This window comes from Lysobacter arseniciresistens ZS79 (genome assembly GCF_000768335.1).
Lineage (GTDB): Bacteria > Pseudomonadota > Gammaproteobacteria > Xanthomonadales > Xanthomonadaceae > Novilysobacter > Novilysobacter arseniciresistens.
The window spans coordinates 1-48788 of sequence record NZ_AVPT01000019.1 but is presented as its reverse complement, the minus strand read 5'-3'; the positions used below and the strand labels follow the sequence as shown (position 1 = coordinate 48788).

Genomic DNA, 48788 nt, shown 5'->3' with positions numbered 1-48788 from the left:
CATCGCCCGGCCGCTCTCGGTCGCGCTGGTGACGGGGCCAGTAACGTTGCCCATCTCGCGGGCCGCCGCACGGGTCGCCAGGCTTTCAATCTCGGACCGCAGGCCCGAAAGCTCGTCGGTGTGGTGTGCCTTGAACTGGTCGAAGGCGGTGTTGAGTTGGCCGATGGTCTCGGCCACGTCGGTGTTACTCATGTCGTGATTCCTCGTGTTGGGTTGCGCGGCACTGTCGGCCGCCATCTGCTGAAGCTCGGCCCGCGCTTGGCTAATCAGCTTCTTGGCCGCTTGGCCGCTGTAGCCCTGTTCGCGTAGTACCTGCTCCATCTTTCGTGCTGGATTGGTCATCTCTCGTCTCTCGGTTGGTGGCTACGTCTCGTTAGCCACGTCCGACGCCCGCGCCCTCATCTGCTGCGGAATCGCTCGCACAGCCGGTCGCCTGCCAACGTCGCGTTGGCAAGCCCCGAATCAGGTTTAGGTCGTCGCTGCCGGCGGGTGCCGGACTGGGTTGGGTTAGTGCGCCGTGGGGTTGTCGAATGCCACGCGCGCCACGTTGGCCGCCTCGCCGTCCGGGGCCACAAGGTCAACGCTGACCTCACTAAGCCCCGCGACTGACAACGCGGTTGTTACTCGGAACGATGCCCCGCGCTCGGATGCAACCGCGATGGCCGCAAATGCTTCGGGGTCTTCTGCCTTCATCTGACGACACGCCGCCGCGATCAACAACCGCGCAGCCTCCAGGTGGAGTTGAATCGGGTCACTCACGGCCCAGCCTCCAGAAATTGCGGGGTTTCAACTGGCGCAGCAGCCGCGCCAGAGCGTCCGGCGCCAACTCGGCGACCACCGCCACCCGCAGCGAACGCGGTAGCCCGTAGCCCGCCAGCAGCCGTTCAAGCTCGCGGCGCTGCATCGCGAATCGTTGCGTTGCTTCAGTCATGCCCCATCCTCCGCTCCCGGTGCGCCCGCTGGCGGCATCGGTCGCTGCAATACCGCTTGCGGCTGAACCACGACGCGCCCAGCAGCCCGCCGCATTGCGGACACAGCCGGGGCGGCGGCCATGTCACGGCACGCGCGGGTTTTTGGTCACGCTCGATCATGAAAAAGTGTCGAAAAAGCAAAGCGGTCGGGAACGGGCGGTCTAGGCCGGCGGATCGCCAGACTTTTGATACCCCTCCCATGCCGAGCACGGCAGTGGGCCGCGTGACCCCACAGGTCAGGCAGCCAGCGGCGCGAATAGATGCGCCCCTTTGACCGGGGGCGCGCGGTTGTCTGTAAGCCTGACGAGGCTGGCGGGGAGTGTCTGCGTTGGACCCGGCAGACTCGGGCGAACTCTGGAAGCGTGCCCGTGGGCAGCGTGGTGTGTCTCCCCGCCAAGGGATTGCACAACGCAAAACGGCCACCTCTCGGCAGCCGTTCGCGGGTGATCTGATCTCACCCTTACTAACAGAATAGGTTCCCGTTTTTCAGGGACTCCAATCAGCCTTGAGCCACTCGGGCAGATGCAGGTTGATCCCTCGCGCCTCGATCATCTGGGTGGCCAGCTTCCGGACTCGGATCAGCGTGGTGTAGCGGGTCTGAACATCACGGGCAATGTCGCGTTCATGGGTCGGGATCGGTACGCCATGCGTGCGGGCGATGGCCAGGGTGACGCCAGCGAATACCGCGTTGACCTTGATCTTGCGACCGGACTTGCTCTTTCGCAGCTCGGCCAGCACGGACCTAATCAGCCATTCGGATGGGGTCGCCGGTGCCATCCCCAGCAACATCCGAATCTTGATCCGCTCCCATAGCCGCCTAGCCTCGATCCCCATCATGTCAGGCGGGATATGCAGCACGCTGCCACCGCCGCCGAGCATCTCAAGGGCTGCGGGGTCGCCGCCACGGAACTCCAATGGGACCGGCTTTGAATCGGGATGCCGGGATGGGTCGTGCTGGTAGCCATCCGGAAAGGTCAGCTCCCGGAAGTCCACCTCTGCTATGTCCTTGTGGTCGTCACTCATTGCGCCCTCGCTTGCCGTCCATTACTTCCCGGCTGAAGGACGGCCCTTTTGGGGGGCCGCCCTCCAACCGGTGGCAGATAGTCAGCTAGTCAGATATCCGGCGTTCTGCCTTAGAAGCGCCGAATGGGTTTGATCACTTGCCAAGCCCATCGCCTGAAAGCCTTGCGTGGACTGGCTTTGATTGGGATTACAGGTAGGTGTAGGTGCAGGTCTAGGTGCAGGTACAACTACAGGTGCAACTGCAACAGATCAGCCGATCCTTACCAGCTCACGGACCACGCTGTACTGCGACGCCGGGGCCAGCACTTCCTGCCTTGCGCCGGTCAGTACGGTTCCAACGCGGCCGACGATCACGCGCTTTCTGAGCTGTTGAAGGTCGAAGCGATCGAATCGGTGAGGCAGAGCCAGCAGGCGCGCGTAGTCGCGTGCAAGGTCGCCACCGGCAGCCGCTTTGAACTGCCCCCCACGCCCCGGCTTTCCGCGTAGGGAAATGACGTTGTAGTACCTCGGCACCATCGCCCCGAAGTGTTCGCCCTGGTCCGCCACCTTGAACCACAACGCGAGTTTCGGAGTCCGGCCAAAGAGCTTGCCGGTCTTCCAGTGATCGAGAATCAGTTGATACTCACCCGGCGAGAGTAGTGCTGGAATATCCCCGGCAACCTCGCCGTCATTGCTTGAAACAATCCGTAAGTCAGGGGCCGCGCCCATAGTTGTTCCTCACGGGGGCCAGCAGTACACTGGCCCCGCTCATCGTTCGCCCGATAGCATCGAAGCCGTAGACGCCGCCAGCGTCTGCGGTTTCGCCTTATGCGGCTTCCTGCCGCCTCTGAGCTGCCAGTGAGGCCGACAGCCTCCGCAGCGTCGTATAGACCTCATAGACCGCCCTCGCGGCCATGTCGGCCCGTTCTTCCGTCGTGTCGTTGAACAGCTCGTAGAGCTGCCCTTGGGTGCGATCTGCCAGTGGAACCAGGCAGGCGCGGAGCTGGTGCGACAAGTCATTCATGCGATGCTTTCCTCTGATGAATTGGGGGCCGCGTCCGATAGAAGCCGCGCGTCGGCCTCGATCTCGTCCGCCACTTGGCCCATGAAGTACCAAAGGGCGTGCCACGGTCCCTGAAGGACGCCACCGCCAGCGATGACGCCGCCGCCAGCGATGGCCGAATCCGCCAGCACCCCGATGGCCTTGATCCCCTCCACGCGGGTGACGATGCGCTCGTAGGGGTCGGACTCGCGCCGGCTCATGGCTGCGCCTCCGGCTTCGGGTCTAAGCCGGTCATCACGGCCAGCCGGTCCAGCAAGTCGCTGGCAGCCCACACGCCACCCAGCACCGCACGGGCATCCTCCGGGCCAAGCATCTGCGATAGGTACGGGCCGATCATTTCCACGATGCCGCGTGCCCGCTCTACGCATTCCTGCGCTTCGTTCATGTCGAACTCTGGATAGGTGCTCACGGGATAGGCGTTCATGCGGCGTCCCTCCCCTGCGCCCGGCTCTCCAGCCGCTTGATGAAGTCCTCCAACGCCTTGGCACTCACCATCCGGCGCCGGCCGACCTTGAAGGTCGTCAGGTCGCCATCGGCGATGGCTCGGTAGAACTGGTTTCGGTTGAAGCCGGTCACGTCGCAGGCTTCGTCTACGGTGTAGCTCAGTCGCTTGGGAGCGTTCATGTCAGATGGTTCCACTTGGTGTTGCCGCGCGTAGTTACACGGTGAAGCGATAGTTTCACGGTGTAGCTATGAAGTCAACACACGGTGCAGCTATGCTCTGCACATGAGCAGAGACATAAATCCGTTCGGGCTTCGGATGCCCCCAGCCCTTAGGGAAAAGATCGAGCAGGCGGCCAGCGATGCGGGGCGTTCACTCAACGCAGAGATCGTTCATCGCCTAGAGGAGAGCTTCCCCAAGTCCTACGATCTGCTGGTGCTGGAGGGCCGACAGCGCGATCTAGCGGCGTTCAAGAGCCGCTTGGCGCATCTTCAGTGGAAGTGGCAGCGAGAGAGGGAGAACGGGACCCCCGACCCCGACCGGAGGGCCACGATCGACCGCGAGATGCGGGCACTGATTGACGCCATCAACACCTTGGAAGACGAGCTGACGCCGATGTATCAGAACGTCCCCCTGCCGGGCACGACTAGCTAGCGTCCTACCAGCACCTCAACCGCAGCCGCCCGGTGGGCCGGCGCGAGGTGGGCGTACCGCAAAGTCATCTTGATGTCGCCGTGGCCGAGCAGCTCGCGCACGGTGTTGAGGTCGATCTCGGCCATGACCAGCTTGGACGCGAACGTATGTCGCAGGTCGTGGAACCGGAAGCCCTCTAGCTCGGCAGCCTCGACCAGCCCGGCCCATGACTTGTTGATGTTCGTCATGCGCCCGCCGCCGGCTCCGGGGAACACCAGGCCGTCGCCCTTGCGCTGTTGCTTCCACCGTTTCAGGACGGCAGCAGCCTCCGAATTGAGCGGGACGTGGCGGGCCTTGCCGCTCTTGGCATAGCCGGCTTGCACCGTCACCCGCTTGGCCCTCAAATCCACGTCGGCCCAGGTCAGTTGCAGCAGCTCGCCGCGCCTGAGTCCGGTATTGATCGCCACCAGCACCATCGGCGCCAAATGGTCCGAATAGCCCTTAAACGCTCCCAGCGGTTCTCTACGGCGCACCTTTCGCCAAGCGTCCCCTGACAGCCGTTTTTCCTGCGCAGCCCTCTCGCGTCGATCCAGGGCCATCCTGAGCCGTTTCTCCTCCTTCGGCTCCAGATACCGCACCCGCTCTCCGATCTCGCGCTTGATCCGCTTCACGCCTCGGAGCGGGTTCACCGGCAGCAGGTCCCATTCCTCCGCCTTGGACAACGCCGCCTTGGCCCGGTCCAAGTCTCGGTTGATCGTGGCCGGCGTCCGGCCCTGCTTGATCCGCTTCACCTTCACCGCGTCGAAGTCCGCGCGGGTGATGCTGGTCAGTAGCTTGTCGTCCCACTCGGCGAACTGCTTTCGCAGCGATGCCAGCGTCGCCGCGCCTGCCTTGGCCGTGGCCTCAACGTGCGGCCCGTAGTGGTCAGCGAGGTATCGCCCCCACGTCAGCCCCCGGTCGGCCTGCCGGCGTTGCAGGGTGGACAGGGGCGCCCCGTGCTCGGCGATCTCTGCCAGCAGCTTGCGGGCCGTGGTCCTGGCGCCCTCCAGCGTCATCACGGGATGGTCGCCGACCGCCTTGGCCCGCCCCCTGCCCCACAGGACGCTATAGGTCCGCTTTCCGCTGGGCAGCACCCGCAGGGCCAAACCGGGGACCGTGGCGTCGCGCAGCCAGTACGGGCTAGGCTCAGGCTTCGCGGCCTCGACCTTGGCGCGGGTCAGCGGCAAGCGGGTGATCGTGGGCATTGTCCGCTCCGTGTCTGCAAAATGTCTGCAAAACACAGAGTATCGCGAAACGGTGCGAAACCGAATTACCCACTAGATCAGCAACTTACGCTGTAACCCACTGACCTCAAACGGGTATCAATTAGGTTCGGGACGTAGAAGTCGCATGTTCAAATCCTGTCTCCCCGACCAATCAATGCAGAACGCAAACAAGCCGGCCCAGCGCCGGCTTTTTCGTGTCCGGCTACCGGAGTGTCCGTCCTACGGCGGGCCTCGCAGGGCCGATCCCGTGGCCTGTTCGTGACCCCCGTCACGTAATATCCCGCAACCGGCCAAGTGGCCGGCGCAGTACCACAGGGGGAAACACCCAGATGACCTACGCGCGCCGAATGCGGCTGTGCGCCGCCGTGGCGTTTTGCCTGGGGAGCGCGACGCCCGCCGTCGTTGCGGCCGGGCCGTACGCGCCCGCTGCGGCCGGCGACTCCGCCGACACCAGCCCGTCGGCCGCCGCCGCGCTGGAACGTGCCGCGCAGGCACGCGCGCGCGGCGACTGGCTCGACGCCCTCGCCATCTACGAGCGGCTGCAGGCGGCCTCGCCCGCCGACGGCGACCTGTACCGCCTGCGCACGCTCACCCTCGCCGACCTCGGCAGCGCCGACCGCGCCTGGGCGCTGCTGCAGGCACGTCCGGAGTTGTTCGACCGCGCCGAGCATGATCGCCTGCAGGCCAACCGCATCGCCCGACTCGCGGTCTGGGGCGGTACGCGCCCGCTGTCGGAGTCCGACCGGCTGCGCGACATGCAGCGCGCCGAGGCCGCCGCCGCCCGCATACCCGGGCCGGCCACCGCGCGCCGGCAGTTCGACCGGCTGGTGGTCCTCAACGGGCTGGAGCAGCACGAACAGGCCGCCGCGCTGTACCGGACCCTGCGCGACAGCGGTGTCGAACTGCCGCCCTACGCGTTGGCCGCGGCTGGCGACTCGCTGCTGGCCAGCCGCCACCCGCGCGAAGCGGCGGAAGCGCTGGAACAGGCCGTCGGCGCCCTGCCCGACGACATCGACACCCAGGTCGTGCTGGCCTACGCGTATCTGGAAAGCGGCCGCCACGAGGATGCCGACGCGCACCTGTCGAGCATCGTCGCGGCGCAGCCGGCATGGCTGCGCGCGCCCGGTGCCCGCATTGCGGACCCCAACTGGAACCGCTACGCCGCCGAGACCAACCTGGCGATGGTCCGCGCCTACTCCGAGGATCCCGCCACGGCCGAGGCGATGCTTGCGCCGATGGCGGCGATGGCGCCGTCCAGCCCCGACCTGCAGGCGAAGCTCGGCATCGTCGCCCTGCAGCGCGGCCGCCCGACCGCGGCGCTGCGGCGTTTCGAGGTCGCCCACACGCAGGACCCGCGCAATCTGGAAGCGCGGATCGGCCGGGTCGAGGCACTGGCCGGGCTGGGCCGCCTGCGCGCCGCCCGCGAAGCGCACGACGAACTGCTCGCCACCTGGCCGGACAACGTCCACGCGCGCCGGCTGCACGACCAGTTCCGGCAGCGCACCGGCTGGCAGGTCGATGCCGGTTTCGAGTCCGGTCGCGGCGATGGCGACGGGGGCGTGGCGGCCTCGCCGCTGGGCAACCGCGACGGCGGCCATGACGTGTCGGTGTACTCGCCGCTGCTGGGCGACCGCTGGCGCGTCGGGGCGTTCCGGCAGGAGCGCTGGGCCGAGTTCGACGAGGCGGGCGGAGGCCGCGTGCGAGACCTGCGCCACGGCATCGGCCTGCGCTACCGCCATGACCGGCTCGACTGGGAGCTGCAGGTCGCGCGCAGCGACGAGCGCCGTGCCGGTTCCCCGTCGGTCGACGCCACCGGCGCGGGACTAACCGCGGGCTGGCGATTCAACGACCACTGGCAGGCCCGCATCGAAGTCGCGCATAACGCGCCCGGCGCGTCGCTGCAGGCGCGCGAGGCCGGCATCCTCGCCGACACTGCCGCGATCGGGCTGCTGTGGGCGCACGACACCCGCACCGGCCTCGGTGCCGAGCTGCGGCAGTGGCGCTACGACGACGGCAACCGCCGCGAGTCGCTGTCGCTCGACGGCCACCACGCCGTGCTGGTGCGGCCACGGCTGCGGCTGGACCTGTCCGGCCAGGCCCACACCGGCCGCGGCAGCCGCGACGACGCGCCCTACTTCAACCCGTCGCGCGACGCCGGCTGGACCGTCGGTGCCCAGCTGGAAACCCGCCACTGGCAGCGCTACGACCACGGCTTCGCCCAGCAGTTCGGGCTGGCCGGCGGGCAGTACTGGCAGGACGGATCCGGCAGTGCGTGGGTGCCGTCGGCGCACTACCGGCACGTCTGGGCGCTCGGCCACGGCCGCAGCCTCGACTACGGCGTGACCTGGTCGCGACCGGTCTACGACGGCAACCGCGAGCGCCGCGTCGCGTTCGACATCCGTTTCCACTGGGGGGAGTGAGATGGCCCGCACGCATCCATGCATCCGGCTGCTGCTGGCGTTCGCGCTGGTGCTCGGCGGGCTGTCCGCCGCGCCGGCGTCGGCCTCGCTGCTGGTGCTCAGCTACCACGACATCCGCGACGACGTGGCCCGCCACGGCGACGCTGACGCATACGCCACCAGCACCCAGAACTTCGCCGCCCACCTCGACTGGCTGCACGGCAACGGCTACGTCGCGGTCGATCTGGACGACCTGGAAGCCGCCTCGCGCGGTGAGCGCCCGCTGCCCGAACGCGCGGTCCTGATCACCATCGACGACGGCCTGCGCAGCGCCTACACGCACGCGTTCCCGCTGTTGCGGGCGTATGGCTTCCCGGCCGTGGTCGCCCCGGTGACCGGCTGGGTCGACCTGCCCACCGGCGAGCACGTCAACTACGCCGGTCCCGCCTCCCACGACGGCGACGACTTCCTGACCTGGGCGCAACTGCGCGAGATGCAGGCCAGCGGGCTGGTCGAGGTCGCCTCGCACACCCACGGCATGCACTATGGAGCGCGCTCCAACCCGCAGGGCAACCTGATCCCGGCGGCGGTCACGCGCACTTACGACCCGGGCAGCGGCCGGCACGAGACCGAGGCTGAGTACCTCGCCCGCGTGCGCGCCGATCTCGCCGCCAGCGTCGCGGCGATCAAGCGCGAACTCGGCCAGCCGCCACGCGCCGTGATCTGGCCGTACGCGGCCTACAGCCAGCGCACCAACGCGCTGGCCGACGACCTCGGGATGCGGATCTCGTTCGACCTCGTGGGAGCGGCGCAGGAGCGGCTGGCCGGCGCCGACCTGCACGGACTGGCGCGGCTGCTGGTGGTCGGCAACCCGGACGTGGTGGAGCTGGTCGCCGAACTGCGCGACACCCCCGACAGCGTCGACCCGATGCGCGCGGTGCAGGTCGACCTCGACTACATCCACGACCCCGACCCGGCGCAGGTCGAGCGCAACCTCGACGCGCTGATCGAGCGCATGTACCGGGTGCGGCCGAGCCACGTGTTCCTACAGGCCTTCGCCGACCCCGACGGCGACGGTGCCGCCGACGCGCTGTACTTCCCCAACCGCCACCTGCCGATGCGCGCCGACCTGTTCAACCGGGTCGCGTGGCAGCTGTCCACCCGTGCCCACGTACAGGTGCACGCGTGGCTGCCGGTGCTCGCCTTCAGGCCGGCCCACGCCGAGGCGCTGGCGTTGCCGGGCCGCGACCCCGACGAGGTGTTCCGGCTGGACCCGACCAACCCGGTCGTCCGCCGGCTGGTCGCAGACATCTACGAGGACCTCGCGATCGCCAGCCCGATCGCCGGCCTCCACTTCCACGACGACGCGCTGCTGCGCGAGGGCGAGCTGCCGGCGCTGTTCCCGCACGACCCGGCCGCGCGCACCGCTTACCTGGTCGACTTCACCCGCGAGTTGCACCGCGCCGCCGAGCGCTGGCGGCCGAAGCTGGCGACCTCGCGCAACCTGTTCGCGCGGCCGGTGCTGGAGCCACGGAGCGAGGCGTGGTTCGCACAAAGCCTGCCGGCGTTCCTGCGGGCCTATGACTACACCGTGGTGATGGCGATGCCGTGGATGGAGCGCGGCGGTGACCCGGAGGCCTGGCTCGACCGTCTTGCAACGCAGGTGGCGGCCACGCCGGGCGCGCTGGATCGCACCGTGTTCCAGCTGCAGACGGTCGACTGGCGTGCCAGCGGCGACGAGGCCCAGGTACCCGGCGCCGGCATCGTCGACACCGGCCTGCGGCTGCAGGCGCAAGGCGTGCGCCACCTCGCGTACTACCCCGACGACTTCCTGCGCGACCACCCGCCGCTGGACACCGCGCGCGAGGCGATCTCCGCGCGCAGCTTCCCGTATCCGGAGCCATGACCATGGGCATCGCAGAGTTGCTCGCATTCGCGTTCTGGTACCCGGTGGCGATGTCGTTCCTGTGGCTGGCCGGCGGGGTGTACTACTACCTGCGCCGCGAGCGCGGCAAGCCGCTGCGCGACCAGCCGCCGCGGCTCGATCCGGCACCGCCGGTGTCGATCCTGGTGCCCTGCCACAACGAGGGCGAGAACGTCGAAGAGACCATCGCCGCACTGCTGGCCCAGCGCTACCCCGATTTCGAGATCGTCGCCATCAACGACGGCAGCACCGACGACACCGGCGCCCGCCTCGACGCGCTCGCCCGGTCCCACCCGCAGGTCCGCGCGGTGCACCTCGACCGCAACCTCGGCAAGGCCAACGCGCTGCGGATGGGCGCGCTGGCGTCGCGCTCGGAATACCTGGTCTGCATCGACGGCGACGCGTTGCTGGACGAGTACGCCTGCCACTGGCTGGTCTGGCACCTGTGCAGCGGCCCGCGGGTCGGCGCGGTCACCGGCAACCCGCGCATCCGCAACCGCTCGACCCTGCTGGGCAAGCTGCAGGTCGGCGAGTTCTCCTCGATCATCGGCATGATCAAGCGCGCCCAGCGCAGCTATGGCCGGCTGTTCACCATCTCCGGCGTCGTGTCCGCGTTCCGCAAGACCGCCCTGCACCACGTCGGCTACTGGTCCGACGACATGGTGACCGAGGACATCGACATCAGCTGGCGGCTGCAGATGGAGCACTGGGACATCCGCTACGAGCCCAACGCGCTGGCGTGGATCCTGATGCCGGAGACCCTGCGCGGGCTGTGGCGGCAGCGCCTGCGCTGGGCCCGCGGCGGCGTCGAGGTGCTGCTGCGGCACGGCGTGAAGCTGTTCACCTGGCGCCGCCGCCGCATGTGGGGCGTGCTGGCCGAGTACCTGCTGAGCCTGCTGTGGGCGGTGGTGATGCTGGGAATCATCGTCGCCTGGGTGATCGGCATGTTCTCGCCGCTGCCACCGCACTGGGAGCACGGCGGCCTGATGCCGGGCTGGCACGGCGTGGTGCTGGCGCTGGTGTGCCTGCTGCAGTTCGCCGTCAGCCTGGTGATCGACCGCCGCTACGAGCCGCGCATCGGCCGCTACTACTACTGGATGATCTGGTACCCCGCCGCGTACTGGTTGCTGAGCTTCGCAACCACGCTGGCGGCGGTGCCGGTCACCCTGCTCAAGCGCCGCGGGCAACTCGCGGTGTGGACCAGCCCCGACCGGGGCTATCGATGAGGTGACTCCGATGAAAGCGCACTCCGCCATCATCCACATGCCGCAGCGGCAGCCGCGGGTCCAGCGCACGTTCTACCGCGTGGCCACGCTGCTGGTGTGGATCGTCTACGCCTGGCTGTGGCTGCCGCTGGCGACCCTGGTGCTGTGGGTGCTGGGCGTGCGGTTGGCCGCGATCGAGCTGTACCTGGCCAAACAGCGCATCGATGCCGACCTGCTGGTGTGGCTGCCGGTGTTGCTGCTGGGCTGCGCCACCGTGCTGATCGGCTGGGCCGAGTACAACCGCCGGCGGTTCGCCGGGCGCGACCGGCGCCTGGGCCGCCATGACGTGTCGGCCGCGGAGGTCGCGCAGGCAATGGGCGCCGACGGCACGCTGGCCGCCGAACTGGCCGGTGCGCGCTCGGTGGTACTGGTGATGGATGGCGACGGTCGGCCGCTGGGTTGGCGACATGGCCCCGTCACGCCGATGCCGCACGGCACGCGCGACGACGCGGACGGTCTGTCACTGGAGGCCGGACTGCCCGTCCCGGCGTGAGGCCGGCGGCGGTTCCGGCCGCCCTCGCGCGGGCGGCGCCGGCCCTGCTCAGGCGACGGCAACCTCCGCGCTCGCGGCTTCCACCTTAGGCACGTCGGCATGCCGCACCTGGCCATCGCCGCGCACCACGTAGCGCTCGATCGTCAGCGACTCCAGCCCCATCGGGCCGTAGGCGTGCAGGCGCGTGGTCGAAATGCCGATCTCCGCGCCCAACCCCAGTTCGCCGCCGTCGTTGAAGCGCGAGGACGCGTTGACCACCACCGCCGAGCTGCGGATCGCGCGGACGAAGCGGTCGCACGCCGCGCTGTCGCTGCTGCAGATCACCTCGGTGTGGTCCGAGGTGTGGCGATGGATATGGGCGATCGCCTCGTCGATCGAGGCGACCACGCGCACCGCGAGGATCGGCGACAGGAACTCGGCGGCGTAGTCGTCCTCGGTCGCGGCGCTGGCGCCGGGGAACAGCGCCCGGGTGCGCTCGCAACCGCGGATTTCGGCGCCGCGCGCCTGCATTTCGGCCAGCGCGTTCGGCAACCACCCCTCGGCGATGTCGGCATGCACCAGCATCGTCTCCAGCGAGTTGCATACGCCCGGGCGTGACAGCTTGCCGTCGATCGCGAGTTTCAACGCCAGCGCGGGGTCGGCCGCACGGTCAACGTAGAGGTGGCAGACGCCCTTGTAGTGCTTGATCACCGGCACCCGCGCGTTCTCGGCGACGAAGCGGATCAGCCGTTCGCCACCCCGCGGGATCGCCAGATCGACCAGGTCGCTCAGCTGCAGCAGCTCCAGGACGTGCTCGCGCGCGGTGTCCTCGACCAGCGCCACCGCTTCGGCCGGCAGGCCATGGGCGGCCAGCGCGCGGTGCAGGCAGCGGGCGATCGCGATGTTGCTCTCGCGCGCCTCCGAACCACCGCGCAGCAGCACCGCGTTGCCGGCGCGCAGGCACAGCGCGGCGGCGTCAGCGGTCACGTTGGGGCGGGCCTCGTAGATCATCGCGACGAGCCCGAGCGGGATCCGCACCTTCTCCACCACCAGCCCGTTGGGGCGGGTGTCGCGGCGCGTGACCTGTCCGACCGGGTCGGGCAATGCGGCAACCTCGCGGATCGCGGCGACGATGCCGTCGATACGGGCGTCATCGAGCTTCAACCGGTCGAGCATCGCCCCGGTGGTGCCGTTGGCGTGGGCGCGCTCCATGTCCGCGGCGTTGGCTTCGAGGATGCCGGCGCGGCCGGCGTCGACCGCATCGGCCATGGCCGACAGCAGCGCGGCGCGGCCGGCATCGTCAAGGCCTGCAATGGCGAGGGACGCGGCGCGCGCGCGGGTAGCGAGGTCGCGGACATAGCCGCTGCTGTGGGTGGTCATCAGAGGGTCTCCGTGAGCAGTTCGGGGGACGGGGCGGCAGCGGCGGGCGTCAGCAGGACGAGGTCGTCGCGACGGATCACCGATTCTCCGTTGTGGAAGCCGAGCACCGACTCGATCTCGCGGCTGTGGCAGCCGGCGATGCGTTCCAGATGGGCCGAGTCGTACTGCACCAGCCCGCGGGCGAGGCGGCGGTGGCCGTGCTCGGGCAGCACGTCGACCATCGCGTCGCGGCAGAAGTCGCCTTCGACCGAGACGATGCCGCCCGGCAGCAGCGACGCCCCCTGCCCGGCCAGCGCCTCGGCGGCGCCCGCGTCGACGCGGATCGCACCGCCGCTGGGCGGCGTGTGGCGCAGCCAGAGCTTGCGCGCGACCAGGCGGTCACCATGCGCGGGGATGAAGGTGCCGCGCAGGCGGTCTTCGGCCAGGGCGGCGATGGTGTCCGCGTCGTGGCCGCAGAACAGCGCGGTGTCGATGCCGGCGGCAGCGGTCTTGGTGGCGGCCTCCAGCTTGGTGTACATGCCTCCGGTGCCGAGCGAGCCGGCGCCGCCCTGCGCCATCAGCATCACCTCGGGGGTGATTTCGTCGACCCGCGGCATCGGCCGCGCATCGGGGTCGCGCACCGGGTGGCCGGTGTAGAGGCCCGCGGTGTCGGTGGCGATCAGCAGCACGTCGGCCTCGACCAGGGTGGCGACGACCGCGGCGAGGTTGTCGTTGTCACCGAGCTTGAGTTCGTCGATGGCGACGGTGTCGTTCTCGTTGACGATCGGCAGCGCACCGATGCGCAGCAGCTCACGCAGCGTCGCGCGGGCGTTGAGGTAGCGACGGCGGTTGCGCAGGTCGTCGTGGCTGAGCAGTACCTGCGCAACCGGCTGCTCCACCAGTCCCTGCCACAGCGCCAGCATCGGGGTCTGGCCGACCGCCGCGAGCGCCTGCCGCTGGGCGAGGCCGACGCCGTTGCTCAGCATCAACCCGCGCCCCGCTGCGACCGCACCCGACGACACCAGCAGCACCTCCCGACCCTGGTCGCGGAAGCGCGCGATGAGGTTGGCCAGGGCCGCGGCGTTGCGCTTGCCGAGGCCGCCCTTGCCGTCGGTCAGCAGGCTGCTGCCGACCTTGAGCACGGCGCGCTGCCAGCGTGGCAGCGGTTGTTCGGGAAAGGTTTTTGCGGGGAGCGTGTCGATCATCGGCCTGGTGGTCCTCCTGTGGACGCAGCGACGCGCATGCCCGTGGCATGGCGACTTGAGGAGAACAGCCGACCGGCGTGGACGTGCGCGCGATACGCGCCAGAGTGCCCGGCGATGCTGGATGGATTGCCCCGGACGTTGCGATGCACCGGCACAGGGCGGCGGTGATTCGCGGTGGCGCAGGTCCGGTCGCGGAGCGACCAATGGGCTTCCCGGGAAGCGGGAATCGATAGCGGGGCCCGACCTACGCGCGAGGCAGCGGCGTTACGTTCACCAACGCCGGAAGCTGTACTCGAAAGCGTGGAAGTCTAGCAATTGCAGGGCTTGCAGGCCAGCGACGGGTTCAGCAGCGGGTTGGTTGCGGCTGTACCCGCATCAGTCGATCAAAGCAGAAAGTCGTTCGCGCAGTACGTCCAGGCGCAGATCACCCGCCGCTCCGGGCGACACGCGCGCCGTCAGGCTCGCCGCGGGATCACCCCCGCTCCAGCGTGCGGGATCCGCCGCCTCGCGGTATGCGTCGCGGAACGGCTTGCCCTCGCGCGCGAGGTCGACGGCGAGGTCGGTCGCGTACATCGACGGGTCCAGTGCGGCGCGCATCGCGTCGGGCTTCCACTCCAGGTTGCGCAGCAGGTCGGGCAGCAGGCCGAGCGCCCCGAGCCCGCGACCGAAGGCGTGGAAGATCGCGCCCTTGGAGAACTGCAGGTCGCGGTGGTAGCCCGACGGCAGCGACAGCAGGTGCTCCACCTCTGCCCTGCCCGCGGCGACGCTGGCGTAGCTGGCACGCATCAGCTCGATGACGTCCGGGTTGCGCTTGTTCGGCATGATCGAGCTGCCGGTGGTGTACTGCGACGGCAGCGCGACGAAGCCGAACTCGGCGCTGGTGAACAGGCTCAGGTCCCAGGCCAGGCGGCGCAGGTCCAGGACCGCACTCGACAGCGCCTCGATCGCCGCCAGCTCGAACTTTCCCCGCGACAGCTGTGCGTAGGTGGCGGCGACCTGCAGCCGGCCGAAGCCCAGCGCGGCGGTGGTGTGGTCGCGATCCAGCGGCAGGTTGACGCCGTAGCCGGCGGCGCTGCCGAGCGGGTTGGCGTCGACCCAGGCCAGGGTGTCGCGCGCGCGCATGGCGTTGTCGACGAAGCCCTCCGCCCACGCCGCCCACCACATGCCCAGCGACGACACCACGGCGCGCTGCAGGTGGGTGTAACCGGGCAGCGGCATGTCGCGTTCGGCCTGCGCGCGTTCCAGCGCGACGCCGGCGACCTCCCCGCACAGCGACTGCAGCGTCGCCAGCCGGTCCTTCAACCACAACCGGGTCGCGACCAGCACCTGGTCGTTGCGACTGCGGCCGGTGTGGATGCGCCGGCCGGTGTCGCCGAGGCGTTCGACCAGGCGCGCCTCGATCGCCGAGTGGCCGTCCTCGTATCGGTCGTCGAGGACAAAAGTACCGGCGCGGAAGTCGTCGGCCAGCACGTCGAGTTCGCGCCGGATCGCGGCAAGCTCGTCGGTCGAGAGGATGCCGATGCGCTGCAGCCCTTCCGCGTGCGCGGCGCTGGCGCGGATGTCGAACAGGAAGAACTCGCGGTCGAGGATGACGTCGTCGCCCGCGCAGAACTGCTGGATGCGTTGGTCGACGCGGACGCCGGGCTTCTGCCAGAGGAGGTCGGTCATGATGGGGTCCGTCGCTGATGCGTCAGAGCGGGATGCCGGTCAGTTCGGGCAGCCCGAACGCCAGGTTGAGGTTCTGCAGCGCCTGCGTCGCCGCGCCCTTCAGCAGGTTGTCCTCGGTGGCGACGACGACCAGCCGCCGGCCGTCGGCCGACAGGGTGAAGCCGCCGATCTCGACGTGGTGCCGGCCCGCGATCGCGCTCACCCACGGCGCCTCGTCGACCACCTGCACCAGCGGTTCGTCGGCGTAGCGCTGGCGGTAGCGCTCGACCACCGCGTCGCGCGTGAAAGGCCGCGACAGGTGCAGGTTGGCCGTCACCGTGATGCCGCGGAAATGCGGCGCGACGTGCGGCATGAACTCGACCGGGTGGCCCAGCCGGGCGGACACCTCGCGCTCGTGCACGTGGCCGGTCAGCGCGTACGGCATCAGGTTGTCGCGCAGTTTGTCGGGGTCGTTGCGGTCGGACGGCGTGGTGCCCGCGCCCGAATGGCCGGACACGCCGAAGCACTGCACCGGACCGTCGAGCACATCGAGCATCGGCGCGAGCGCAAGCTGCATCGCGGTGGCGTAGCAGCCGGGGTTGCTGATCCGGCGCTGGCCCGGATGGGCCTCCCGGGTCAGTTCCGGCAGGCCGTAGTACCAGCCGGGATCGAACCGGTAGTCGGCCGACAGGTCGATCAGCAGCGCGTCGGAACCGGCGTTGTCGAAGGCTTCCACGCAGCGCGCGGCCTTGCCGTTGGGCAGCGCCAGCACCACCGCGTCGGCGCCCAGCCGCGGCAGCTCGTCGTAGCCCGGCGAGGTGTAACGCAATTCGCCGCGGTAGTCGGGGTTGTGGTCGGCGACGCGCTGGCCGTCGAGCGCACGCGAGGAGACGAACGCCAGCTCGAACCGCGGGTGTGCGGCAACCAGCCGGATCAGCTCGGCGCCGACATGTCCGCGCGCACCGACGATGCCGAGGGATACCGGATCGTTCATGACGTCACCCCGCCACGGTCATGTCCGGCGAGCTTTGCCTCCAGATGACACCGCACCGCAGGCCATTCGCCGTCGATGATCGAGTACGTCACGGTGTCGCGCAGGCTGCCGTCGGCGTGGCGCCGGTGGTTGCGGATCACCCCGTCGCGCTTCGCCCCGAGTCGCTCGATCGCATTGCGCGAGGCGTGGTTGAACCAGCTGGTCTGGAAGCCGACCGCGGCGCAGCCGAGCGTCTCGAAGGCGTGGCCGAGCAGCAGGCGCTTGGACTCGGTATTGACCGCCGTGCGCTGCACGCGGCGGGCGTACCAGGTGTAGCCGATCTGCAGCCGCGGGACGGCCGGATCCATGTCGTAGAAACGCGTGCTGCCGCAGGGGACGCCGTCGGCATCGAGCACCACGAATGCCATCGATTCGCCCCCGGCCTGCTTGCGCAGTGCCGCCTCGACGTGGCCCGCCATGTCGTCCGGCGCAGGCACGTGGGTGTACCAGCACGTCGCGAGCGCCTCGTCGGTGGCGGCGCGCAGGCCGTCGACGTGCTGCATGCCGAGCGGCTCCAGCCGCACGTGGCGGCCCACCAGGGTCGGCACCGTGGTCCATGCGTCGTTCACGGCTGCACCCCGGCGGCGGCGTCCAGCGGTGCGAGCAGGGTCGCCGGCCGCTCCCGGCAGTGCGCGACGCAGCCGGCGATCGCGTCGAATCCGTCCATCCCGTACCAGAACACGTTCCATTGCTCCTGTCTGACGTGGCCATCGGCCTCGGTGTAGTAGAACGCATTGACCGGATTGCCGTGGCGCGAGCGCCAGAACACCCGCGGGTTCTGCTCGCGCATCACCTGCCAGACCGCGCGGCCGAGGCCTTCGCCCTGCGCCTCGTCGAGCACGGCGAACTTGTCGAGATAGGTCTCGCCCTTATCGCCCCCGTGGCCGTCGACGAGGATCACCGCGGCGCGGTAGTTCTCGCTCACGTAGGCGCGGCGCAGCCGGGTGCGATCGAAGTAGCCGGGCGCCAGTCGCCGGCCGAACGCCGACTCGACCAGCCCGCGCAGCCGCGGCAGGTCCAGCGCCTCCCAGCGGTCGGCCTGCAGAACGCGCTCGCCGCGCCGCACCAGCGTGCCGGACCCCTTGTGGGTGAACAGTTCCTTGGCCAGCTCGGCCGGCCGGGTAATCGACACCGACGACGACAGCGGCAGACGGTCGAGCAGGCGCTTGATCTGCTCGACCTTCACCCGCATGCCGCCATGCACCCACGGCTGCGCCAGCAGGTGTTCGTACTCGGTCGACAGGTTGATCGAGTCGATCACCCTGCCCTGTTCGTCGAGCAGGCCGCCGGTGCCGGTCAGGAATACGATCTTGTAGGGCTGCAGCACCTGCACCAGCTCGTTGGCGGCGAAGTCGGCGTTGATGTTGAGAATCTGCCCGCCGGCGGTCTCGCCGAGGCTGGCGATCACCGGGATCGACCCGGCCTGCAGGCTGGCCTGGATCGGCGCCAGTTCGACCCGGCTGACCTGCCCGACCAGGCCGAGCGCCTCGCGGTCGAGGTATTCGGCCTCGAACACGCCCGAGACGATCGAGGTCGCGCGCGCATCGTTGCGCTGCAGCGCCTCGACCAGCCGCAGGTTCTGCGCGTGGAACACACGCCGGACGATCGCCAGCGCCTCCGGCGAGGTGACCCGCAGGCCGTCGACCGTGCGCTTCTCGATGCCGGCGGCGGACAACTCGGCGTCCAGTTGCGGACCGGCGCCGTGCACGACGATGGGGGTCAGGCCGACGTCCTGCAGGAACGCCAGCGACGAGGTCAGCGCGTCGAGGTCGTCACGCAGCACCGCGCCGCCGACCTTGACCACGGCGAAGCGCGCCGCGTCCAGCTGCGAGAAACGCTTGAGGTACTGGCTGATCTCCTTCGCGCTGGCCATGCTGGACAGCAGGCGGACGATGGTCTGGCGCGTCTGGAGGTCGTGGATGGTGGGGGGAATGGTCATCGGCTTGGTGGGTGGTTTCCTGTAGGAGCGACGTGAGTCGCGACCTGTACATCGTCTCCAGCGTTCGGCGGGTCGCGACTTACGTCGCTCCTACATCGAAACGCCATCGAGGATCCGGGTGACCGACTCGCCGTACCGCTGCAACTGCTCCAGCGCCACCCACTCGTCGGCGGTGTGCGCCTGCGCGATGTCGCCGGGGCCATAGACCAGCGCGGTCATCCCGGCATCCGAGAACAGCGAAGCCTCGGTCCAGAAGTCGACCGCATTGCCGATCGGCAGGTCCAGCGCCTCGGCCAGGTCGCGCGCCTGCAGCCGGCGCTCTTCGGCATCGGCAACGTCGCCGGCCGGCAGCGGCGGGCCGCGGAAGGTCTCCTCGTAGCGCGCCACCGCGCCGGCTTCCACCAGCGTGCCGAAGCGCGCATGCAGCGCATCGATCGACATCGACGGCAGCGGCCGGAAGCCGAACCGCAGCTCGGCCGACGGCGCGATCATGTTCGCCTTGATCCCGCCCTCCACCCGGCCGATGTTGAAACGCAGGCCGGTCAGGCCGCCGAAGCGCTGGGGCGCCTCTGCCTCGACCAGATCCAGCGCGCGGTCACCCCAGCGCATCGCCTGGTGAAGCGCGCTGGCCTCCATCGCATTTGCGCCGGAAGCGTGCCCGGCGCTGCCGCGGAAATGCATCAGCACCGAGCTGATGCCGCGGTGGGCGAGCACCGCTTCGCAGCGGGTCGGCTCGGCGATGATGGCTTCGGAAAAACCGAGGTCGCCGCCGGGCGCGTTCCGCTTCAGGAACGTCGCGATGCAGCGCGCGTCGTTGGCCTCCTCGTCGGTGCTGAACAGGAACGCGGCGTCGCCCGACGTGCGCGTGGCCGCGGCCAGCAACCCCGCCGCGGCGCCCTTGATGTCGCAGGCACCGAGGCCGATCGCACGGTCGCCGGTGACGCGCAGGACATGCGGATCGCCGCTCCACGCCGGCGACGACGGGACTGTATCGAGGTGCACGTTGAACAGCCGGCGCGGGCGGCCGCGCACGGCCAGCATCGACACCGCACCATCGCCGTGGTCGGTGACGTCGATACGGAAGCCCGGCAGCTGCGCGCGCAGGTAGTCGAACATGCCGCCGGTGCCGATCCGACGCGGCGGGTTGCGGGTGTCGAAAGCGACGAGCGCTTCGAGGTGGCGGAGGATGTCGGGCAGCATGGCTAGTTCCGGTTGACCTCGGCCCACAGCGTGCTGCTCATGCCGAACAGCTTGATGAAGCCTTCGGCCTCGGCCACGCCCCAGTCCGCGGCCTGCGCGTAGGTCGCGCCGCTGGCGTTGAGGATGTGCGGCGACTCGACCGCCACCGCGTTGACGATGCCTCCGTGGGTTTCCAGCACCACTTCGCCATTGACGGTCGACTGGCTGGACGCGAGGAAGGCCTCCAGGTCGGTCTTCAACGGGTCGTGGAAGAAGCCTTCGTACACCAGTTCCACCCACTTGCGCGCGACCTCGGGCTTGAAGCGATTCTGCTGCTTGCTCAACACCGCTTCCTCCAGCGCGCGGTGGGCGACGAGCAACGCGGCCAGGCCCGGCGCTTCGTAGATGATCCGCCCCTTCAGGCCGATCGTGGTGTCGCCGGTGTACAGCCCGCGGCCGACGCCGTACTGCGCGAACAGGCCGTTGAGCTTCGCCAGCAGCTCGTGCCCGGCGACTTTCCCACCGTCCAGCGTGACCGCCTCGCCGCGCTCGAAGCCGACACGCACCCGCAGCGGCTGCGCCGGCCATTCGGCGCGCGGCTTGCACCAGCCCACCGCGCCCTCGCCCGGCGCCTGCCAGCGGTCGATTTCGCCGCCGGACATGGTCAGCCCGAGCAGGTTCTCGTTGATCGTGTAGGCCTTCTGCTTGGCGCGCACGCCGAAGCCACGCTCCTCCAGGTAGGCCTGCTCGTAGGCGCGCACCGCGGTGTGCTCCTTCTGGATCTCGCGGATCGGCGCCACGATTTCGTAGTCGCCCAGTGCTTTCACCGCCAGGTCGAAGCGGACCTGGTCGTTGCCCATGCCGGTGCAGCCGTGGGCGATCGCGCGCGTCCCGAGTTCGGCGCAGCGCTTCAGCGCGGCCTCGACGATCAGGTAGCGGTCCGACACCAGCAGCGGGTACTGGCCCTGGTAGCCCTCGCCCGCCCACACGAACGGCTTGACGAAGCCGGCCCAGATGGCCGGGCCGCCGTCGATGGTGACGTGCGAGGCGACGCCCAGTTCCGCCGCGCGCTGCTCGATGAAGGCGCGCTCCTCCGCGTCGACGCCGCCGGTGTCGGCGAACACGGTGTGCACGGCCCAGCCGCGCTCCTGCAGGTAGGGCACGCAGAAGCTGGTGTCGAGGCCGCCGGAAAAGGCGAGGACGATGTCTTTGCTCATGGTCGGGTTCTTGATGTTTGTGTCGGGGCGCGGATCAGCGGTTGGCCAGCGTGGCCATGACGGCCTTCTGCACGTGCAGGCGGTTCTCCGCCTCGTCGATGGCGATGCAGCGCGGCGAGTCCATCACCGCGTCGGTCGCCTTGACGTTGCGGCGCAGCGGCAGGCAGTGGCTGAAGACGCCGTCGTTGGTCAGCGCCATCTTGCGTTCGTCGACGATGAAGTGCTTGTACCGGTCGCGGATGGGCTTCTCCGGCGCCCAGTTGCCGAAGTACGGCAGTGCGCCCCAGCTCTTGGCGTAGACCACGTCGGCACCGGCGTAGGCGCTGTCGATGTCGTGGCTGACCGCCAGCGAACCGCCGGATTCGGCGACGTTCGCCTCGGCCCAGCCCATGTAACGCTCATCGAGCACGTACTCGGGCGTCGGGCACAGCAGGGTCACGTCCATGCCCATCCGGGTGGCGATCGTCAGCGCGGAATTGGCGACCGCGGTGTTGAGCGGCTTCGGGTGGTAGGTCCAGGTCAGCACGAACTTCCTGCCGCGCAGGTCGCTGGTGCCGAAGTGCTCCTGCAGGGCCATCGCGTGGGCCAGCTCCTGGCAGGGATGGGTGATCGTCTCCATGTTGATCACCGGCACCGGCGAGTACTTCGCGAATGCCTTGAGCACCCGGTCCTCGCGGTCGACCGACCAGTCGACGAACTTCGGGAACGCGCGCACGCCGATCAGGTCGGCGTAGCGGCCGAGCACCCGGGCGACCTCGGCGACGTGCTCCTCGGCCTCGCCATCCATGACCGTGCCGTGGTCGAACTCGATCGGCCACGCGTCCTTGCCCGGCTGCAGCACCACCGCGTGGCCGCCAAGCTGGAACGCGCCCAGCTCGAAGCTGGTCCGCGTGCGCATCGACGGGTTGAAGAACACCAGCGCGATCGACTTTCCGCGCAGCTGGTCGCCGAGCCTGTCGCGCTTGAATCCGGCGGCCCGTGCCAGCAGCGCGTCGAGGTCGGCGCGCGACCAGTCCTGGGTGTTGAGGAAGTGACGGGGGGTGGAGGTCATCTCGGGAATCCTTCGGAAGGAGGGACGCCGGGCGTGAAAAACGCAAAAGCCCAGCGCAGAGGCTGGGCTTTCGTATGTCACGCAGCGATGACGTGCGTGCGAGCGGCTACCCGGCCTGGAGTGAAGGCAGGCGTCGGCGCGCGCGCGAGGTCATCCCGGCCGCCATCCAGGCGGAGGTCATGACGTCGGCGTCGGCGCGGAGGTGGCTCATCGGCGCGCATGCTCGCACGCCGGCGGGCCAACGGCAACCGGCGCGGCTTTGCCGGTCGGGCCGATTGCGGGTGGCGGCGGTCACAGGCTGCGCGAACCCGAGACCACCGGCGTCACGCCGATGCGGATGCGCAACCGGTTGCCGGGGTCGTCCGGCAGGCGCGAGCGGTACTTGGCGCCCTTGTAGACGTAGTCGACGTCGTAGGCGATCGGGCGGCGGAACTCGCGCTCCACCGGCACCGCGCGGCAGTTGGGGTCGGGTTCTTCGTCGGTCTGCCGGCTCAGCGCGTCCTTGACCGCGCCGACCACGCGCGACAGCCGCGACTGGTCGGCGTCCGGCGCCGGCGTCTGGTCGCACTGCTGCTCGATGCCGGTGGTCGTGAGCGTCTGGTACACCGGTGTCACCCGCAGCACCTGCGCGTAGGCGAACCGCACGTTCTCCGCCTGGATGACGGTCGTCTCCTGGGACCACGCCGGCGTCGCCACCACGAGGGCGAGCAGGAGCGGCGCGGGCACGGCGAGGCGCATCATCGGGCGTGGGGTCTCGGCAGGGTCGAGCGGCGGCGCGCCCGGTTCATGAAGTGTATTCGCCCACCGCCCCGGGCGCCTGAATCCCTGCTGTCACGCGCCGGCAGCGCGCCCCGGCCGGTTCGAGGACGGCCGGCGCACCGACGCCGGTAGAATGTCGCAAACCCTCGCCGCACTCCCATGAGCCTGCATCTCTACAACAGCCTGACCCGCCGGGCCGAGCCGTTCGTGCCTGCCGACCCGTCCCGCCCGACCATGTACGTCTGCGGGCCGACGGTCTACAACTTCGTCCACATCGGCAACGCCCGCGGGCCGGTGGTATTTGGCGTGCTGGCCGACCTGCTGCGGCGCCGCTTCGGCGGCCTCGCCTACGCCCGCAACATCACCGACGTGGACGACAAGATCAACGCCGCCGCGGCCGAACAGGGCGTGCCGATCTCGACCATTACCGACCGCTTCGCCGCCGCGTACCGCGAGGACATGGCCGCGCTGGGCGTCACCCCACCGGACATCGAGCCCGAGGCGACCGGCCACATCGCCGAGATCATCGCGATGATCCAGCGCCTGATCGACGCCGGCCACGCCTACGCCGCCGACGGCCACGTGCTGTTCTCGGTGTCCAGCTTCGACGGCTACGGCAAGCTGTCGCGGCGCGATACCGAGGAGATGCTGGCCGGGGCGCGGGTCGAGGTTGCGCCGTACAAACGCGACGCCGGCGACTTCGTGTTGTGGAAGCCGTCCGCCGGCGACCTGCCGGGCTGGGACTCGCCGTGGGGCCGCGGCCGGCCCGGCTGGCACATCGAGTGCTCGGCGATGGCGGCGGCGCACCTGGGCGAGACCATCGACATCCACGCCGGCGGTGTCGACCTGCAGTTCCCGCACCACGAGAACGAGATCGCCCAGAGCGAGTGCGCGCACGGCGGCAGGGTGTTCGCCCGCTGGTGGCTGCACAACGGCATGCTCAACTTCGGCGGCGCCAAGATGAGCAAGTCGCTGGGCAACATCGAGAAGGTCCACGACCTGGTCCGAGCGCACCCGCCCGAGGCGCTGCGCTACGCGTTGATGAGCGCCCACTACCGCCAGCCGCTGGACTGGTCGGACGCGCTGATCGAGCAGAGCGTACGCACGCTGGACCGGCTGTACGGCACGCTGCGCGACATCGATGCGGTGGTCGCTCCGGCGGGTGTGGAAGCCGTGACCTCGCACGCGATCCCGCAGGCGATCGAGGACGCACTGGACGACGACCTCAACACCCCGGTCGCGCTGGCCGAACTGGCCGCGATTGCCGGCCGCACGCGTGCCCTGCGCAATGACACCGTGCACGGTGGTGACGAGACCGCACTGAGCGGGCTCGCCGACGCCGCCGCCACGTTGCGCGCCGCAGGCCGTGCGCTCGGCCTGCTGCAGCAATCGCCGGACGCCTGGTTCAACCGCGGCGCCGGCGGCGACGACGATGTCCGCATCCAGGCGCTGGTCGACGAGCGTGCCGCGGCCAAGCAGGCGCGCGACTTCGCCCGCGCCGACGCGATCCGCCAACAGCTGGCCGACGAAGGCATCCTGCTGGAGGACACCGCCGCCGGCGTCCGCTGGCGCCGCGCCTGACCGGCCATCCCACGCCTCAACCCGACGCAACCGGAACACGCAGTGACCACGCCCTCGCCCTTCCCCATCGAAGCCACCGCCGCCGAAGCCCAGACCGCGATCCGCGACGAGTTCGCGTTCTTCGGCGACTGGTCGGAGCGCTACCAGTACCTGATCGACCTCGGCCGCAAGCTGCCGGACTTTCCCGACGCGTGGAAGACCGAGGAGCACCGGCTGCATGGCTGCCAGTCGATGGTCTGGATCGTCCCGCAGGGTGACGCCGGCCGGCTCGACTTCCACGCCGTCAGCGACTCGGCGATCGTGTCGGGCCTGGTCTACCTCGCCCTGCGCGTGTATTCGGGCCGCAGCGCCGCGGAGATCATCGCGACCGACGCCGACTACATCGCCGACATCGGCCTCGCCAAGCACCTGTCACCGACGCGCAGCAACGGGCTTGCCGCGCTGCTGGCCTTCATCCGCGACCGCGCGCAGGCCGCGCTCGACGGTTCCGCCGGCTAGCCGGTGGAGCCCCCCGCGACGTCGCCGCTGCGCAGCCCCGGCTTCCTGGGACTGCTCGGCTACCGGCTGCTGGCGCTGCTGGCCAACCAGATCCTCACGGTCACCGTCGGCTGGCAGGTCTACCAGCGCACCGGCGATGCGCTCTCGCTCGGCCTGATCGGGCTCTCCGAGGTCATTCCCTACGTCGCCTTCGCGCTGTTCGCCGGTTACGCGGTCGACCACCTGCCGCGGCGCAAGGTCGGGATGGTGGCCTCGCTGGGGCTCGCGACCACCACCCTGCTGCTCGCGGGCATCGCCCACGGCACCTTGCCGGCGGGTTTCGGCGGCGGCGACAACCTGATGATCTACGCCGCGGTCGCGCTCAACGGCGTGGTACGCGCGTTCTTCACGCCGGTGTACATGTCGCTGTTTGCGCGGGTGTTGCGACGCGAACAGTACGCGCGCGGGGCCGGCGTCGGCAGCGTGGTGATGCAGACGGGGCTGGTGCTGGGCCCGGCGCTGGGCGGCCTGTTGATCGCGCTGGTGGGCGTCGCCGGCACCTACCTGGTGGCGACGGCGTTCGCCGCGATCGCGGCGGTGGCGGTGCTGCGGGTCAGGGTCACCGAGCCGCCGTTGCCGTCGACCCGCGAGCCGGTGTTCGCGAGCATCGGCGCCGGCCTGCGCTTCGTCCGGCACAACCAGATCGTGTTCGGCGCGCTCGCGCTGGACATGTTCTCGGTGCTGTTCGGCGGCGCGGTGGCATTGCTGCCCGCATTCGTGGAAGACATCTTCCAGGCCGGACCCGAGGCGCTCGGCCTGCTGCGTGCCGCGCCGGCACTGGGCGCCGTCGGCATGGGGCTGTGGCTGGCGGGCCGCCCGCCGCAGCGGCACGCCGGCCACCTTCTGCTCGGCTCGGTGGCGGCGTTCGGCCTGTGCATCATCGGCTTCGCGCTGTCGCAGCTGTTCTGGGTGTCGATGCTGATGCTGGCGCTGTCGGGCGCGTTCGACAGCGTGTCGATGGTGATCCGCTCGACCATCGTGCAACTGGCGACGCCCGACGAGATGCGCGGACGGGTCGCCTCGATCAACGGTATCTTCATCGGCGCCTCGAACGAACTGGGTGCATTCGAATCCGGCCTGGCCGCGCGGCTGCTCGGGCTGGTGCCGTCGGTGCTGTTCGGCGGGGTGATGACGCTGGTGACGGTCGGCTGGACGGCGAAGCTGGCGCCAAAGCTGCGACGGTTGGACCTGCGCGAACTCTGAAACGCGAAAGCCCCGCGCTTGGCGGGGCTTCCGGAGTGACGCGCAACGTGGGAGATCAGTCGCCCATCTGCTTCTGCAGGTGCTCCCAGCGCTCCTGCGCGTCGATCGTGCGCTCGGCGGTAAGCCGCGCCTCAAGGCGGTCCAGGCCGATCTCCTCGCCGGTGTCGACGCAGAAACCGTAGTCACCCGAGTCGACCCGCTTCAGCGTGCTGTCGATCTTGCTGATCAGCTTGCGGTAACGGTCGCGGGTGCGCAGCTCCAGCGAGTTCTCGGTCTCGCGGGTGGCGCGCTCGGCTTCGTCGCCGACGTCGCGGACCTCTTCCTTCAGGTTCTCGATCGTCTGCTTGGACTCCTCGACCAGGTCCGCGCGCCAGCCCAGCAGGCGCTGGCGGAAGTATTCGAGTTGCAGCGGGCTCATGTACTCCTCGTCCGCGCTCGGCTTGTAGCCGTTCGGGACGATCGGACGACCATCTTTTTCTGTCTTGTAAGGCACGACTTTCACTTTACCTCGGGGTGCGGGCGGCTGCGGCTTGGCCACGACCGCGACGGCAACCTTGCCGACCGGACGCCTCGCCGGAGCCGGAGCAGGCGACGGACTCGGCTTCGACGAAGCCGGGGCCTTGGCCGCCTTGGTGGGGGACTTCTTCACGGGAGCCGGCGCGGCCGCGACGGCCTGCTTCTTCGCCGGCGTTGCGGGTGCCTTGGCCACCTTCTTCACCGGGGTTTTCTCCACCGGCTTGCGGACAGCCACAGCGGCTTTCTTGGCCACCGGCTTCTTGGCGACGGGCGCCTTCGCCGGCGTCTTCGCCTTGGCAGCGCTCTTGGCCGGGGCCTTCTTCGCCACTGGCTTGGCGGCTGCCTTCTTCGGCGCCACGGCCTTGCCCGCGACAACCTTCTTGCCGGCTGCCTTGGCAACGGGCTTCTTCACGGCGGTAGCCTTCTTCACCGCGGCCGGCTTCTTGGCGACAGGCGCCTTCTTCGCGGCCGCCTTGGCGGTGGGCTTCTTCGCAGCCGTCCGGGCGGCCGGAGCGGCCTTCTTGGCGGCGCTCTTGCCGGTTGATTTGACGGCCTTCTTCGCGGGTTTTTTCAGTGCCACGATCAGCTTGTCCTTTATCTTCCCTTGTGGCGGGAAAGCGCGCTGTTATACCCTGCCCCGACACCCTCGGCAACCTTGCACCGACAGCGCCGCAAGCCCCTGCCAACACTTTCATCCGGCGTGGCGGACGGACGTGCACCGGGCCGCGACTTCCGTTGCGCCATCATGGCGGCAAAACCCGCCACGGACCCATGATCGACCGCCTGCTCATCGCCCTGCTGCGCGGCTACAAACGCTGGATCAGCCCGTTGCTCGGGCCGCGCTGCCGGTTCCACCCTACCTGTTCGGAGTACGCGATGCAGGCCGTCGCCCGGTTCGGCGCCGTCAAGGGCGGCTGGCTGGCGCTGCGCCGCATCCTGCGATGCCATCCGCTGCACCCGGGCGGGCACGACCCCGTCCCGCCACCACGCTGACACCCCACCCACCAACCAAGGACCCCGGATGACCGCCAACGCGACTCTTATCGTCAACGCCCGCCTGGTCAACGAAGGTCGCGAGTTCGACGGCGACCTGCGCTTCGAGGACGGCCGCATCACCGCGATCGGCAGTGGCCTGGCGGCGCGCGCCAACGAGACCGTGGTCGACGCCGCCGGCCGGCGCCTGCTGCCGGGGATGATCGACGACCAGGTCCACTTCCGCGAACCGGGGATGGAGCACAAGGCCGACATGGCCATCGAATCGGGCGCCGCGGTGGCCGGCGGCCTGACCAGCTTCATGGACATGCCCAACACCAGCCCGCCGACGCTCGACGCCGAGGCGCTGGAGGACAAGTACCGCCGCGCCGCCGGCCGGGTGCGCGGCAACTACGGCTTCTACATGGGCACCAGCACGTCCAACCTGGAGCACATCCAGCGGCTCGACCCCAAGAGCGCGCCGGGGGTCAAGGTGTTCATGGGCGCCTCCACCGGCAACATGCTGGTCGACGACCCGGAGGTGCTCGACGCGGTGTTCCGCGACGTGCCGACGCCGATCATCACCCACTGCGAAGACACGCCGATGATCGAGGCCAACATGGCCCGCTACAAGGCGCAGTACGGCGATGACATCCCGGCCGAGTGCCACCCGGACATCCGCTCGCGCGAGGCCTGCCAGAAGTCGACCGAGCTGGCGATCTCGCTCGCCCGCAAACACGGCACCCGCCTGCACGTGCTGCACATCTCCACCGCCAACGAGCTGGCGCTGTTCGAGGCCGGCCCGCTGGTGCGCGCCGACGGCAGCCGCAAGCAGATCACCGCCGAGACCTGCATCCACTTCCTGCGCTTCGACCGCGGCGACTACGCCACGCTGGGTCACCTGATCAAGTGCAACCCCGCGATCAAGGACGCCTCCGACCGCGAGGCGCTGGTACGCGCGGTGGCCGGCGACGTGATCGACGTGCTCGCCACCGACCATGCCCCGCACCTGCTGGAAGAGAAGCAGAACCCCTATACGCGCGCCCCGAGCGGCCTGCCACTGGTGCAGTACGCGCTCAACGCCGCGCTCGAACTCGTCCACGAGGGCCACCTGAGCACCGCCCAGGTGGTGCAGAAGTTCGCCCACGCACCGGCGCAGCTGTTCGACGTGAAGGGCCGCGGTTACCTGCGCGAGGGCTACGCCGCCGACCTGGTGCTGATCGACGACACCCCGCTGACCGTGCGCCGCGAGGACGTGCTGTCCAAGTGCGGCTGGTCGCCGTTCGAGGGCCGCACCTTCCACAGCCGCATCGCCTCGACCTGGGTCAACGGCGTGCTGGCATGGGACGGCACGCAACTGGTCGGCGCCCCCAACGGCCAGCGGCTGGAGTTCGACCGTTGAGGATCTGGCTGTCCGCCGCCGGCGTCGCATTTCTGGCCGCCTGCGCGGGGGTTTCGACCGCGCCGGCAACCGCGGCGCCGCAGGTGGCCGCCGACGATGCAGCGGCCGACGCGCCGGTGGCGGACCGGCGGGTCGTGTTCCCGCCGTCGGTGCAGCAGGGCGCGCTGGTGATCGGCAAGGTGCCCGCCGGCAGCCGCGTTTCGCACGGTGGGCGCGACCTGCGTGTCACCGGTTACGGCACGGTCGCGTTCGGCGTCGCGCGGACCGAGGACGGGCCGGTCGGGGTCGAGGTGGTCCGCCCCGACGGCAGCCGCGAGACCGTCAGCATCGCGGTCACCCCGCGTGACTGGCCGATCGAGCGCGTCAACGGCGTGCCCCGCGGCACGGTCGACCCGCCACCGGCGATTGCCGCGCGGATCGCGCGCGAGCAGGCGGCGGTCAGCGAAGCGCGCACCCGCGACGAGGCACGCACCGGTTTCGCCCAGCACTTCGCCTGGCCGGTGGAAGGCCGGATCAGCGGCCGCTTCGGCAACCAGCGCATCTACAACGGCACGCCCGGCTCGGCCCACTCGGGCATGGACATCGCCGCGTCCAACGGCACGCCGGTCAGGGCGCCGGCCTCCGGCGTCGTCACCTTTGCCGACGACCTCTACCTGACCGGTGGCACCGTGCTGCTCGACCACGGCCACGGCGTGAGTTCCAACTTCCTGCACCTGTCGCGGATGGATGTCGCGGTCGGCGACGTGGTCGAACAGGGCCAGGTCATCGGCGCGGTCGGCGCCACCGGGCGCGCGACCGGCCCTCACCTGCACTGGGGCATGAACTGGTTCGACGTGCGGATCGACCCGCTGCTGGTGCTGGAGCGGCGCTGACGTTCAATCCGGGGTAGCGACGAACCGCGGGTGGCTGCCGGTGACCCGCGGGTCGTGCCCGGTGACGCGGTCGCGGCCGGCGGTCTTGCTGCTGTAGAGCGCCGAGTCCGCGCGCTCGACCAGGTGCTCGACGGTCTCGCCGGCCGCCAGTTCGGCCACGCCGAGGCTCAGGGTCGCGTCGAACAGGCGGTCGTCGATCGACAGCGGCCGGCAGTTGACCGCCGATCGCAGGTTCTCGGCCACGCCCAGGGCCTCGTTGAGCCGGGTGTCGGGCAGCATCACGATCATCTCGTCGCCACCCCAGCGCCCCATCAGGTCGTAGGTACGCAGCCGGTTGCGCGTGCGCAGCGCGATGAAGCGCAGGAAGCTGTCGCCGACGCGATGGCCGTGGTCGTCGTTGATGCGCTTGAAGCGGTCGACGTCGAAGAACACCACCGACAACGGCGTGCCGCTGCGGTGCGCATCGGTGACGGCGGCGGCGAGGCGCTCCTCCATCGCCGGCCGGGACAGCGCCCCGGTCAGGGTGTCGAAGGTCGCCAGCCGGCTGACCCGGTCGCGGTCACGGCGGACCTTCTGCAGCGCGTCGGTCAGGCCGATCATGATTACCGCCCCCGCCAGCACCAGCGCGGCGGAGCGCGCATGCTCCAGCCACTCGGGCGCGACCCACAGCCCCAGCCCCGCGGCGCCGCCGGCCACCAGCACGGCGAGAGCCGGCAACCACGCCAGAAGCACGAAACCGGCCGGCCGCTCGCGGGCGATGCAGCCACGGACGCAGGCCACCAGCAGCGCGCCGGCCGCGACCAGTCCCGCGATTTCCGCGATCGGCACCACCCAGCGCAACGCGCCCACCAACGCCGCCATCGCCAGCACCAGCAGCACTGCCGCGCAGCCGGCCACCAACCGGAAAAGCGCCGGATGCCGCCCGCGCAGCTCCAGATAGTGGGTCAGGAACCCGAGCGTGGCCAAAGTCGCCGCGAGGCTGGCGAGGACCACGCCGCGCGGGTCCTCGCCGAGCACGGTGGCCAGCCCCGGCACCAACCGGATCTCGCCACCGCTGGTCGCGAAGAACGCCGCCTGCGCCAGCAGCGCGAGCAGCAGGTAGCCGTAGCCGCGCTCGCCGATCCCCACCCAGAAGCCGAGTGCGAGCAACGCCAGCAGCACGAATCCGCACAGCACCGCCGCGCGCCATGCCACGTGCACGAGCTCGCGCTGGTGCAGTTGCACCAACGGTTCGATGTCGACCGGAACCGCCAACGGCGCCATCGCCCGGACCCGCAGGTAGACCGCCTGCCCCGCCTGCAGCCCGTCAGGAAGCGGTACCGCCAGCGCACGTTGCGGGAACCCGGCGGGCGCTCCGTTACCCGGGCCATCGGCGACCGGCATCGGCTGGCCGGGCAACCAGGCTTGCACCCGCGCAGCGCCCGGACGGTCCAGCACGATATGCGGTTGCGCCGTCGCCGGCACCGCGGTGGCGGACACCAGCCGCCACCAGCTGACACCCGGCGCGGATTCGCGGATGACGCCGCCCGGCCCGGCTTGGAACCGGTGGTCCAGCGAGCCGCTGACGACATCACGCGGTACCGGGTCGGCGTCGAGCCGTGACAGCGACAGGCCCGAAGCGGGCGGCCCGGCATCGCTGCTGGCTTGCGTCGGCCACGGCATCGCGGCCAGCAGGGCGAACGCCAGGCAGCCGCACAGGCACAGCTTCCACCGTTGCAGGGGCGTCCCCATACCGATCCCGGCCGCACGATCGCCCGAGCATAGCGCGATCGCCGGGCGGGCCAACGCCACGCAATCGGGACACGAATCCGGCCAGCCGGCGGGACACACGCCCGCCGGCCCGGGCAGGGTCAGGCCGGCGCGCCGCTGCCGGTGACGCGCGCGACGGCGTCGTGCGCGTGCAGGCTCTCGAAGTGCGCCACCTCGGCATCGAAGCGCTCGATGCGGCGGTCGTCCGACAGCACCGCGGCCACCCGGCGCGCGGCATCCTCGCAGAACATCAGGTTGGCGGCGTTGAGGCGGGCGAAGGCCTGCTCGTCCTCGCGCTTCACCGCGGTCTGTACCGGGGTGGCGAGCGCCTGCTCCAGCGCGTCGATCAGTGCGGTGAGCGGCAGTTCGTCGAAGGCGGGGCGCAGCTCGACCCGGACGTCTGCGCGACTGCGCTGGGCGTGCGGGGTCGCGGCGAGGCCGCGCTCGGAGGCCAGCCAGTCGTGGATCGCGCCGGCCAGCGGGCGGGCGTCGGCGAAATCCTCGGCGAAACGGTCGGCGTTGAGCTGGCGCGACAGCGCCGCCGAGGCCGGGCAGGTGCTGGAGTACTCGACCGCGAACCGCAGCGCCAGCTTCAGGTGGCCGTCGACCAGGCAGGCGTCGATCTCGACCGGGTAGCGCTTCCAGCCGGCATTGCCGCTGGCCAGCGCCGGTCGCAGCAGCAACTGGTCGTAGCGCAGCACCAGGCGCGCCGCGCCGGACAGCCCGGACTGGGTGTCGACCAGCGTCTGCAGCACGCGTCGCAGGCCGGCCGGGGTCACCACCTCGGTGGCGAAGGCATGCTGCAGTTCGAGGTAGAGCCGCGACATGTGGATGCCGCGGGCGTCGGGGTCGAGCAGGTTGACCGAGACGTCGACCGAGGCCGCGACCTGGATGGACTCGCCAGCGGGGCCGGCGACACGCAGCGGCACGGCGATGTTGGACATGCCGACCCAGTCCAGCGGGCGCGCCAGCGCGGCGGCGTCATGGGCCACGTCAGGCAGGCGGCGGGGAGCGTTGGGGGATGTGTTCACAGGCTCGGGGTATGGGCGCAACGGGAGGTTTGCAACGCCGCCATTCTACCGGCCGCCCCTCGCGGGCCCGCCCCGGCGGCTGGAACGGCCCGTCCCGGCAGCGCGAACAGTGTTGCGGGTCCGTCAGGCGCGGGCGGCGCGCCAGCCGACCAGCAAGGCGCGCCAAGGCGGCAGCGGGCGGGCAGGATCGGGCCGGGAAAGCCGCGCGCGGGCCAGGGCCGCGGCGACCCGGCGCGAGCGCGGACCGCACGCGACCGGCCACTGGTCGCGCAGCCGGGCCGCCCACAGCGGCCGCGGATCAGCCTCGCCGGCGCGGGCGATGATGCTCAGCGGCACGCCGGCATCGCCCTCCGGCAGCAGGCGGGCCTGCAGCAGGGTCGCGCTGACCAGCGCCGTCGCGTCGTCCAGGGGAGTGTCGGCAACCGCGGTGTCGGCAAACATCGCGGCCTCGATCCCGGCGACGGCGCGGGCAAACGGGTCCAGGGCCGAGAACGCCTCCGCCACGTCACCGGCACGCTCGCGGCTGCGGGCCAGCGACGGCAGCGCCGCGGCCAGCGTCGCCCACGGGGCCGGCTGGCCCTGCAGCACCGCGCCCAGCGGGTGCCGCCGCGCGCCGCGCACCCATCCGGCGAGTTCTTCCTGCCACCAGCCCAGCTTGGCCTCGCCCGGTATCGGGTCGCTGCCGCCCCAGGCCGCGTCGGTCAGCTCCTGCTGCAAGGTGGCCCAGGCGGCCGCCACCGCGCGCTGCGGCTGGGGGACGAAGACCTCGGCCACCATCCACTCCGGCCAGCGCGCGCGCCACTTGTCGACGAAGCCGGCCAGCGCCGCGGCGGGTTCGTCGCGGCTGTCCACCGGCGGCTGTTCGGTCTCAGTCATTGCAGTGTGGCCAGGCCATGGCGTTGCAGAGGTCGGCGGGCTGGTCGACCAGGACGTCGCCCTGCCAGGCGAACGGGTCGTCTTCCGAAAGCCGGTAGCCCCACAGGGCGACCACCGACGGCATCCCAGCGGCGCGTGCGGCGACGATGTCGCGCTCGTCGTCGCCGACGTAGATGCACTGCGACGGATCGACGCCGATTCGTTCGGCAGCCACCCGCAGCGGCAGCGGGTCGGGTTTGCGCGCCGGCAGGCTGTCGCCGCCGATCAGCACTTTGCAGCGGTCCTGCCAGCCGAGCATCGGCAACAGCGGCGCGGCCAGCGATTCGGGCTTGTTGGTGACGATGCCCCATACGCTCCCGGCCGCCTCCAGGCTCGCGAGCATCGCCTCGACGCCCTCGAACGGCCCGCAGTGGCGGCCCAGCTCGCTCCGGTAGCGGTCGAGGAAAACGGGAATCCAGCCCTCGCGCGTCGCTTCGTCGATATCGGGAAACGCGGCCTGCACCATCGCCCGCGCGCCCTTCGACACGTGCGGGCGCAGTTCCGCCAGCAGCATCGGCTCGCCGCCACGGTCGGCGCGCATGGTGTTGATCGCGGCGAGCATGTCGGGCGCGCTGTCGAGCAGGGTGCCGTCGAGGTCGAACAGCACCGCGCGGGGGAATGGCCGGCTCATGCGGTCACCCGGGCTTTCGCGCGCAGGCCAGGTAGTTGACGTCGGCCCGCGAAATCAGCCGCGCACTGTTGCGCCACGGCTCGTACATCAGGCCGCTGACGTCCTCCAGTTGCAGGCCGGCGGCGCGAAGCCAGGCACCGAGTTCGGACGGGCGGATGAAGTCGCGGTAACGGTGGGTGCCCTTGGGCAGCAGCCGGGCAACGTACTCGGCACCGACGATCGCCAGCGCGAACGCGGCCGGGGTGCGGTTGAGGGTCGACAGGAACAGCCGGCCGCCGGGACGCAGCAGGCGCGCGCAGGCGTCGATGATCGCCGCCGGGTCGGGCACGTGCTCCAGCATCTCCATGCAGGTGACCGCGTCGAACGAACCCGGCGCCTCGTCGGCCAGCGATTCGACCGCCTGCTGGCGATAGTCGACCGTCACCCCGCTCTCCAGCCCGTGCAGCCTCGCGACCTTGACCAGCTCGGGCGCCAGGTCGATCGCCGTCACGCTGGCGCCCTCGCCCGCCAGTGCCTCGCTGAGCAGGCCGCCGCCGCAGCCCACATCGAGCACCCGCGCATCGCGCAGGGCGACACGGCCGGCGACGTAGCCCAGCCGCACCGGGTTCATCGCATGCAGCGCCTTCTGCGGGCCCTGCGGGTCCCACCAGCGCTGGGCCAGCGCGCCGAACTTGTCGAGTTCGGCCTGGCTGAAGTTGCTGGAAGCGGACGGCGCTGCGGTCATGGGGTTCCCCGGTTCGGGACAGATTGAAGGTCAGGCGCGGATCGCGGCGATGCGGTCGCGCCACTGCCGTGCGTTGGCGACCAGCGCGGCGACGTCGATGTCGACCAGCTCGCGCCTGCGCAGCTTCGGCCGGCCGGCGATCCAGACGTCGCTGACCTGGTGGCGGCCGGTCGCGTAGACCAGTTGCGAGACCACGTGGAACAGCGGCTGGCTTTCCAGCTGGCCGAGATCGACGCAGGCCAGGTCGGCCTGCTTGCCGACCTCGATCGAACCGATCGCGTGCTCCAGCCCCATCGCCTTCGCACCGCCGAGGGTCGCCGCACGCAGCGCGCTGGCGGCGCCGAAGGCCGCCGCGTCGCCGGCCACCGCCTTGGCCAGCTGGGCGGCCGTGCGCATCTCGCCGAACATGTCGAGGTCGTTGTTGCTGGCCGCGCCGTCGGTGCCGATGGCGATGTTGACGCCCGCCTTCTCGAGCTTGCCGACCGGGCAGAACCCCGACGCCAGCTTGAGGTTGGACTCCGGGCAGTGCACCACGCTGACGCCACGCGCCGCGCACAGTTCGATCTCGGCGTCGACCAGCGTGGTCATGTGCACCGCGATCAGCCGGTCGTTGACCAGGCCGAGCCGGTCGAGCCGCGCGAGCGGGCGCTGGCCGTGCTTCCCGCGCGACTCTTCGACCTCGAAAGCGGTCTCGTGGGTGTGCAGGTGGACCGGCAGGTCGAGCTGGTCGGACAGCATCCGGATCCGCTCGAAACTCGCGTCCGAGACCGTGTACGGCGCATGCGGGACGAACGCCATCGTCACCAGCGGGTCGTCGCGCCACTGGTCGTGGACCTCGCCGGCGCGGTCGAAGTACTCGTCGTCGGTCGCCGCCCACGCGGTCGGGAAGTCGATCACCGGCAGGCCGACCACCGCGCGGAAGCCGTGGCGCTTGTAGGTTGCGGCCTGGGCGTCGGGGAAAAAGTAGTTCTCGTTGGCGCAGGTGGTGCCGCCGCGCAGCATCTCGGCGATGGCCAGGGTGACGCCGTCGCTGACGAACTCCGGCCCGATCACCGCCGCCTCTACCGGCCAGATGTGGCCCTGCAGCCACTCCATCAGCGGCAGGTCGTCGGCGACGCCGCGCAGCAGCGTCATCGGGTTGTGGGTGTGGGCGTTGACCAGCCCCGGGATCAGCGCCGCGTCGGGACGCGACACCACCTCGGCCGGCTGGAACCGCTCACGCGCCTCCGCCGTCGGCAACACGCCGACGATGACGCCACCGGCCACCGCCACGGCATGGTCGGCCAGGACCGTGCCGTGCGGCTGCACCGGGACCACCCAGCCGGCTTCGATCAGCAGGTCGCAGGGCTGGCGGGCGGTGTCGGTCATCACTTGACCCGGCTGACGTACTCGCCCGAGCGGGTGTCGACCTTGATCACCTCGTCCTGGCCGACGAACAGCGGCACCCGGACCACCGCGCCGGTCTCCAGCGTCGCCGGCTTGCCGCCGCCGCCGGAGGTGTCGCCACGGACACCCGGGTCGGTCTCGGTGATCTTGAGCTCGACGAAGTTGGGCGGGTTGACGAAGATCGGCACGCCGTTCCACAGCGTCACCACGCACTCCTCCTCGCCCTTGAGCCACTTGGCCGCGTCGCCGACGCCGTTCTTGTCGGCCTGGACCTGCTCGAAGCTGGACGGGTCCATGAAGTGCCAGTACTCGCCGTCGGCGTAGAGGAACTGCATGTCGGTGTCGACCACGTCGGCGGCCTCGACCGAGTCGGTCGCCTTCATGGTGATTTCCTGCACGCGACCGCTCTTGATGCTGCGGTACTTCACGCGGGTGAAGGCCTGGCCCTTGCCCGGCTTGACGTACTCGGTGTCGGTGATGATGCACGGGTCGTTGTTGACCAGGATCTTCATCCCGTTCTTGACGTCGTTCATGCCGTAAGTGGCCATGCGGAGCTCCTGCGAGTAGATGAATACGGCTCGCCGCCCGGCCGGTGCGGCGGGCGGCTAGAATGTCGGGCTGCCTCCGGCCACGCCGGAACGCAAAGCAGCACAGGACCCGAATGATACCCGCAGCCCCGGCCCTCCCGCAGCCCGCGACCCCGCCGTCACCGAGCTGGCAACAGCTCTGGCGCGATGCGGTGCGCGAGCCGGCCGAGCTGCTGGGTCTGCTCGGGCTCGACCCGGCCACGCTGGACATCCCGCCGGCGGCGCTGGCGCAGTTCCCGCTGCGGGTGCCGCGCGGCTTCGTCGCCCGCATGCGCCGCGGCGACCCGCACGACCCGCTGCTGCGCCAGGTCCTGCCGCTGGGCGACGAGTTGCAGCCGATGCCCGGCTTCAGCTTCGACGCGGTCGGCGACGGCGCCGCCCGATCCGGCCACGGGGTGATCCAGAAGTACCGCGGCCGCGCCCTGCTGGTCGCCACCGGCAGCTGCGCGGTCAACTGCCGCTACTGTTTCCGCCGGCATTTCCCGTATGCCGAGGAGACCGCCGCGGCGGACCACTGGCGACAGGCGGTGGAGGTGATCCGCGCCGATGCCGGCATCGAGGAGGTCATCCTCTCCGGCGGCGACCCGCTGTCGCTGGCCACCCCAAAGCTGGCCGAACTGACCGCCGCGCTGGCCGGCATCGGCCACCTGCGTCGCCTGCGCATCCATACCCGGCTGCCGATCGTGCTGCCCGAGCGCGTCGACGAAGCCCTGCTGGCGTGGCTCGGCGGCCTGCCGTGGCCGGTGGTCGTGGTGGTGCACGCCAACCACGCCAACGAGTTCGACGCCGCCGTGGACACCGCCATGGCGCGCCTGCGCGGGGTCGGGGCGACCCTGCTGAACCAGGCGGTGCTGCTGCGCGGGGTCAACGACTCGGTCGACGCGCTGGCCGACCTGTCCGAGTGCGGCCACCGCGCCGGCGTGCTGCCCTACTACCTGCACCAGCTCGACCGGGTGCAGGGCGCGGCCCATTTCGAGGTGGACGACGACCGCGCCCGCGCGCTCCACGCCGCGCTCGCGGCCCGCCTGTCGGGCTACCTGGTGCCGCGCCTGGTCCGCGAAGTGGCCGGCGACACCGGCAAGCGGCCGCTCTAGCCCCTCCAGCGGCGCCCGTCCGGGGACCGCCCGCCCCGCGCGTCCGGGACGGCCGCTGCCGGCGCCGGTTCGCGTAGCAACCCTTGAAGGGCGTCACGGACCGCCGGCGCGGCATCTGTCATAAGCATCAGGTGCGACACGCGATCGGCGCGGCCCAGGGGGGCCCGGAGCCACCGGCACGGCCCGGCGCGTCGGCACGCAAGGGGGGGAGAACATGCTTTCATATGCACGTGGCGACGCTGCGGTCGCGGACACGTCTGTCCCGCTTCCGCCCGAGGCGGCGCTCCGCCTCGTCCCGGCCCCGCGCCCCCAGGATGTCCCCCCGGACGGAGAACCTATGCAATCTGCGAAAGACATGGTGTTGCGGCTGCTGATCGTGGACGACAGCGTCGAGGCGGCCGAAGCCATCGTCAGTGGACTGCGCAACGCCGGCATCGCGGTCCGGCCCAGCCGACCCGAGAGCGAGGAGGCCCTGGATGCGCTGCTGGCCGGCCCGCCGCTGGAGCTGGTCCTGGCCGCCGAGGATTCGCGCACGCTGCCGCCGGCCACCGTCATGCAGCGCGTCGACGCGACCGGCAAGGACCTGCCGGTGATCCTGCTGGTCGACGCGATCGACGACACCGTGCTGCTGCAGGCCACCGCTTCGGGCGCCGCCGGCATCGCGCTGCGCCGGCAGATCGACCAGGTCGAGGCCATCGCCCGCAAGGAGTGGACCGCGCTGGAGTCGCGCCGGGCCCTGCGCAAGCTGGAATCCCAGGTCCGCGAGACCGAGCGCCGCTGCGACGCGCTGATCGACTCCTCGCGCGACCCGATCGCCTACGTCCACGAAGGCATGCACATCCGCGCCAACAGCGCCTACCTGGAGATGTTCGGCTTCGACTCGTTCGAGGACATCGAGGGCATGTCGCTGCTGGACATGGTCGCGCCGCAGCATGTCGACGACTTCAAGCAGCTGCTCAAGCGCCTGGGCAAGGGCGAGGCACCGCCGCCGCGGCTGGAAATGGAAGCCCGCACGCTCGAGGGCGAGAGCTTCCCGGCGGTGATGGAGTTCACCGCCGCGACCTACGAGGGCGAGGCCTGCCAGCAGGTGATCCTGCGCCGGCAGGAGTTCGACCCGGAACTGGCGCGGGAGGTCGAGGAGCTGCGCCAGCGCGACCAGGCCACCGGGCTGCTCAACCGGCCGACCTTCCTGCGCCAGCTCGAGGACACCGTCACCGACGCGGCCCGCAACGCCAGCCACCACGCCCTGCTGCTGGTCGAGCCCGACCATTACGCCAAGCTGCTGCAGGACCTCGGGCTGGACGCGGCCGACAAGCTCATCGCCGCCTGTGCCCGACGCCTGCAGAGCGCGCTGGGGCCGGACGACGTCGTGGCCCGTTTCGGCGAGCACCAGTTCGCGGTGCTGCGCGCCGGCAGCGACTACCACGGCACCGTCGCCCTCGCCGAGGCCGTGCGCGCCGCGTTCGCCGCGGCCGTGCTCGACGTCGACGACCGCTCGCTCAACGCCACCGCCAGCATCGGCGGCGTGCAGATCGGCCAGAAGATCGCCAGCGTCACCGCGGTGCTCGGCAAGGCGCACGAGGGCGTGCAGTCGGCGGCCGGCGTCGGTGGCAACCGGGTCGAGATCTTCGATCCCGGCGCGGTCGACCGGGCCGAGGAGGAGCGCGTCGAGGCCTGGGTCAACCGGATCCGCGACGCGATCGACGGCGAAGGCTTCGTCATGCACTACCAGCCGCTGATCAGCCTGCATGGCGAACCGGTGGAGATGTACGACGCCTACCTGCGCATGCGCGGCGAAGGCGGCGAGCTGGTCCAGCCGCTGACCTTCCTGCAGATCGCCGAGGAGCACGGCCTGCTGTGGGAGATCGACCGCTGGGTGGTGGGGCGCGCCATCGCCGACATCGGCGAGCGCCTGCGCAGCGGCCACCGCACCACCCTGCTGGTACGCATCAACGAGGTGTCGCTGCAGGACGACAGTCTGCTGCAGCACATCCGCGAGCAGCTGGCCAAGCATGGTGCCGAAGGCCAGCTGCTCGTGTTGCAGCTGCCGGAGTCGAAGGTGTTCACCCACCTCAAGGCGGCGCAGGCGTTCCAGCAGCGCGTCGCCGAGCTTGGCGTCCGGGTCGGGCTGGAGCAGTTCGGCAGCGGCCTGAACTCGTTCCAGCTGCTGAGCCACTTCAACGCCGACATGCTCAAGCTCGACCGCGAGTTCACCGAGGAGCTTGCCGGCAGCGCCGAGCACCAGGAGCGGGTCCGCGAAATCGCCGCCAAGGCACGCGAGATGGGCAAGCAGACGATCGCCAACTTCGTGCAGGACGCCGGCAGCATGACCATCCTGTTTGGCGCGGGGATCGACTACGCCCAGGGCCATTTCCTCGCCCAGGCGGGGCCGCAGATGGATTACGACTTCAACTGACCGGCCTCGTTGCCGGCACGAAAAAGCCCGCCGATCTGGCGGGCTTTTTGCGTCCGGCGCAAGCGTTCGCTGCCGCGGATCAGGCCGCGGTGCGCACTGAATCCGACATCCGCTTCAGCGCGGCGATGCGCTCCTCCAGCGGCGGGTGGCTCATCAGCAGCCGCTTCAGGCCATGGCCGACCGCGCCGCTGATGCCGAACGCCGCCACCTGCTTGGGCAGCGTGCTCTCGCCGTAGGTCTGCGACAGCCGCTGCAGCGCGGCGACCATCTTGTCGCGGCCGGCCAGGCTGGCACCGCCCGCGTCGGCGCGGAACTCGCGGTGCCGCGAGAACCACATCGCGATCATGCTCGCGAACAGGCCGAACACCATGTCCAGCACGAACACGATGATGTAGTAGCCGAAGCCCGGGCCGCCTTCTCGGTTGCCACTGATGTAGCTGTCGATCACCCGCCCGACCACGCGTGCCAGCACGATCACGAAGGTGTTGAGCACGCCCTGGATCAGCGCCATCGTCACCATGTCGCCGTTGGCCACGTGGCTGACCTCGTGGGCCAGCACGGCCTCGGCCTCGTTGCGGTCCATCGCCCGCAGCAGGCCGGTGGAGACCGCGACCAGCGAGTTGTTGCGGCTCGGCCCGGTGGCGAAGGCGTTGATCTCCGGCGCGTCGTAGATCGCCACTTCCGGCATCTTGATGCCCGAGTTCTCGGCCTGGCGGCGGACCGTGTCGACCAGCCACTGCTCTGCCTCGTTGCGCGGCTGCTCGATCACGTGCGCGCCGGTGGAGCGCTTGGCCATCCACTTGGACATCATCAGCGAGATCAGCGAGCCGCCGAAGCCGAACAGCGCGGCCATCACGATCAGCACGCCGTTGTTGCCGAGGGTGACGCCGAAGACGTTCTGCAGAATGCTCAGGACGATGCCCAGCAGCACCATCACCGCCAGGTTGGTTGCGAGGAACAGCGCGACGCGCTTGAACATGTGGACACCCTTGCGCGCACCATGCGCGGTCATGGCGGAAGTGTGGCAGGCTCGCCGGGAATTCAAGATGACCGGCCGGCGCGGGCGTCCGCGGAACGCGGCCATCGGTGCTCTCCGCGCGTGCCCTCCACCCTGCCCGACCCCGTGCCTCCACCCGCCTCCTCACAGTCCTGCGCCCCCGCCCCCGCCCCGGCCTATCGCGGCCGGTTCGCGCCTTCGCCCACCGGCGACCTGCATCCCGGCTCGCTGATGGCGGCGCTGGGCAGCTGGCTGCTCGCACGCGGGGCCGGCGGCGAGTGGCTGGTCCGGATCGAGGACCTCGACCCGCCGCGCGAGGTGCCCGGCGCGGCCGACCGGCAACTGGCCGCGCTGCGTGCGTTCGGCCTGCATCCCGACGGTCCGGTGGTCCGCCAGAGCGAGCGTGGCGACCTGTACCGCCGGGCGCTGGACCGGCTGCTGGCGGACGGCCACGCATTCGAATGCCATTGCAGCCGCGCCGACCTGGCCGCGACCGGCGGCATCCACCGTCGCTGCGTCGCAACCACCCGGCGCCCTCGGCCGGCGGTCCGGTTGCGGGTGGCGCCCGATGCCCGCGTCGCGTTCGAAGACCTCGTACGCGGCCCGCAGGTTCAGGACGTCGGCGCGACGGTGGGTGACTTCGTCCTGCTGCGCGCCGACGGCTACTGGGCCTACCAGCTCGCGGTGGTGGTCGATGACGCCGCGCAGGGCATCACCGACGTCGTGCGCGGCGCCGACCTGCTCGACTCGACCGGCCGCCAGATCCTGCTGCAACGCGCGCTCGGGCTGCCGGTCACGCGCCACGCCCACCTCCCGCTGGTGACCGGCGCCGACGGCCGCAAGCTGTCCAAGTCCGAATCGGCACGGCCGGTCGACCCCACCGATCCCCTGCCCGCCCTGCGCCGCGCCTGGGCCGCGCTCGGGCAGGACCCCGCGGCACTCGCCGGGGCGGACCGCGTGACCGACCTGCTCCCGGCAGCGCGCACAGCATTCCGGCCGCAACTGATCGGCCGTGGCGACACCGCGTCCTGACCCTGCATCGCACAACAGACATTTCACAATCGCGGACTAGACTGAGGTCGGGCACACGGGGAGGAGGAACGACATGCAGGCACGCGTTGCACTGGTCACCGGCGGCACCGGCGGCATCGGTACTTCGATCGTCAAGCGGCTCGCCGGCATGGGCCACCGGGTGGCGACCAACTTCCGCGACGAGGGCCGCGGCCGCGAATGGCAGGCGCGGATGAAGGACGCCGGCGTCGATGTCGCGATCGCCCGCGGCGACGTGTCCTCGCCCGAGCAGGCCGAGTCGCTGGTGCGCGACATCGAGGAGCAGCTCGGCCCGGTCGACATCCTCGTCAACAACGCCGGCATCACCCGCGACTCGACCTTCCACAAGATGACGCCGCAGCAGTGGAACGACGTCATCTGCACCAACCTCAACTCCTGTTTCAACGTCACCCGCCCGGTGATCGAGGGCATGCGCGCGCGCAAGTGGGGGCGGATCGTGCAGATCAGCTCGATCAACGGCCAGAAGGGCCAGTACGGCCAGGCGAACTACGCCGCGGCCAAGGCCGGCATGCACGGCTTCACCATTTCGCTGGCGCAGGAGAACGCCAGGTTCGGCATCACCGTAAACACGGTGTCGCCGGGCTACATCGGCACCGACATGGTGATGGCGGTGCCGGAGGAGATCCGCGAGAAGATCGTCGCGCAGATCCCGACCGGGCGGCTCGGCACGCCCGACGAGATCGCCTACGCGGTGTCGTTCTTCGTCCCCGACGAAGCCGGCTGGATCACCGGCGCCAACCTGTCGGCCAACGGTGGCCAGTACATGGGCTGGTAACGCCGCCACAAGTTGCAAAGCGGCGCCGGCGTGGGCCATGCTGCGGAGCATCATGCAACCGAGCGCCCGCTCCATGGCCCAGACGCGCGTCATCAAGAAGTACCCCAACCGCCGTCTCTACGACACCGAGATCTCCAGCTACATCACCATCGAGGACGTGCGACAGCTGATCGTCGACGGTGAGGAGTTCGAGGTGCGCGACGCCCGCTCGGGCGAGGACCTGACCCGGCAGGTGCTGCTGCAGATCATCGCCGAGCACGAGCAGGACGGCGAACCGGTGCTGTCGACCCAGCTGCTGAGCCAGATCATCCGCTTCTACGGGGACTCGCTGCAGGGCTTCATGGGCACCTACCTGGAGCGCTCGATGCAGGTCTTCCTCGACCAGCAGCAGCAGTTCCGCAAGCAGATGGGCGGCATGATCGGCCAGACCCCGTGGACGATGATGAACCAGCTGACCGAACGCAACCTGTCGATGTGGAAGGAGTTCCAGCAGAACCTTTCCGGCAGCGTCGGCCAGAACGCCGCCACCGGGAAGAAACCCGACTCCAAGCGCTAACGTCGACGCGCCTACTGCAGCGGCTGGTCCGCGCAGTACTGGCGGTGGAACTCCAGCGCCTGCGGCATCAACGACTGCAGGTGCTGGATCCGGTTGGCCGGGTCGGGGTGGGTCGAGGCGAACTCCGGCGGCGACTGGCCGCCGCTCGATGCCGACATCCGCTCCCACAGCGGGATCGCCTGGCGCGGGTCGTAGCAGGCCGCGGCCGCCAGCATCAGCCCGACCTGGTCGGCCTGGGTCTCGTGGCTGCGGCCGTACGGCAGGATGAAGCCGTACTGCGCACCGGCGCCCAGCGCCGCCATCACCGCCTGCTGCTGTTGCGGGTCCATCCCGCCGATCGCCATGCCGGCGGCCATCTGCCCCATCTGCACCAGCTCCTGCTGGGCCATGCGCTGGGAGCCGTGGCGCAGCAGTGCGTGGGCGATCTCGTGCCCCATCACCACCGCCATCGCGTCCTCGGTCTGCGCCACCGGCAACAGGCCGGTGTAGACGGCCATCTTGCCGCCGGGCAGGCAGAACGCGTTGGCCTGGTCGGACTGGATCACGCTGACGTCCCACTGGAACTGCTCGTAGAACGTCGGCGCCTGCTGCTGGTTGCGCTGCGCCAGCTGCGTGGTCACCTCCGGCACGCGCGCGACGAGGCGCTGCGCGATGGTGCGTATCTGCCGGCTGACCTCGGTGTCCGGCGGCAGCAGGGCACCCTGCGCCTGCGCGTCGCCCAGCACCTGCTGGTAGGCCTGCGCGCCCAGCTGCACTTCCTCGGCGGCGCTGGCGCCGTAATGCGCGGTCTCGCCGGTGTACGGGTCGGTCTCGGCGCTGCCGAACCACTGCCACGCGGCGTAGCCGGCGAACAGCAGCAGGATCCACCAGCGGATGCCGCCCCCGCGGCGTCGCCCGGTAGCGGGCTGGCGGCGACGCAGGCCGCCCAGGGAACCGATTGCCATCGACAACTCCTCGATACCGCCCGGCCGGGCGGGTTGGTCAGATCTCGCGGACGACGCGGAAGCCGACGCGCGCATTGGTGGTATTGGCGTCGCTCCCTAGCCGCCACGCCGAACGGGTCTGCGCCGGCGAGCTCGCCCACGCACCGCCCCGCACCACCCGCGTGCGGCAACCCGGGTTGAACCAGGCCTTGCCGTCGGCGGGCGCGCGCCGGTAACTGTCGTGCCAGCAGTCGGCGACCCACTCGCTGACATTGCCGGCGACGTCGTGAAGGCCGAATGCATTGGTCGCGTACGAACCGACCGGCGCCGGCCCCCAGGCGCCGTCGTCCAGGCCGTCGAACGCGTTGCGCCAGTTGCGCCCGCCCGGCGAGCTGTCGCCGCTGCCGGTGAAGTTGCCGGTGCCCGGTGGCGGCGTACCGTCGCCCCACGGGAAGCGCGTGGTGCTGCCGGCGCGCAGCATGTATTCGAACTCGGCCTCGCTCGGCAGGCGGTACCCGTGCCCGGTCTGTTCGGCGAGCCAGGCCGCGTAGGCCGCGGCGTCGTGGGCGCTGACGTGCACCACCGGCAGGTCGTCGCCGGCCGGCTTGCCGGCGTAGTCCGAGCGCCAGTCGACCCCGCTGCGCCGCACCAGGTTGCCACTGCGCTCGTCGTAGACGGTGGAGTAGCCGCGCCGGGTCGCGCGAGGCTCGTAGCCGGTGGCGGCGACGAAGCGGCGGAACTCGCCCACGGTGATCTCGTTGCGCGACACCGCCAGCCCGCGCTCGAACCGCACCGTCCGCACCGGGCGCTCGGCGTCGGTCGAACCGGCCTCATCGGCCTCCGCCCCCATCCGGAACGCACCGTGCGGGATCACCACCATCTCCGGCCCGCGCCCGGCGCGGCCAAGCGCTTCGGTGAACGCCTGGCCGGGGCGGAACAGGCCGTAGTGGCTGGCCAGCTCGATCCGCTCGCGCAGCTCGACCGCGGCGGAGTCACCCGGCGGGGCGATCCTGAGCATGCGGGCGAGGTATTCGCGCGCGGCATCGACATCGGCCTCGCGCGCCAGCACGGCGATGCCCAGGTCGCGCAACTCGCGCACCCGCGCACCACGCGTGCGCGCCATGCGCAGCCGGGCCTGTTCGACCGTGTCCATGCCGGGCCGGACGCGGGCGGCGCGGTCGAGCCAGTCGTCCGCGGCTTCGTAGTCGTCGGCCTTTGCCGCCAGTTCGGCCTGGCGGATGAGCGCGCTTTCGGCCGCGGCGAGGCCCTGCATCGCGCGCGCATCGCCCGGGCGCAGCTCCAGCGCCTCGCGGAAGGACGTCACCGCGCCTGCACCGTCGAGGCCGAACTCGCGCCGGTTGAGCGCCGCCTCGCCGCGCCGGTTGGCCTGCGCGGCGTGCGCGGCCCGGTCGACCTGCGCGAGGTAGTCGGTGACCGCCTGCTCGGACGGCGCCACGTCGCGCGCGACCGCCGCAATCTCGCGCGCCCGCACCAACGCGGCCGGTTCGCTGTCGATGGCCGCCAGCGCCGCCCCGCCCTGCTCCAGCAACGCGCCCGTCGCGGCGGCCAGCCCGGCCTCCGCGTCGGCATCGTCCGGGGCGTGCTCGCGCAACGCGAGGTACAGCGGGATGGCGTCGTCGGCGTCGCCGAACAGCTCGCCGGCCGCCAGTGCCGTCGCCGCCTGTTCCTTCATCGACTCGACATCGTCATCGGCGACCTCGACCCGTGGCGGTTCCCAGTCGGGCACCGGCGCCACCTGCTGGCCGGGCTCGACGCGCACGATCTGGGGCCGCCCGTCGGCATCACCCACGTCGCCGGTCGCCGCCGCGCGGTCGCCCGTGCGGTCCGAGCACGCCGCAAGCAGCGCCAGCAACGCCGCCAGCCCGCAATGGCGTAGCGTGCGCGTCATCGTCACTCGGCCACCCGTCCCGACCACTGGCGTTCGTGCACGCGAGTCCTCCGGCCCTGAAGGGCGCACCGAAAGTAGGCTATTGTCGCCCGCCGGGGCAACTTCGTCCCGCCGCCGACACGCAACCGCCCCGTGCAAAGCCCATCTTCCCCCGCACCCGAGTGGGTCACCGACCCCGCGGTGCTGGCCGCCCTCCTCGCCCGGCGCCCCTCGCGGCTGGGGCTGGACACCGAATTCATCCGCGAACGCACCTACTGGCCGCAACTGGCGCTGGTGCAGATCGCGCTGGAGCACGAAGGGGCGCTGGAGATCCTGCTGGTCGACGCGCTCGCCCCGGGCATCACCGACGCGCTTGCGCCGATCCTCGCCGACGAGTCGATCCTCAAGGTCATGCACAGTCCGAGCGAGGACCTGGTCGCGTTCAAGCATGCCTGCAACGTCGTCCCGCGGCCGCTGTTCGACACCCAGCTGGCGGCGGCGCTGGCCGGCGTGGGCGGCGGCCTGGGGTACCAGAAGCTGGTCGAACAGCTGACCGGCGTCGCACTGGCCAAGGGCGAGACGCGCTCGGACTGGCTGCGCCGGCCGCTGTCGCCGGCCCAGCTCGAGTACGCCGCCGACGACGTACGCCACCTGTTCGAGATGCACGACGTACTGGACGGAATGCTGGCCCAGCTCGGGCGGCGCGGCTGGCTGGAAGACGACGCGGCGCGCACCGTCGCCAACGCCACCGACGACGCCGCCGAGCGCTGGCCGCACCTGTCGATGCGCTCGGCGCAGTTCCTCGACCTGGAGGCGCAGCGCCGACTGGTCCGCCTGCTGCGTTGGCGCGACGTCCACGCCCGCGAAGCCGACCGCCCGCGCAGCTGGATCCTCGACAACGAACTGGCGGTCGACCTCGCGCGCAGGCCGCCGACCGACCGCGCCGCCCTGCAGGCGCGGCTGGACGCCCATCCCAAGGCACCGCGCAAGCTGGGCGACGTGGTCTGGCGCGCCTTTTCGACCGAACTCCCGGACGAGGCCGACACCCCCGACGCAAGCCTCGCCGAAAAGCGCGACAAGCAGCGCCTGCGCGACCTGCAGGTCGCCGTCGCCGCACGCGGGGCCGAACTGGACCTGCCCGACGGCCTGCTTGCCTCACGCCGCTACCTCGAAGCCCTGCTCGACCACGGCCACTGGCCACCGGCGCTGGAGGGCTGGCGCCGCGAGCTGCTGGAACCGGTCCTCGCCCCGCTGCTGCCGAAGTAACGAAGGGACTGGCGCCCGGGCATCGCTTCCCGCTAGAATTGCGCCCTTCGTGGGGCGGTAGCTCAGCTGGGAGAGCGTCGCGTTCGCAATGCGAAGGTCGGGAGTTCGATCCTCCTCCGCTCCACCACGAAACCAGCGTCACCATGCAAAAAGCCCCGCTCGCGCGGGGCTTTTTGTTTTTGGCGAATTCGCTGCGATAGCCGTGGACCAGCGTGACATCCCACCACGACGGGACTGACTCAAGCCCCATCCCGGGAAGCCTGCGACGCCCCGCACTGCATTCGCCGACGGATCTCCCCGCGGTACACCGGCACATCCCGTGGCGCAGCGATCCCGAACTTGACCTGCCCGTCGCGGACCGACCGCACCGTCACCCGGACTGAGCTACCGACGGATACCACTCCCGCCTCCCTGCGCGTGAGCAGCAGCATGGTCAGAGCTTTGGATCGGACTGGTCGGGCGACCATTGCCAGAAGGTTGCACCGTAGGCACTGCCCTCGATCTCGGGGAATACGTCGCCCTGCTTGAAGTAGCGACGGCTGTTCTGCTTGGCGGGGGTGTGCCACCACCCCGAGCGCGACGCGGGCTTGCCTGCCTCCACACGCGAAATCGAGGAATCATCCGGGGACGCCGCACCGTGGTGCTTGTGCGCATTTTCCCTCATGTAATCGAAGCTGCCTTTCAGCGCTACGAAAAAGTCCCAGTCCGCCAACTCCGGCTCCGGAAAGCTGAAGTCCATCATGTACGCCGTCATGTAGGGCGTCTGATCGTAGATGTGGCGGTAAATTAACTGTCCGTCAGGCTCGTAGATGCTGAATTGCATATGGTCCGCCGCGCGATTCGGGTTCACCCCCGTTTTCACGGACACTTA

The 48788-nt window shown here is 70.4% G+C and carries 50 protein-coding genes and 1 tRNA gene; 18 read left to right on the top strand and 33 right to left on the bottom strand.

Annotation, left to right across the window (positions count from 1 at the left end):
- The 9 genes from N799_RS10090 to N799_RS10055 all read right to left on the bottom strand — a co-directional run.
- A partial coding sequence (locus N799_RS10090; protein WP_152597902.1) for a hypothetical protein occupies positions 1-342 on the bottom strand: 342 nt, incomplete at its 3' end.
- Between the two features lie 165 nt (positions 343-507).
- Positions 508-759 carry a hypothetical protein gene (locus N799_RS10085; RefSeq protein WP_036211772.1) on the bottom strand — a complete coding sequence of 84 codons (252 nt, stop codon included), beginning with the start codon at positions 757-759 and terminating at the stop codon, positions 508-510.
- Positions 752-931 (bottom strand): hypothetical protein, encoded by a 180-nt coding sequence (locus tag N799_RS15370; protein ID WP_152597901.1) that lies wholly within the window; start codon positions 929-931, stop codon positions 752-754. Before N799_RS15370 ends, N799_RS10085 begins: the two co-directional genes overlap by 8 nt.
- Positions 932-1457: 526 nt before the next feature.
- Positions 1458-1994 (bottom strand): hypothetical protein, encoded by a 537-nt coding sequence (locus N799_RS10080; RefSeq protein WP_036211770.1) that lies wholly within the window; start codon positions 1992-1994, stop codon positions 1458-1460.
- 249 nt (positions 1995-2243) lie between these two features.
- The gene (locus N799_RS10075; protein ID WP_152597900.1) at positions 2244-2702 is read right to left on the bottom strand and encodes a hypothetical protein; all 459 of its coding nucleotides are present in this window, start codon (positions 2700-2702) and stop codon (positions 2244-2246) included.
- A gap of 97 nt (positions 2703-2799) precedes the next feature.
- A complete protein-coding gene (locus N799_RS10070; RefSeq protein ID WP_036211766.1) occupies positions 2800-2997 on the bottom strand; it encodes a hypothetical protein in 198 nt (65 codons plus the stop codon).
- Positions 2994-3236: a hypothetical protein gene (locus N799_RS10065; protein WP_036211764.1), complete on the bottom strand. Its 243-nt coding sequence runs from the start codon at positions 3234-3236 to the stop codon at positions 2994-2996. Before N799_RS10065 ends, N799_RS10070 begins: the two co-directional genes overlap by 4 nt.
- Positions 3233-3460 (bottom strand): hypothetical protein, encoded by a 228-nt coding sequence (locus N799_RS10060; RefSeq protein WP_152597899.1) that lies wholly within the window; start codon positions 3458-3460, stop codon positions 3233-3235. Before N799_RS10060 ends, N799_RS10065 begins: the two co-directional genes overlap by 4 nt.
- Complete coding sequence (locus N799_RS10055) at positions 3457-3660, bottom strand: helix-turn-helix domain-containing protein (protein WP_036211758.1); 204 nt, start codon at positions 3658-3660, stop codon at positions 3457-3459. Before N799_RS10055 ends, N799_RS10060 begins: the two co-directional genes overlap by 4 nt.
- A 103-nt stretch (positions 3661-3763) precedes the next feature.
- On the opposite strand from N799_RS10055, the gene N799_RS10050 reads away from it, so the two are divergent.
- Positions 3764-4132: an Arc family DNA-binding protein gene (locus N799_RS10050; RefSeq protein ID WP_081974950.1), complete on the top strand. Its 369-nt coding sequence runs from the start codon at positions 3764-3766 to the stop codon at positions 4130-4132.
- Here N799_RS10050 and N799_RS10045 read toward each other — a convergent pair.
- Positions 4129-5355 carry a site-specific integrase gene (locus N799_RS10045; protein ID WP_052101444.1) on the bottom strand — a complete coding sequence of 409 codons (1227 nt, stop codon included), beginning with the start codon at positions 5353-5355 and terminating at the stop codon, positions 4129-4131. The two genes, N799_RS10050 and N799_RS10045, sit on opposite strands and share 4 nt — an antisense overlap.
- Positions 5356-5705: 350 nt before the next feature.
- Here N799_RS10045 and N799_RS10040 point away from each other — a divergent pair, with 350 nt between their 5' ends.
- From N799_RS10040 to pgaD, 4 genes are read left to right on the top strand one after another with little or no spacing between them, the layout of a single operon-like run.
- Complete coding sequence (locus N799_RS10040; protein WP_081974948.1) at positions 5706-7796, top strand: tetratricopeptide repeat protein; 2091 nt, start codon at positions 5706-5708, stop codon at positions 7794-7796.
- A 1-nt stretch (position 7797) separates the two neighbouring features.
- Positions 7798-9681 carry a poly-beta-1,6-N-acetyl-D-glucosamine N-deacetylase PgaB gene (gene pgaB, locus N799_RS10035; protein WP_036211747.1) on the top strand — a complete coding sequence of 628 codons (1884 nt, stop codon included), beginning with the start codon at positions 7798-7800 and terminating at the stop codon, positions 9679-9681.
- 2 nt (positions 9682-9683) lie between these two features.
- On the top strand, positions 9684-10925 hold the full coding sequence (pgaC, locus tag N799_RS10030) for a poly-beta-1,6-N-acetyl-D-glucosamine synthase (RefSeq protein ID WP_425476984.1): 1242 nt from the start codon (positions 9684-9686) through the stop codon (positions 10923-10925).
- A 10-nt stretch (positions 10926-10935) separates the two neighbouring features.
- A complete protein-coding gene (gene pgaD, locus N799_RS10025; protein ID WP_052101443.1) occupies positions 10936-11457 on the top strand; it encodes a poly-beta-1,6-N-acetyl-D-glucosamine biosynthesis protein PgaD in 522 nt (173 codons plus the stop codon).
- Positions 11458-11505: 48 nt separating this feature from the next.
- Here the strand turns inward: pgaD and N799_RS10020 are convergent, their stop codons facing one another.
- The 10 genes from N799_RS10020 to N799_RS09975 all read right to left on the bottom strand — a co-directional run bounded on the left by N799_RS10020 (position 11506) and on the right by N799_RS09975 (position 22804).
- The gene (locus tag N799_RS10020) at positions 11506-12816 is read right to left on the bottom strand and encodes a glutamate-5-semialdehyde dehydrogenase (protein ID WP_036211741.1); all 1311 of its coding nucleotides are present in this window, start codon (positions 12814-12816) and stop codon (positions 11506-11508) included.
- Complete coding sequence (gene proB / locus N799_RS10015) at positions 12816-14000, bottom strand: glutamate 5-kinase (RefSeq protein WP_036211738.1); 1185 nt, start codon at positions 13998-14000, stop codon at positions 12816-12818. The genes N799_RS10020 and proB overlap by 1 nt, the downstream gene beginning before the upstream one ends.
- 375 nt (positions 14001-14375) lie before the next feature.
- Positions 14376-15668, bottom strand: coding sequence for an argininosuccinate lyase (gene argH, locus N799_RS10010; protein WP_036211735.1), 1293 nt, complete (start codon positions 15666-15668; stop codon positions 14376-14378).
- Positions 15669-15690: 22 nt separating this feature from the next.
- Positions 15691-16641, bottom strand: coding sequence for an N-acetyl-gamma-glutamyl-phosphate reductase (gene argC, locus N799_RS10005; RefSeq protein ID WP_036211732.1), 951 nt, complete (start codon positions 16639-16641; stop codon positions 15691-15693).
- Positions 16638-17249, bottom strand: a complete 612-nt coding sequence (locus N799_RS10000; RefSeq protein WP_036211729.1) for a GNAT family N-acetyltransferase — start codon at positions 17247-17249, stop codon at positions 16638-16640. The genes argC and N799_RS10000 overlap by 4 nt, the downstream gene beginning before the upstream one ends.
- Positions 17246-18619, bottom strand: coding sequence for an acetylglutamate kinase (locus N799_RS09995; protein WP_052101442.1), 1374 nt, complete (start codon positions 18617-18619; stop codon positions 17246-17248). The genes N799_RS10000 and N799_RS09995 overlap by 4 nt, the downstream gene beginning before the upstream one ends.
- A 90-nt stretch (positions 18620-18709) precedes the next feature.
- Entirely contained in the window at positions 18710-19819 is a 1110-nt protein-coding gene (locus N799_RS09990; RefSeq protein ID WP_036211725.1) for an acetylornithine deacetylase, read from the bottom strand.
- Between the two features lie 2 nt (positions 19820-19821).
- On the bottom strand, positions 19822-21015 hold the full coding sequence (locus tag N799_RS09985; protein WP_036211721.1) for an argininosuccinate synthase: 1194 nt from the start codon (positions 21013-21015) through the stop codon (positions 19822-19824).
- A gap of 34 nt (positions 21016-21049) precedes the next feature.
- Positions 21050-22066, bottom strand: a complete 1017-nt coding sequence (locus N799_RS09980) for an N-acetylornithine carbamoyltransferase (RefSeq protein ID WP_036211719.1) — start codon at positions 22064-22066, stop codon at positions 21050-21052.
- 291 nt (positions 22067-22357) lie between these two features.
- Positions 22358-22804, bottom strand: coding sequence for a hypothetical protein (locus N799_RS09975; protein ID WP_036211794.1), 447 nt, complete (start codon positions 22802-22804; stop codon positions 22358-22360).
- A 180-nt stretch (positions 22805-22984) separates the two neighbouring features.
- On the opposite strand from N799_RS09975, the gene cysS reads away from it, so the two are divergent.
- From cysS to N799_RS09960, 3 genes are read left to right on the top strand one after another with little or no spacing between them, the layout of a single operon-like run.
- On the top strand, positions 22985-24406 hold the full coding sequence (cysS, locus tag N799_RS09970) for a cysteine--tRNA ligase (protein ID WP_036211716.1): 1422 nt from the start codon (positions 22985-22987) through the stop codon (positions 24404-24406).
- Positions 24407-24448: 42 nt separating this feature from the next.
- Positions 24449-24904 (top strand): SufE family protein, encoded by a 456-nt coding sequence (locus N799_RS09965; protein ID WP_036211713.1) that lies wholly within the window; start codon positions 24449-24451, stop codon positions 24902-24904.
- A 3-nt stretch (positions 24905-24907) separates the two neighbouring features.
- Positions 24908-26146 carry an MFS transporter gene (locus N799_RS09960; RefSeq protein ID WP_036211709.1) on the top strand — a complete coding sequence of 413 codons (1239 nt, stop codon included), beginning with the start codon at positions 24908-24910 and terminating at the stop codon, positions 26144-26146.
- Between the two features lie 55 nt (positions 26147-26201).
- Here N799_RS09960 and dksA read toward each other — a convergent pair whose 3' ends face one another.
- Entirely contained in the window at positions 26202-27242 is a 1041-nt protein-coding gene (dksA, locus tag N799_RS09955) for an RNA polymerase-binding protein DksA (RefSeq protein WP_036211706.1), read from the bottom strand.
- A 191-nt stretch (positions 27243-27433) separates the two neighbouring features.
- Here dksA and yidD point away from each other — a divergent pair, with 191 nt between their 5' ends.
- Genes yidD through N799_RS09940 form a run of 3 tightly spaced genes read left to right on the top strand, consistent with a single transcriptional unit; the run spans position 27434 to position 29908 of the window.
- Complete coding sequence (gene yidD / locus N799_RS09950; protein WP_036211703.1) at positions 27434-27655, top strand: membrane protein insertion efficiency factor YidD; 222 nt, start codon at positions 27434-27436, stop codon at positions 27653-27655.
- A gap of 28 nt (positions 27656-27683) precedes the next feature.
- Complete coding sequence (locus N799_RS09945) at positions 27684-29036, top strand: dihydroorotase (protein WP_036211700.1); 1353 nt, start codon at positions 27684-27686, stop codon at positions 29034-29036.
- A gap of 2 nt (positions 29037-29038) precedes the next feature.
- Complete coding sequence (locus N799_RS09940; protein ID WP_484502514.1) at positions 29039-29908, top strand: M23 family metallopeptidase; 870 nt, start codon at positions 29039-29041, stop codon at positions 29906-29908.
- Positions 29909-29911: 3 nt separating this feature from the next.
- Here N799_RS09940 and N799_RS14450 read toward each other — a convergent pair whose 3' ends face one another.
- The 7 genes from N799_RS14450 to efp form a co-directional block, all read right to left on the bottom strand.
- Positions 29912-31639 carry a GGDEF domain-containing protein gene (locus N799_RS14450; RefSeq protein WP_052101441.1) on the bottom strand — a complete coding sequence of 576 codons (1728 nt, stop codon included), beginning with the start codon at positions 31637-31639 and terminating at the stop codon, positions 29912-29914.
- A 119-nt stretch (positions 31640-31758) separates the two neighbouring features.
- Positions 31759-32658 (bottom strand): GTP cyclohydrolase FolE2, encoded by a 900-nt coding sequence (gene folE2, locus N799_RS09930; RefSeq protein ID WP_275040614.1) that lies wholly within the window; start codon positions 32656-32658, stop codon positions 31759-31761.
- A gap of 153 nt (positions 32659-32811) precedes the next feature.
- The gene (locus N799_RS15665) at positions 32812-33564 is read right to left on the bottom strand and encodes an isoprenoid biosynthesis enzyme family protein (protein ID WP_052101440.1); all 753 of its coding nucleotides are present in this window, start codon (positions 33562-33564) and stop codon (positions 32812-32814) included.
- Positions 33557-34234, bottom strand: a complete 678-nt coding sequence (locus tag N799_RS09920) for a phosphoglycolate phosphatase (RefSeq protein WP_036211691.1) — start codon at positions 34232-34234, stop codon at positions 33557-33559. Before N799_RS09920 ends, N799_RS15665 begins: the two co-directional genes overlap by 8 nt.
- Positions 34235-34238: 4 nt before the next feature.
- Positions 34239-34958, bottom strand: coding sequence for a bifunctional 2-polyprenyl-6-hydroxyphenol methylase/3-demethylubiquinol 3-O-methyltransferase UbiG (gene ubiG / locus N799_RS09915; RefSeq protein WP_036211687.1), 720 nt, complete (start codon positions 34956-34958; stop codon positions 34239-34241).
- Between the two features lie 30 nt (positions 34959-34988).
- Positions 34989-36326, bottom strand: a complete 1338-nt coding sequence (locus N799_RS09910) for a TRZ/ATZ family hydrolase (RefSeq protein ID WP_036211685.1) — start codon at positions 36324-36326, stop codon at positions 34989-34991.
- On the bottom strand, positions 36326-36892 hold the full coding sequence (gene efp, locus N799_RS09905) for an elongation factor P (protein ID WP_036211682.1): 567 nt from the start codon (positions 36890-36892) through the stop codon (positions 36326-36328). Before efp ends, N799_RS09910 begins: the two co-directional genes overlap by 1 nt.
- Positions 36893-37005: 113 nt before the next feature.
- On the opposite strand from efp, the gene epmB reads away from it, so the two are divergent.
- Both epmB and N799_RS09895 read left to right on the top strand, forming a co-directional pair.
- Complete coding sequence (gene epmB / locus N799_RS09900) at positions 37006-38025, top strand: EF-P beta-lysylation protein EpmB (RefSeq protein ID WP_036211680.1); 1020 nt, start codon at positions 37006-37008, stop codon at positions 38023-38025.
- Positions 38026-38362: 337 nt separating this feature from the next.
- Positions 38363-40441, top strand: a complete 2079-nt coding sequence (locus N799_RS09895) for an EAL domain-containing response regulator (protein ID WP_036211678.1) — start codon at positions 38363-38365, stop codon at positions 40439-40441.
- 79 nt (positions 40442-40520) lie between these two features.
- Here N799_RS09895 and htpX read toward each other — a convergent pair whose 3' ends face one another.
- The gene (gene htpX, locus N799_RS09890; protein ID WP_036211785.1) at positions 40521-41420 is read right to left on the bottom strand and encodes a protease HtpX; all 900 of its coding nucleotides are present in this window, start codon (positions 41418-41420) and stop codon (positions 40521-40523) included.
- A gap of 144 nt (positions 41421-41564) precedes the next feature.
- On the opposite strand from htpX, the gene gluQRS reads away from it, so the two are divergent.
- From gluQRS to phaR, 3 genes are all read left to right on the top strand, one after another.
- Positions 41565-42470 (top strand): tRNA glutamyl-Q(34) synthetase GluQRS, encoded by a 906-nt coding sequence (gene gluQRS / locus N799_RS09885; RefSeq protein ID WP_036211781.1) that lies wholly within the window; start codon positions 41565-41567, stop codon positions 42468-42470.
- A 73-nt stretch (positions 42471-42543) separates the two neighbouring features.
- Positions 42544-43284, top strand: a complete 741-nt coding sequence (gene phbB, locus N799_RS09880) for an acetoacetyl-CoA reductase (RefSeq protein ID WP_036211676.1) — start codon at positions 42544-42546, stop codon at positions 43282-43284.
- Between the two features lie 73 nt (positions 43285-43357).
- The gene (gene phaR, locus N799_RS09875) at positions 43358-43840 is read left to right on the top strand and encodes a polyhydroxyalkanoate synthesis repressor PhaR (protein WP_036211779.1); all 483 of its coding nucleotides are present in this window, start codon (positions 43358-43360) and stop codon (positions 43838-43840) included.
- Between the two features lie 11 nt (positions 43841-43851).
- On the opposite strand, the gene N799_RS09870 is transcribed toward phaR, so the two are convergent.
- Complete coding sequence (locus tag N799_RS09870) at positions 43852-44784, bottom strand: M48 family metallopeptidase (RefSeq protein ID WP_052101439.1); 933 nt, start codon at positions 44782-44784, stop codon at positions 43852-43854.
- Positions 44785-44821: 37 nt separating this feature from the next.
- Entirely contained in the window at positions 44822-46672 is a 1851-nt protein-coding gene (locus tag N799_RS09865) for a formylglycine-generating enzyme family protein (RefSeq protein WP_036211673.1), read from the bottom strand.
- Between the two features lie 132 nt (positions 46673-46804).
- Between N799_RS09865 and rnd the strand changes: the two genes are divergently transcribed.
- Positions 46805-47917, top strand: coding sequence for a ribonuclease D (gene rnd / locus N799_RS09860; protein ID WP_036211670.1), 1113 nt, complete (start codon positions 46805-46807; stop codon positions 47915-47917).
- 51 nt (positions 47918-47968) lie between these two features.
- Positions 47969-48044, top strand: a tRNA-Ala gene (locus N799_RS09855).
- Between the two features lie 112 nt (positions 48045-48156).
- Here the strand turns inward: N799_RS09855 and N799_RS09850 are convergent.
- Both N799_RS09850 and N799_RS09845 read right to left on the bottom strand, forming a co-directional pair.
- Positions 48157-48348, bottom strand: a complete 192-nt coding sequence (locus N799_RS09850; protein WP_036211666.1) for a carbon storage regulator — start codon at positions 48346-48348, stop codon at positions 48157-48159.
- A gap of 2 nt (positions 48349-48350) precedes the next feature.
- Positions 48351-48767: a hypothetical protein gene (locus N799_RS09845; protein WP_152597896.1), complete on the bottom strand. Its 417-nt coding sequence runs from the start codon at positions 48765-48767 to the stop codon at positions 48351-48353.
- Between the last annotated feature and the right edge of the window lie 21 nt (positions 48768-48788).

Coding starts and splice junctions, on each gene's coding strand:
- efp (WP_036211682.1), bottom strand. CDS start 36,892: ATGGCCACTTACGGCATGAACGACGTCAAGAACGGGATGAAGATCCTG.
- N799_RS09995 (WP_052101442.1), bottom strand. CDS start 18,619: ATGACCATTCCCCCCACCATCCACGACCTCCAGACGCGCCAGACCATC.
- N799_RS10045 (WP_052101444.1), bottom strand. CDS start 5,355: ATGCCCACGATCACCCGCTTGCCGCTGACCCGCGCCAAGGTCGAGGCC.
- N799_RS09865 (WP_036211673.1), bottom strand. CDS start 46,672: ATGACGCGCACGCTACGCCATTGCGGGCTGGCGGCGTTGCTGGCGCTG.
- N799_RS10070 (WP_036211766.1), bottom strand. CDS start 2,997: ATGAATGACTTGTCGCACCAGCTCCGCGCCTGCCTGGTTCCACTGGCA.
- phaR (WP_036211779.1), top strand. CDS start 43,358: ATGGCCCAGACGCGCGTCATCAAGAAGTACCCCAACCGCCGTCTCTAC.
- N799_RS15665 (WP_052101440.1), bottom strand. CDS start 33,564: ATGACTGAGACCGAACAGCCGCCGGTGGACAGCCGCGACGAACCCGCC.
- N799_RS10055 (WP_036211758.1), bottom strand. CDS start 3,660: ATGAACGCTCCCAAGCGACTGAGCTACACCGTAGACGAAGCCTGCGAC.
- N799_RS09985 (WP_036211721.1), bottom strand. CDS start 21,015: ATGAGCAAAGACATCGTCCTCGCCTTTTCCGGCGGCCTCGACACCAGC.
- N799_RS10040 (WP_081974948.1), top strand. CDS start 5,706: ATGACCTACGCGCGCCGAATGCGGCTGTGCGCCGCCGTGGCGTTTTGC.
- N799_RS15370 (WP_152597901.1), bottom strand. CDS start 931: ATGACTGAAGCAACGCAACGATTCGCGATGCAGCGCCGCGAGCTTGAA.
- N799_RS10075 (WP_152597900.1), bottom strand. CDS start 2,702: ATGGGCGCGGCCCCTGACTTACGGATTGTTTCAAGCAATGACGGCGAG.
- pgaD (WP_052101443.1), top strand. CDS start 10,936: ATGAAAGCGCACTCCGCCATCATCCACATGCCGCAGCGGCAGCCGCGG.
- N799_RS09910 (WP_036211685.1), bottom strand. CDS start 36,326: ATGACCGACACCGCCCGCCAGCCCTGCGACCTGCTGATCGAAGCCGGC.
- yidD (WP_036211703.1), top strand. CDS start 27,434: ATGATCGACCGCCTGCTCATCGCCCTGCTGCGCGGCTACAAACGCTGG.
- pgaC (WP_425476984.1), top strand. CDS start 9,684: ATGGGCATCGCAGAGTTGCTCGCATTCGCGTTCTGGTACCCGGTGGCG.
- N799_RS09850 (WP_036211666.1), bottom strand. CDS start 48,348: ATGCTGCTGCTCACGCGCAGGGAGGCGGGAGTGGTATCCGTCGGTAGC.
- N799_RS10060 (WP_152597899.1), bottom strand. CDS start 3,460: ATGAACGCCTATCCCGTGAGCACCTATCCAGAGTTCGACATGAACGAA.
- N799_RS09920 (WP_036211691.1), bottom strand. CDS start 34,234: ATGAGCCGGCCATTCCCCCGCGCGGTGCTGTTCGACCTCGACGGCACC.
- pgaB (WP_036211747.1), top strand. CDS start 7,798: ATGGCCCGCACGCATCCATGCATCCGGCTGCTGCTGGCGTTCGCGCTG.
- N799_RS09990 (WP_036211725.1), bottom strand. CDS start 19,819: ATGCTGCCCGACATCCTCCGCCACCTCGAAGCGCTCGTCGCTTTCGAC.
- argC (WP_036211732.1), bottom strand. CDS start 16,641: ATGAACGATCCGGTATCCCTCGGCATCGTCGGTGCGCGCGGACATGTC.
- epmB (WP_036211680.1), top strand. CDS start 37,006: ATGATACCCGCAGCCCCGGCCCTCCCGCAGCCCGCGACCCCGCCGTCA.
- N799_RS09975 (WP_036211794.1), bottom strand. CDS start 22,804: ATGCGCCTCGCCGTGCCCGCGCCGCTCCTGCTCGCCCTCGTGGTGGCG.
- phbB (WP_036211676.1), top strand. CDS start 42,544: ATGCAGGCACGCGTTGCACTGGTCACCGGCGGCACCGGCGGCATCGGT.
- N799_RS09945 (WP_036211700.1), top strand. CDS start 27,684: ATGACCGCCAACGCGACTCTTATCGTCAACGCCCGCCTGGTCAACGAA.
- proB (WP_036211738.1), bottom strand. CDS start 14,000: ATGATCGACACGCTCCCCGCAAAAACCTTTCCCGAACAACCGCTGCCA.
- N799_RS09870 (WP_052101439.1), bottom strand. CDS start 44,784: ATGGCAATCGGTTCCCTGGGCGGCCTGCGTCGCCGCCAGCCCGCTACC.
- N799_RS09980 (WP_036211719.1), bottom strand. CDS start 22,066: ATGACCTCCACCCCCCGTCACTTCCTCAACACCCAGGACTGGTCGCGC.
- N799_RS10065 (WP_036211764.1), bottom strand. CDS start 3,236: ATGAGCCGGCGCGAGTCCGACCCCTACGAGCGCATCGTCACCCGCGTG.
- N799_RS14450 (WP_052101441.1), bottom strand. CDS start 31,639: ATGGGGACGCCCCTGCAACGGTGGAAGCTGTGCCTGTGCGGCTGCCTG.
- N799_RS10020 (WP_036211741.1), bottom strand. CDS start 12,816: ATGACCACCCACAGCAGCGGCTATGTCCGCGACCTCGCTACCCGCGCG.
- cysS (WP_036211716.1), top strand. CDS start 22,985: ATGAGCCTGCATCTCTACAACAGCCTGACCCGCCGGGCCGAGCCGTTC.
- N799_RS09895 (WP_036211678.1), top strand. CDS start 38,363: ATGCAATCTGCGAAAGACATGGTGTTGCGGCTGCTGATCGTGGACGAC.
- argH (WP_036211735.1), bottom strand. CDS start 15,668: ATGACCGACCTCCTCTGGCAGAAGCCCGGCGTCCGCGTCGACCAACGC.
- ubiG (WP_036211687.1), bottom strand. CDS start 34,958: ATGACCGCAGCGCCGTCCGCTTCCAGCAACTTCAGCCAGGCCGAACTC.
- N799_RS10080 (WP_036211770.1), bottom strand. CDS start 1,994: ATGAGTGACGACCACAAGGACATAGCAGAGGTGGACTTCCGGGAGCTG.
- N799_RS10050 (WP_081974950.1), top strand. CDS start 3,764: ATGAGCAGAGACATAAATCCGTTCGGGCTTCGGATGCCCCCAGCCCTT.
- htpX (WP_036211785.1), bottom strand. CDS start 41,420: ATGTTCAAGCGCGTCGCGCTGTTCCTCGCAACCAACCTGGCGGTGATG.